This window comes from Pseudonocardia ailaonensis (assembly GCF_039531635.1).
Taxonomy (GTDB): domain Bacteria; phylum Actinomycetota; class Actinomycetes; order Mycobacteriales; family Pseudonocardiaceae; genus Pseudonocardia; species Pseudonocardia ailaonensis.
The window spans coordinates 410,783-468,453 of the sequence record NZ_BAAAQK010000003.1 but is presented as its reverse complement, the minus strand read 5'-3'; the positions used below and the strand labels follow the sequence as shown (position 1 = coordinate 468,453).

At 73.7% G+C, this 57,671-nt stretch carries 49 protein-coding genes (1 of these 49 cut by a window edge); 35 read left to right on the top strand and 14 right to left on the bottom strand.

What is annotated here, in order from left to right; genetic code table 11:
• The first annotated feature begins 135 nt into the window (after positions 1 to 135).
• Together pdxS and ABD324_RS04920 are read left to right on the top strand one after the other, a co-directional pair.
• Complete coding sequence (gene pdxS / locus ABD324_RS04925) at positions 136 to 1,038, top strand: pyridoxal 5'-phosphate synthase lyase subunit PdxS (protein WP_344412776.1); 903 nt, start codon at positions 136 to 138, stop codon at positions 1,036 to 1,038.
• Between the two features lie 570 nt (positions 1,039 to 1,608).
• Positions 1,609 to 3,378: a glycoside hydrolase family 16 protein gene (locus ABD324_RS04920; RefSeq protein ID WP_344412774.1), complete on the top strand. Its 1,770-nt coding sequence runs from the start codon at positions 1,609 to 1,611 to the stop codon at positions 3,376 to 3,378.
• 48 nt (positions 3,379 to 3,426) lie between these two features.
• On the opposite strand, the gene ABD324_RS04915 is transcribed toward ABD324_RS04920, so the two are convergent.
• Positions 3,427 to 4,020, bottom strand: coding sequence for a helix-turn-helix domain-containing protein (locus ABD324_RS04915; protein WP_344412771.1), 594 nt, complete (start codon positions 4,018 to 4,020; stop codon positions 3,427 to 3,429).
• Between the two features lie 139 nt (positions 4,021 to 4,159).
• On the opposite strand from ABD324_RS04915, the gene ABD324_RS04910 reads away from it, so the two are divergent.
• The 3 genes from ABD324_RS04910 to ABD324_RS04900 all read left to right on the top strand — a co-directional run bounded on the left by ABD324_RS04910 (position 4,160) and on the right by ABD324_RS04900 (position 7,620).
• Positions 4,160 to 4,891 carry an AzlC family ABC transporter permease gene (locus ABD324_RS04910; RefSeq protein WP_344412769.1) on the top strand — a complete coding sequence of 244 codons (732 nt, stop codon included), beginning with the start codon at positions 4,160 to 4,162 and terminating at the stop codon, positions 4,889 to 4,891.
• The gene (locus tag ABD324_RS04905; protein WP_344412767.1) at positions 4,888 to 5,196 is read left to right on the top strand and encodes an AzlD domain-containing protein; all 309 of its coding nucleotides are present in this window, start codon (positions 4,888 to 4,890) and stop codon (positions 5,194 to 5,196) included. Before ABD324_RS04910 ends, ABD324_RS04905 begins: the two co-directional genes overlap by 4 nt.
• 72 nt (positions 5,197 to 5,268) lie before the next feature.
• Entirely contained in the window at positions 5,269 to 7,620 is a 2,352-nt protein-coding gene (locus tag ABD324_RS04900; protein WP_344412765.1) for a M20/M25/M40 family metallo-hydrolase, read from the top strand.
• Positions 7,621 to 7,772: 152 nt separating this feature from the next.
• On the opposite strand, the gene ABD324_RS04895 is transcribed toward ABD324_RS04900, so the two are convergent.
• Positions 7,773 to 8,354: a superoxide dismutase family protein gene (locus ABD324_RS04895; protein ID WP_344412763.1), complete on the bottom strand. Its 582-nt coding sequence runs from the start codon at positions 8,352 to 8,354 to the stop codon at positions 7,773 to 7,775.
• Between the two features lie 138 nt (positions 8,355 to 8,492).
• On the opposite strand from ABD324_RS04895, the gene ABD324_RS04890 reads away from it, so the two are divergent.
• Positions 8,493 to 9,902: a DUF2867 domain-containing protein gene (locus ABD324_RS04890; protein ID WP_344412761.1), complete on the top strand. Its 1,410-nt coding sequence runs from the start codon at positions 8,493 to 8,495 to the stop codon at positions 9,900 to 9,902.
• 304 nt (positions 9,903 to 10,206) lie between these two features.
• Here ABD324_RS04890 and ABD324_RS04885 read toward each other — a convergent pair whose 3' ends face one another.
• The gene (locus tag ABD324_RS04885) at positions 10,207 to 12,285 is read right to left on the bottom strand and encodes an elongation factor G-like protein EF-G2 (RefSeq protein WP_344412759.1); all 2,079 of its coding nucleotides are present in this window, start codon (positions 12,283 to 12,285) and stop codon (positions 10,207 to 10,209) included.
• Positions 12,286 to 12,441: 156 nt separating this feature from the next.
• Here ABD324_RS04885 and ABD324_RS04880 point away from each other — a divergent pair, with 156 nt between their 5' ends.
• From ABD324_RS04880 to ABD324_RS04855, 6 genes are all read left to right on the top strand, one after another.
• Entirely contained in the window at positions 12,442 to 13,851 is a 1,410-nt protein-coding gene (locus ABD324_RS04880) for an NAD-dependent malic enzyme (RefSeq protein WP_344412757.1), read from the top strand.
• Positions 13,852 to 14,006: 155 nt separating this feature from the next.
• Positions 14,007 to 14,612, top strand: a complete 606-nt coding sequence (gene pdxT / locus ABD324_RS04875) for a pyridoxal 5'-phosphate synthase glutaminase subunit PdxT (protein ID WP_344413431.1) — start codon at positions 14,007 to 14,009, stop codon at positions 14,610 to 14,612.
• A gap of 52 nt (positions 14,613 to 14,664) precedes the next feature.
• Entirely contained in the window at positions 14,665 to 15,000 is a 336-nt protein-coding gene (locus ABD324_RS04870; protein WP_344412755.1) for an ArsR/SmtB family transcription factor, read from the top strand.
• 159 nt (positions 15,001 to 15,159) lie between these two features.
• Complete coding sequence (locus tag ABD324_RS04865; RefSeq protein ID WP_344412753.1) at positions 15,160 to 15,474, top strand: SRPBCC family protein; 315 nt, start codon at positions 15,160 to 15,162, stop codon at positions 15,472 to 15,474.
• Positions 15,475 to 15,571: 97 nt separating this feature from the next.
• Positions 15,572 to 19,624, top strand: a complete 4,053-nt coding sequence (locus tag ABD324_RS04860; protein WP_344412751.1) for an RHS repeat domain-containing protein — start codon at positions 15,572 to 15,574, stop codon at positions 19,622 to 19,624.
• A complete protein-coding gene (locus ABD324_RS04855) occupies positions 19,611 to 20,657 on the top strand; it encodes a S8 family serine peptidase (RefSeq protein ID WP_344412749.1) in 1,047 nt (348 codons plus the stop codon). Before ABD324_RS04860 ends, ABD324_RS04855 begins: the two co-directional genes overlap by 14 nt.
• A 33-nt stretch (positions 20,658 to 20,690) precedes the next feature.
• Here ABD324_RS04855 and ABD324_RS04850 read toward each other — a convergent pair whose 3' ends face one another.
• Positions 20,691 to 21,014: a hypothetical protein gene (locus tag ABD324_RS04850; RefSeq protein WP_344412747.1), complete on the bottom strand. Its 324-nt coding sequence runs from the start codon at positions 21,012 to 21,014 to the stop codon at positions 20,691 to 20,693.
• 268 nt (positions 21,015 to 21,282) lie between these two features.
• Between ABD324_RS04850 and ABD324_RS04845 the strand changes: the two genes are divergently transcribed.
• The 5 genes from ABD324_RS04845 (at position 21,283) to ABD324_RS04825 (ending at position 28,063) form a co-directional block, all read left to right on the top strand.
• Positions 21,283 to 22,035 carry a YebC/PmpR family DNA-binding transcriptional regulator gene (locus ABD324_RS04845; RefSeq protein WP_344412745.1) on the top strand — a complete coding sequence of 251 codons (753 nt, stop codon included), beginning with the start codon at positions 21,283 to 21,285 and terminating at the stop codon, positions 22,033 to 22,035.
• 167 nt (positions 22,036 to 22,202) lie between these two features.
• On the top strand, positions 22,203 to 22,766 hold the full coding sequence (ahpC, locus tag ABD324_RS04840; RefSeq protein WP_344412743.1) for an alkyl hydroperoxide reductase subunit C: 564 nt from the start codon (positions 22,203 to 22,205) through the stop codon (positions 22,764 to 22,766).
• Positions 22,766 to 24,319, top strand: coding sequence for an alkyl hydroperoxide reductase subunit F (gene ahpF / locus ABD324_RS04835; protein WP_344412741.1), 1,554 nt, complete (start codon positions 22,766 to 22,768; stop codon positions 24,317 to 24,319). Before ahpC ends, ahpF begins: the two co-directional genes overlap by 1 nt.
• 88 nt (positions 24,320 to 24,407) lie before the next feature.
• Positions 24,408 to 27,188: a DNA polymerase I gene (gene polA / locus ABD324_RS04830; protein ID WP_344412739.1), complete on the top strand. Its 2,781-nt coding sequence runs from the start codon at positions 24,408 to 24,410 to the stop codon at positions 27,186 to 27,188.
• A 287-nt stretch (positions 27,189 to 27,475) separates the two neighbouring features.
• Positions 27,476 to 28,063 (top strand): P-loop NTPase family protein, encoded by a 588-nt coding sequence (locus tag ABD324_RS04825; RefSeq protein WP_344412737.1) that lies wholly within the window; start codon positions 27,476 to 27,478, stop codon positions 28,061 to 28,063.
• A gap of 233 nt (positions 28,064 to 28,296) precedes the next feature.
• Here the strand turns inward: ABD324_RS04825 and ABD324_RS04820 are convergent, their stop codons facing one another.
• Together ABD324_RS04820 and ABD324_RS04815 are read right to left on the bottom strand one after the other, a co-directional pair.
• Positions 28,297 to 28,635: an MOSC domain-containing protein gene (locus ABD324_RS04820; protein ID WP_344412735.1), complete on the bottom strand. Its 339-nt coding sequence runs from the start codon at positions 28,633 to 28,635 to the stop codon at positions 28,297 to 28,299.
• 225 nt (positions 28,636 to 28,860) lie between these two features.
• Positions 28,861 to 29,649, bottom strand: a complete 789-nt coding sequence (locus ABD324_RS04815) for an ArsR/SmtB family transcription factor (protein ID WP_344412733.1) — start codon at positions 29,647 to 29,649, stop codon at positions 28,861 to 28,863.
• A 117-nt stretch (positions 29,650 to 29,766) separates the two neighbouring features.
• On the opposite strand from ABD324_RS04815, the gene ruvC reads away from it, so the two are divergent.
• The 8 genes from ruvC (at position 29,767) to ABD324_RS04775 (ending at position 39,319) form a co-directional block, all read left to right on the top strand.
• The gene (gene ruvC / locus ABD324_RS04810) at positions 29,767 to 30,399 is read left to right on the top strand and encodes a crossover junction endodeoxyribonuclease RuvC (RefSeq protein WP_344412731.1); all 633 of its coding nucleotides are present in this window, start codon (positions 29,767 to 29,769) and stop codon (positions 30,397 to 30,399) included.
• Positions 30,400 to 30,637: 238 nt separating this feature from the next.
• Positions 30,638 to 31,246, top strand: coding sequence for a Holliday junction branch migration protein RuvA (ruvA, locus tag ABD324_RS04805; protein ID WP_344412729.1), 609 nt, complete (start codon positions 30,638 to 30,640; stop codon positions 31,244 to 31,246).
• A 192-nt stretch (positions 31,247 to 31,438) separates the two neighbouring features.
• The gene (gene ruvB, locus ABD324_RS04800; protein ID WP_344412727.1) at positions 31,439 to 32,476 is read left to right on the top strand and encodes a Holliday junction branch migration DNA helicase RuvB; all 1,038 of its coding nucleotides are present in this window, start codon (positions 31,439 to 31,441) and stop codon (positions 32,474 to 32,476) included.
• Positions 32,477 to 32,609: 133 nt separating this feature from the next.
• Positions 32,610 to 33,098: a preprotein translocase subunit YajC gene (gene yajC / locus ABD324_RS04795; protein ID WP_344412725.1), complete on the top strand. Its 489-nt coding sequence runs from the start codon at positions 32,610 to 32,612 to the stop codon at positions 33,096 to 33,098.
• A gap of 140 nt (positions 33,099 to 33,238) precedes the next feature.
• Positions 33,239 to 35,062: a protein translocase subunit SecD gene (gene secD / locus ABD324_RS04790; protein WP_344412723.1), complete on the top strand. Its 1,824-nt coding sequence runs from the start codon at positions 33,239 to 33,241 to the stop codon at positions 35,060 to 35,062.
• Positions 35,059 to 36,300, top strand: a complete 1,242-nt coding sequence (gene secF, locus ABD324_RS04785; RefSeq protein WP_344412721.1) for a protein translocase subunit SecF — start codon at positions 35,059 to 35,061, stop codon at positions 36,298 to 36,300. Before secD ends, secF begins: the two co-directional genes overlap by 4 nt.
• Complete coding sequence (locus ABD324_RS04780; protein WP_425565728.1) at positions 36,297 to 36,857, top strand: adenine phosphoribosyltransferase; 561 nt, start codon at positions 36,297 to 36,299, stop codon at positions 36,855 to 36,857. Before secF ends, ABD324_RS04780 begins: the two co-directional genes overlap by 4 nt.
• Before the next feature lie 65 nt (positions 36,858 to 36,922).
• The gene (locus ABD324_RS04775; RefSeq protein WP_344412719.1) at positions 36,923 to 39,319 is read left to right on the top strand and encodes a RelA/SpoT family protein; all 2,397 of its coding nucleotides are present in this window, start codon (positions 36,923 to 36,925) and stop codon (positions 39,317 to 39,319) included.
• Positions 39,320 to 39,366: 47 nt separating this feature from the next.
• Here ABD324_RS04775 and ABD324_RS04770 read toward each other — a convergent pair whose 3' ends face one another.
• Positions 39,367 to 40,194 carry a peptidylprolyl isomerase gene (locus ABD324_RS04770; RefSeq protein WP_344412717.1) on the bottom strand — a complete coding sequence of 276 codons (828 nt, stop codon included), beginning with the start codon at positions 40,192 to 40,194 and terminating at the stop codon, positions 39,367 to 39,369.
• Positions 40,195 to 40,286: 92 nt separating this feature from the next.
• Here ABD324_RS04770 and ABD324_RS04765 point away from each other — a divergent pair, with 92 nt between their 5' ends.
• The 3 genes from ABD324_RS04765 (at position 40,287) to ABD324_RS04755 (ending at position 43,012) form a co-directional block, all read left to right on the top strand.
• Positions 40,287 to 40,961 carry an MBL fold metallo-hydrolase gene (locus ABD324_RS04765; protein WP_344412715.1) on the top strand — a complete coding sequence of 225 codons (675 nt, stop codon included), beginning with the start codon at positions 40,287 to 40,289 and terminating at the stop codon, positions 40,959 to 40,961.
• A 17-nt stretch (positions 40,962 to 40,978) separates the two neighbouring features.
• Positions 40,979 to 42,232 (top strand): histidine--tRNA ligase, encoded by a 1,254-nt coding sequence (gene hisS / locus ABD324_RS04760; RefSeq protein WP_344413427.1) that lies wholly within the window; start codon positions 40,979 to 40,981, stop codon positions 42,230 to 42,232.
• Positions 42,233 to 42,352: 120 nt separating this feature from the next.
• A complete protein-coding gene (locus ABD324_RS04755; RefSeq protein WP_344412713.1) occupies positions 42,353 to 43,012 on the top strand; it encodes a class I SAM-dependent methyltransferase in 660 nt (219 codons plus the stop codon).
• A gap of 118 nt (positions 43,013 to 43,130) precedes the next feature.
• Here ABD324_RS04755 and ABD324_RS04750 read toward each other — a convergent pair whose 3' ends face one another.
• Together ABD324_RS04750 and ABD324_RS04745 are read right to left on the bottom strand one after the other, a co-directional pair.
• Positions 43,131 to 44,447 carry a YibE/F family protein gene (locus ABD324_RS04750; RefSeq protein ID WP_344412711.1) on the bottom strand — a complete coding sequence of 439 codons (1,317 nt, stop codon included), beginning with the start codon at positions 44,445 to 44,447 and terminating at the stop codon, positions 43,131 to 43,133.
• A 582-nt stretch (positions 44,448 to 45,029) separates the two neighbouring features.
• Positions 45,030 to 45,542: a gluconokinase gene (locus ABD324_RS04745; RefSeq protein ID WP_344412709.1), complete on the bottom strand. Its 513-nt coding sequence runs from the start codon at positions 45,540 to 45,542 to the stop codon at positions 45,030 to 45,032.
• Between the two features lie 222 nt (positions 45,543 to 45,764).
• Here ABD324_RS04745 and ABD324_RS04740 point away from each other — a divergent pair, with 222 nt between their 5' ends.
• From ABD324_RS04740 to ABD324_RS04720, 5 genes are all read left to right on the top strand, one after another.
• On the top strand, positions 45,765 to 46,862 hold the full coding sequence (locus tag ABD324_RS04740; RefSeq protein ID WP_344412707.1) for an Rv2578c family radical SAM protein: 1,098 nt from the start codon (positions 45,765 to 45,767) through the stop codon (positions 46,860 to 46,862).
• Positions 46,863 to 47,001: 139 nt separating this feature from the next.
• On the top strand, positions 47,002 to 48,768 hold the full coding sequence (gene aspS, locus ABD324_RS04735; protein WP_344412705.1) for an aspartate--tRNA ligase: 1,767 nt from the start codon (positions 47,002 to 47,004) through the stop codon (positions 48,766 to 48,768).
• On the top strand, positions 48,769 to 49,710 hold the full coding sequence (locus ABD324_RS04730; protein ID WP_344412703.1) for a DUF389 domain-containing protein: 942 nt from the start codon (positions 48,769 to 48,771) through the stop codon (positions 49,708 to 49,710).
• 11 nt (positions 49,711 to 49,721) lie between these two features.
• Positions 49,722 to 50,921: a hypothetical protein gene (locus ABD324_RS04725; RefSeq protein WP_344412701.1), complete on the top strand. Its 1,200-nt coding sequence runs from the start codon at positions 49,722 to 49,724 to the stop codon at positions 50,919 to 50,921.
• A 121-nt stretch (positions 50,922 to 51,042) separates the two neighbouring features.
• Positions 51,043 to 51,891 carry an SGNH/GDSL hydrolase family protein gene (locus tag ABD324_RS04720; protein WP_344412699.1) on the top strand — a complete coding sequence of 283 codons (849 nt, stop codon included), beginning with the start codon at positions 51,043 to 51,045 and terminating at the stop codon, positions 51,889 to 51,891.
• Between the two features lie 63 nt (positions 51,892 to 51,954).
• Here ABD324_RS04720 and ABD324_RS04715 read toward each other — a convergent pair whose 3' ends face one another.
• From ABD324_RS04715 to ABD324_RS04700, 4 genes are all read right to left on the bottom strand, one after another.
• Positions 51,955 to 52,170, bottom strand: coding sequence for a hypothetical protein (locus ABD324_RS04715; RefSeq protein WP_344412697.1), 216 nt, complete (start codon positions 52,168 to 52,170; stop codon positions 51,955 to 51,957).
• Between the two features lie 74 nt (positions 52,171 to 52,244).
• Positions 52,245 to 53,399, bottom strand: coding sequence for an aminotransferase class I/II-fold pyridoxal phosphate-dependent enzyme (locus ABD324_RS04710; protein ID WP_344412695.1), 1,155 nt, complete (start codon positions 53,397 to 53,399; stop codon positions 52,245 to 52,247).
• Positions 53,396 to 53,884, bottom strand: coding sequence for an Lrp/AsnC family transcriptional regulator (locus ABD324_RS04705; protein WP_344412693.1), 489 nt, complete (start codon positions 53,882 to 53,884; stop codon positions 53,396 to 53,398). The genes ABD324_RS04710 and ABD324_RS04705 overlap by 4 nt, the downstream gene beginning before the upstream one ends.
• 15 nt (positions 53,885 to 53,899) lie before the next feature.
• Positions 53,900 to 55,087, bottom strand: a complete 1,188-nt coding sequence (locus ABD324_RS04700; protein WP_344412691.1) for an aminotransferase-like domain-containing protein — start codon at positions 55,085 to 55,087, stop codon at positions 53,900 to 53,902.
• A gap of 305 nt (positions 55,088 to 55,392) precedes the next feature.
• Here ABD324_RS04700 and ABD324_RS04695 point away from each other — a divergent pair, with 305 nt between their 5' ends.
• Positions 55,393 to 56,754: a replication-associated recombination protein A gene (locus ABD324_RS04695; protein WP_344412689.1), complete on the top strand. Its 1,362-nt coding sequence runs from the start codon at positions 55,393 to 55,395 to the stop codon at positions 56,752 to 56,754.
• Positions 56,755 to 56,830: 76 nt separating this feature from the next.
• On the opposite strand, the gene ABD324_RS04690 is transcribed toward ABD324_RS04695, so the two are convergent.
• Entirely contained in the window at positions 56,831 to 57,421 is a 591-nt protein-coding gene (locus ABD324_RS04690) for a TIGR03086 family metal-binding protein (protein ID WP_344412687.1), read from the bottom strand.
• A 51-nt stretch (positions 57,422 to 57,472) separates the two neighbouring features.
• Between ABD324_RS04690 and ABD324_RS04685 the strand changes: the two genes are divergently transcribed.
• On the top strand, positions 57,473 to 57,671 hold the beginning of the coding sequence (locus tag ABD324_RS04685) for a MarR family winged helix-turn-helix transcriptional regulator (RefSeq protein WP_344412685.1). It continues 215 nt past the right edge of the window; 199 of the gene's 414 nt are visible here — the first part of the coding sequence; it begins with the start codon at positions 57,473 to 57,475; the stop codon falls past the right edge of the window.

Below are 57,671 nucleotides of genomic sequence, written 5' to 3'. Positions count from 1 at the left end.
TCGAACGGGCCGCTCGTCCACGCCCTCCGGGCGCGGAGCCCGGCCGGAGTCGTCGTGCAGGGTCGTCGAGGGCTCACCGTCGTCGAGTCCCACCGTCGTCGAGTCCCACAGTCGTCGAGAACAAGGAGCACCACAGTGTCGTCCGAGCAGGCCGGTCACGAACTGGGCACCGCCCGCGTCAAGCGCGGGATGGCGGAGATGCTCAAGGGCGGCGTGATCATGGACGTGGTCACGCCCGAGCAGGCGAAGATCGCCGAGGACGCCGGTGCCGTCGCCGTCATGGCCCTCGAGCGGGTTCCCGCGGACATCCGCGCCCAGGGCGGCGTGGCGCGCATGAGCGACCCGGACATGATCCAGGGGATCATCGAGGCCGTCTCCATCCCGGTCATGGCGAAGGCGCGCATCGGGCACTTCGTCGAGGCGCAGGTCCTGCAGTCCCTGGGCGTCGACTACGTCGACGAGTCCGAGGTCCTCACCCCGGCGGACGAGGCGCACCACATCGACAAGTGGGCCTTCACGGTGCCCTTCGTCTGCGGTGCGACGAACCTGGGCGAGGCACTGCGCCGCATCTCCGAGGGCGCGGCGATGATCCGCTCCAAGGGCGAGGCCGGCACCGGCAACGTCGTCGAGGCCACCCGGCACATGCGGCAGATCCGCGCGGACATCCGCCGGCTCGGGACGCTCGACGAGGCGGAGCTGTTCATCGCCGCCAAGGAGCTGCGGGCCCCCGTGCAGCTGGTCGCCGAGATCGCGCAGGCCGGGAAGCTGCCGGTCACGCTGTTCACCGCGGGTGGCATCGCCACCCCGGCGGACGCGGCGATGATGATGCAGCTCGGCGCCGAGGGCGTGTTCGTGGGCTCGGGCATCTTCAAGTCCGGCGACCCGGCCCAGCGTGCGGCGGCGATCGTGAAGGCCACGACGTTCCACGACGACCCGGACGTCATCGCCAAGGTCTCCCGCGGCCTCGGCGAGGCGATGGTGGGCATCAACATCCCGGACCTGCCCGCCGAGCAGCGCTACGCCCAGCGCGGCTGGTGACCTGACCCGAGCTCTCCCGAACGCCCCCGCCGGTCCGCCGGCGGGGGCGTTCGCGTGTCTCGGGGGTGCCGCCTCCCGATGATCGCTCCGGTCGTGACGGGGCGGTTGCCGGTGCCGCGGTGCGGTCGCTCTCGTCGTGATCGTGCTCCGGGTGATCGCCACGAGGGCGCCCGGAGGGTCGGACGGCGCCGCAGACGGTGACTCCCGCGGCGATCATGGTGTGGACGCGGGGGCGTGCGCGGTCGGAGCGCCCCGTTGCGGTGGCCGGTCGCGCTCCGTGAACACCGTCGCGACCACCGTCCGGACGCCTTCCGGGTGCGGGATCGCGCCCGGGGCCTCGCGACCTGCTCATCTCACCCGTCCGAGGAGGGCTGGCCTCGACCGGACGTTCGACTCCCGTTCGTCGCTGTGAGTCGACCGATGGCCGTGACCCGGTCGAATCGGGCGCGACGGAGCGTGTCACCCGGTGCGGTGGTGCTTCACACGACGTGGTGAATCAGGGACTCATGGTGACTGTGTGCGCTCTAGTGTCCGTTGTGACAGCAGTGGTTCGAGTGGTGGAGGAGTCCGATGAGGCGAAGCGTGACGATCGGCGGCATCGTCGTGGCGACGATGCTCGCGGGGTCGGTGGCGGCCTTCGCAGCGCCGGCCGACCCCTCGGCCGCGGCGACCGCGACCTGCCCGCCGGCGGTGTCGGCCCCGGCCGACCCGACGGCCCCGGCCGACCCGACGGCCCCGGCGGGTCCGGGCGCCGGCTCGGGCACCGCGGCGGATCCGGCCAAGGGCGGCAACGCCTCCGGCTCGGGTGGCTCGGGCACGGGCACGTCGGGCTCGGGCGACCCGGGGAAGGAGGCCTCGGGCTCGGGGGACTCCGGTACCGGGGGCTCGGACACGAAGGCGGCGGACGCCGATCACCAGGCCGCGACCGCACCGGCCTCGAGCATCGCCGACCGGGCCGCGGCGCTCCGCCGGACCGCGGCCGACCAGGCGGCGGCCATGCGGGAGACCGCGGCGGCGCAGTCCGCGGCGATCCACCAGGCTGCGGGGCAGACCCCGGCCACCCCCGCTCCCACGGTCGACCAGGCGGCCGCGCCGGCCGTCCCCGCCGCCGGTGTCCCCGCCGTCGGTGTGGCCGTGCCCGCGGCGCCGGCCGCTGCCCCTGTGCCGGCTCTGCCCGCGCTCCCGGCGCCCGCAGCGGCAGTGCCCGCAGCGCCCGCGGTGCCCGCGGTGCCGGCAGTGCCCGCAGCGCCCGCGGTGCCCGCGGTGCCGGCAGTGCCCGTGCCCGGTACTCCGGTCCCCGGTGCTGCCACGCCGAGCACCCCCGCGGCCGGTGGCACTCCCACGACAGCCCCGGGCACCGCACCCGTCATCGCACCCGGGGCCCCGACCCCGGCTCCCGCGGCCGGAGCGACCCCCGGCGCGGGCCAGACCCTGCCGGCCCAGCCCTGCCCCGCGCCCTCGGGCGACGCCGGTGCGGACACCAGCGCCGCCGTGATGCACGACTGGGGCACGCCGAACCGCGTCGACTCCTTCGACGGCACCTCACTGAGCGACGAGTGGGACACCTACGACGGCCCCGGGCACGGCGGCAACGGCCGGCGGACCCCGGACGCGTTCTCGGTCAAGGACGGCCACCTGACCGTCACGGGCGACTCCAGCGGTGCCACCGGCGGCATGGCCTGGAACCCCGGACAGATGTACGGACGGTGGGAGGCGCGCGTGAAGTCGCCCGCGAGCGACCCCAGCTACCACGCGCTGCTGCTGCTGTGGCCCGACGCCGAGAACTGGCCCGTCGGCGGTGAGGTCGACTTCATGGAGATGATGGACGACACCCGCCAGACCACGAACATGTTCCTGCACTACGGCCACGACAACTCGCAGCTCTCCGGCGACGTCGACATCGACGCCACCCAGTGGCACAACTGGGCCGTCGAGTGGACGCCGGACCACATCGCCGCCTACGTCGACGGCAAGGAGTGGTGGCGCACGACCGACACCTCGACCCTCCCGCCCGGCCCGATGCACCTGTGCATCCAGCAGGACTGGTTCCCGGACGGCGGCGGCAAGGTGGAGGAGTCCTACATGTACGTCGACTGGGTCAAGCAGTACTCCTACGACAGCAAGGGCGACGCGAGCGCGACCACCGCGAAGGACAAGGCGGAGGGCACGGCCGACGTCGCCTCGGCGGCCGCCGCGACCTCGGTGGGTGCCGCCACCGGCCGGGTCACCGAGGGTGCGCCGGACGCCACGGTCGCCGGTCCGGCGGACACCTCGTCCCCGGGCGGCGTGGCCGACCCGCGGCGGCGCGGGCTGGTGAGCGGCGCGGTCCGCGCCGGCTGACCGCGGACCTCGGCCGAGCGGCCGTCCCCGGCTACCGGGGGCGGCCGCTCACACGTACTCCATGACGAGGACGCCCGCGGTCCCGGCGTCGAGCGCCTGGTAGGAGTGTGGCCGGTCGCCCGGGAAGCAGGCGTAGTCGCCCGGGCCGAGCTCGACCTCCTCGCCCTCAGGACCTGCCCGCCACCGCCCCGCGGTGACCACGAGGTGTTCGACCGTTCCCGGGATGTGGGCGTGGGCGCTGCGGGGCGCGCCGGGCTCGGCGGTGATGACGTGCAGGTCCCGCCGCGCCCCCGGCGGGCAGGCGGCCAGCAGGGTGCCGGTGAAGGGGGAGTGCTCGCTCGGGATCGCGACGCCCTCGCCGGCCCGGATCACCCGCACCGCCCGCACCGGCGGGTCGACCAGCCGGGAGAACGGGACGTCGAGCACCACGGCGATCGCCCAGAGCGTCTCCACGCTGGGGTTGCCGGCACCCGCCTCGAGCTGGGACAACGTCGACTTCGCGATCCCCGCGCGGCGCGCGAGCTCGCCGAGGGAGAGCTCCATCCGGGCGCGTTCGCGGCGCACGGCGGAGGCGATCACGGCGAGGGGGCCCTCGCCGGGCGACCGGCGCGGTGCGGGTGTCCCGCCCGCGGGCTCGCTCATCGTCCGTCCTCGCCGCGCGCCGACGACGCGCGCCCGGGCGCGCTGACCGCGGCGGGCCGGGTCGCGCCCCGGCATGTTCGGTTCATCGGACCTCCTATTCGGCTTGACGAACGCGTGCGCTCCGTTCACCGTAGCGGCCATGTGTTCGGTTCGACGAACGGCGCTCGCTCCCGGCGACCTCCGGGACGCGCTCGCGCTGGCCGCGGCGGTGACCGTGGTCGGCATGTCGTTCGGGGCGCTCGCCGCTGCCGCGGGCATCCCCTGGACGCTCACGATGGCCATGTCGCTGCTGGTGTTCGCCGGCGGATCGCAGTTCCTCGCCGTCGCGGTCGTCGCCGCCGGGGGCGCTCCGGTGGCGGCGGTCGCGGCCGGGCTGCTGCTCAACCTGCGGCACCTGCCGTTCGGGCTGGCGATCGGCGGGATCGTCGGGCGCGGCGCGCTCTCCCGTGCCCTCGGCGCCCACGTGCTGATCGACGAGTCCACCGCGTTCGCCCGCGCCCGTGGCACGGGTGCGCGGGCGACGGCGGCCTACCGGCTGGTCGGGGCGCTCCTGTTCGTCGGGTGGAACATCGGGACGGTCGTCGGGATCCTCGGCGGTTCGGCCGTCCCCGATCCGAACGCGTTCGGGGTCGACGCCGCGTTCCCGGCCGCTCTGCTCGCCCTGTTGCTGCCCTCGCTCAAGGCGGCGGACGCGCGGCGGGTCGGCATCGGGGCGGCGGTGATCGCCCTGGCCGCGACCCCGTTCCTGCCACCGGGGCTGCCGGTGCTCGTCGCCCTGCTCGCCCTCGTCCTGGCCGGGAAGCCGGACCCGGCCGAGGAGCGACGCCGCGGCACGGACGGTTCCGGGCATGGCGACGGGGCACCCGCATGACCTGGGCCGCCGTGCTCGCGCTCGCCGCGGGCACCTACCTCGTCCGGCTCTCCGGGATCGTGCTGCGCAAGCGCGTCACGCTGCCCGAGCGGGTCGCCCGGCTCACGGACCTCGGCGCCACCGCGCTGCTCGTCGCGCTCGTCGCCACCGCCGCACTGACCGAGGCCGGCGGGTTCGCCGGCTGGGCGCGACCGGCCGGGGTGCTGGTCGGGGGCGCCGCGGCGCTGCTGAAGGTGCCCTTCGTGCTGGTGGTGGTCCTGGCCGCCGGCACCACCGCCGCCCTGCGCGCCCTCGGCGTCCCGTAGCTCGCGGGCGGTGGAGGTCACGATTTCGTGATCAGCGCGGGCGGCCGGCGGGGCAGGGGCCAGACTGCCCGCGTGCGTCCCTTCGCCGCCGTCGCGGGCCTCGCCGCCGTCGCCGTCTCCGTGGTGTTCGCGATCCTGACCGTGCAGCCGCCGGGCCCGCAGACCGACCCGGCCGCACCGGGACCGTCCGCCGCCCGGGCGTTCACCGACGTCGAGCGTCTCGGTGCCCGCCCCCACGTCGTCGGCTCCGCGGCGAACGACGCCGTGCGTGGCTACCTGGTGGACACGCTGCGCGGCATCGGGTTCGCTCCCCGCGTCGAGGACACGATCGGCGTCAACAAGGGCTCGCTGTCGGGCGGGACCGCCGCGGCGGCCCGGGTGCGCAACATCGTCACGCTCGTCCCGGGGACCGCGGCCGTTCCCGCCGCCGGCCGGGTGTTCGTGGTGGCGCACTACGACTCCGTCCAGTCCGGACCGGGCGCCAACGACGACGGCGCGGGCGTCGCGTCGCTGCTCGAGACCGCCCGGCAGCTGAAGGCCCATCCGCCGCGCAACGACGTCGTCCTGCTCGCGACGGAGGGGGAGGAGGCCTGCCTCTGCGGCGCGGAGGCGTTCGTGGCCGCGGATCCGCTGGCGGCGGACGGCGGGGTGGTGCTGAACGTCGAGGCCCGCGGCACCTCGGGCCCCGCGATCATGTTCGAGACGACGGCCGGCAACGCGAACGTGGTGCGCACCTTCGCCGCCGCGGCCCCGCACCCGGTGGCGACCAGCTTCGCCGTCGAGGTCTACCGGATCCTCCCGAACGACACGGACTTCAGCCCGTTCCGGGACGCCGGCCGGTTCGTGGGCCTGAACTCCGCCTACATCGACGGCTCGGCGGCCTACCACGGCCCGCAGGACACCCCGGGGCGGATGAACCTGGGCTCGCTGCAGATGCACCTGGACAACACCACGGCCCTGGTCGCGGCGTTCGGGGCGGCGGACCTCGCGCAGGTCCGGGCGTACTCCGGGGACGCGACATACTTCCCGGTCTTCGGGTGGCTCCTGCGCTACCCCGGCCAGCTGGTGTGGCCGCTGGCGATCCTCGCTGTGGTGGCCGTGGCCGCGGCGGTCCTGGTGGCGCGCCGGCGCGGGCGGACGAGCGTGCCGCGCTTCCTGGCCGGGACGGCGGCGGCGCTGGTCCCGCTGGTCGTCGCGCCGCTGCTCGCCCAGCTGGGCTGGCGGCTGCTGGTGGCGCTGCGGCCCGGGATGGCGGCGATGGACGACCCGTGGCATCCGTCGCTGTACCGGGCGGCGGTCGTGTGCCTGGTCGCCGCGGTCGTCACGGCCTGGTACTGCCTGCTGCGCACGCGGATCGGGGGCGTGGGCCTGGCACTGGGCGGGCTGGTGTGGCTCGCGCTGCTCGGGGTGGGGCTGGCGGCGCTGGCCCCCGGCGGCTCGTACCTGACGGCGGTCCCGGCGCTGGCCGGCGGGCTGGCGCTGCTGTTCCTCGGGCGTGAGGGCGGCCCGAGCGGTGGGCGAGCGGGAGCACAGGATGTCGAGGCGGACGGCGCGCAGGGCGTCGGGCGGGGCGTCGGGCAGGACGTCGGGTGGGGCGTCGCCGAGCAGGTCGCCCGGGTGCTCGCCGCGGTCGTCGCGGTGATCGTCCTGGTGCCCACGGCGGTGCTGTTCTTCCCCGCCCTCGGCCTGACGGTCGCGGCCGTCCCCGCCGTCGTCCTGGTGCTCCTGGGCCTCGCGCTGGTGCCCGTGCTGGAGTGGCTGCCGCACACCCGGTGGACCCGGCTGCTGCCCGTGGTGCCGCTCGTCGTCGCACTCGTCCTGGGTGGGATCGGCCAGGCGCGCAACGTCTTCACCGCCGCCGATCCCGCCCCGAGCCAGCTCATGTACCTGCTCGACGCGGACGTCGGCACGGCCCGCTGGGTCAGCGCCGAGTCCACTCCGGACCCCTGGACGGCGCAGTACGTCGGCGGTCGGGAGCAGCTCGACGGCATCCCGGGCTTCGAGGGGGAGTACGCGACGGGCCCGGCGCAGGTCGCCGCCCTCCCGCCCGCCGCCGTCAGGGCGCAGACCACCGGGACCACGGTGACAGTCCGCGTGACCCCGCAGCGCGCCGACCGGCTCGTCGCGCTGCGTTCGGAAGGGGCGACGGTCCGCTCGGCCACCGTCAGCGCCGGCCCGACGACCGGCACGCCGGTCCCGGTCCGCGACGGCCGCCTCGACCTGCTCTTCCACGCGCCGCCCCCGGAAGGGATCGAGCTGCGCCTGGAACTGTCCGCCCCCGGCCCTCTGCAGCTCCGCGTGACGGACGGCTCCGACGGCCTGACCGGCCTCCCCGGCTTCTCCCCGCGCCCCGCCGACGTGGGCGTCGCGGGGAGCCACACCAGCGAGCTCGTCGCCGTCACGGCCACCCACCGCATCGCCTGACCCGGAACCCGCGAGTCGGCACGCGGGCGGAGCCCGCAGTCGGCAGGGCTTGGAGGCCGAGACTCACGCCGACGACGTCGCAGATGTGTGTTTCGGCCTCCCGAATGTGCCGACTCGCGGGTTGTGGCGGCGCGACTCGCGGGTCCGGGCGGTCAGAACTGGACGGTGATGCAGGCGGCGCGGTCGCCCGCGGTGCCCGCCTTGCCCGGCTCGGTGGCGGTGGGCTTCGCGTGCACCACGACGGACTGGGGGGCGGCCTGGTCGGTGAAGGCCCACTGCGCCTGGGTGGCGGTGACGGAGGCGGCGCCGGCGGCGTCCGTGGTGAAGTCCAGCCAGACCTCGTTGGTGGCGTTGGCGTAGGCCGGGTCGACGCTCGGGCTGACCGGGTCCTTCGTGTGCTGGAAATGCGCGCCCGAGTCCGCGGCGGTGGGGCCGCACGCCTTCTGGTGGGCGTGCGAGCCGTAGGTCCGGTTCGGGACGAGGCCGCTCACCTTCAGCGTGACCGTCGAGCTCGGACCCGTGGTCGACGACGTGACGGTCGCCCTCGCCCCGGCCGGGACCAGGTCGGGCAGGTAGGTGATCGCGGTGCCGGTCGTCGCAAAGACGGCGTCGACGTTCGCGGCCCGGGCGGGGGCCGCGGCCGGCGCCTCCGGGGTGGAGCCGCAGCCGGCGACCGCGAGGGACAGGACAGCGGCACCGGAGAGGACGCCGAGGACGAATCGCGGAGAGCGCATGGATCAGACATACCCCATGGGGGTGTGTGACCAAGACGTGGCCCTCCGGACGTATCCCGGGGCCCACCCGATCGTGTGGACCGGCCCCGGCGCGCGGGGACCGGCCGCAGGCGCGACGATCGGCGGGTGCGATGTCTGGTGATCGGTGCGACCGGCTACGTCGGCACCCGGCTGGTGCCTCGGCTGCTCGCCGAGGGCCACGAGGTGCGCTGCCTCGTGCGCTCGCCGCAGAAGCTCGCCCGGACCGGGTTCGCGGACCGCGTCGAGCCGGTCACCGGCGACCTGTCCGGGCCGCTGGACGCCGCGTTCGCCGACGTCGACGCCGTGTTCCACCTGGTCCACTCGATGGACGGCCCGGGTTTCGAGGAGCGGGACCGCGTGGCGGCCCGCGCCGTGGCGGACGCGGCGGCCCGTGCCGGTGCGCGGCGGATCGTCTACCTCGGGGGGCTCCAGCCGCCGGGCGAGGCGAACTCCGCGCACCTGGGGTCGCGGCGCGAGGTGGGGGAGATCCTGCTGGCCGGGCCGGTGCCCGTCGCGGTGCTCCAGGCCGGGATCGTCGTCGGCCGCGGGTCGGCGAGCTTCGAGATGATCCGGCACCTGGCGGAGTCGGTCTTCGGCGGCCCGCTCGTGCTGCCCTTGCCGGACCAGGCGTGGAACCGGATCCGCCCGATCGCGGTCGACGACGTGGTCCACTGGCTGACGGCCTGCCTGCGGCTGCCGCCGGACGTGTCGAGGACCTTCGACGTCGGCGGACCGGACGCCCCCACCTACGTCGACCTGCTGCGCGGCTACGCGCGGGCGGCCGGGCTGCGCCGGGCACTGACCGTGCCGGTCCCGGTGGTCGCCCCGCGCCTCGGCGCCCGGGCGATCGACGCGCTCACGCCCGTGGACCGGGCACTGGCCCGGCCGCTGCTCGAGTCCATGGCCTACGACCTGGTCGGCGAGGACCTCGACGCCCTCCCGGCGTTGGTCGGGGCCCCGCCCGGTGGCCCGGCGCCGTACGCCGAGGCGCTGCGGCGCGCCCTCGCGGAGGACGGCGCGGCCGGTCCGGCCGGCACCGATCCCGAGGGCGCGGGGCCGCCGGAGCTCGTCGGCGAGCACGTCGAGGAGGTGGACGCCCCCGTCGAGGTGCTGTGGGAGGTCGTGTCCGGGCTCGGCGGCGCGCAGGGCTGGCGCACGATCCCGGGAGTCTGGGCGGCCCGCCAGACGATCGACGGCTGGCTCGGCGGCGTCGGCCTGCGGCGCAGCCGCCCGGAGCGGCTCGCCGTGGGGGAGGCGCTGGACTGGTGGCGCATCGAGGGCGTCGAGCCGGGGCGGGAGCTACGGCTGCGCGCGGAGACGCGGATGCCGGGGGTCGTGCGGATGCGGCTGACCGTGGAGCCGCGGGGGCCGCACCGCAGCACGTACCGCCAGCACGTCACGTTCCGTCCGCGCGGGCTCGGCGGACGGGTCTACTGGTTCACCCAGAAGCCGGCCCACGATCTGGTCTTCGGCGTGACCGCGCGGATGGTCGCGCACGAGGCGGAGCGCCGGTCGGTCGAGAGCTGAGGGCCGATCGGCCGAACAAGACTCTCAGAAACGGCGTGACCGAAAAGAGATCGTTGCAGCGTCATCTTCCGTTACAGCACGAGGCCGTGACGTTCGGCTCGTTGACCCGGTCAGACGGTCACCGAGAGCATCGCTGCAGCCGTCCGCTCCCCGCAACGGCAGCACCCGTTCGGCCGCTCCCCGCGTGCGTGACGGGTCGCCACGAACCGCTGCGGGCGGTGCCCCGCACCCTGTGCGGGCACCGCCCGCGACGGTCGGCCATCGCCCTCCGCCGAGGGTCGCTACCGCTCTCCGCCGAGGGTCGCTATCGCTCCGCATACCGCGCGAAGGCCCGGGTGAACGTCGCCGTCCCGGCCGTCATCGCCCGCAGCTCGATCGCGTACCGCAGCAGCTCCGCGGCCGGCACCTCCGCCCGCACCACGCTCCGCCCCGCCCGTCCCGACGGATCCGGATCGGTACCGAGCACCCGGCCGCGCCGCGCCGACAGGTCGCCCAGCACGGTGCCGAGATGATCGTCCAGGATCGACACACCGACCTCGTCGACCTGTTCCAGCAGCCGCACCCCGCACTCCTCGGCCGCCTGCCGCAGCGCCAGCGCGCCCGCGGTCTGGAAGGCCGCATCCGACGAGTCCACACTGTGCGCCTTGCCGTCCACGAGCGTCGCCCGCACGTCGACCACCGGATGGGACTCGCCCTCGACCGGCAGACCGCGTTCGAGCTGCGCGCGGATGCCCTTCTCCACGCTCGGGACGTACTGCGTCGGCACCGAGCCGCCGACCACCGCGGACCGGAACTCGAAACCCGAACCCGGCGGCAGCGGCTCGAACTCCACGTGGCACACCGCGAACTGGCCGTGCCCGCCGGACTGCTTCACGTGCCGCCCGGTCACCTTGGCCCCGTGGTCGAGGGTGACCCGCATCGGCACCCGGACCTCCTCGGTGTCGACGTTCGCGCCGGCGTCCCGCAACCGGGAGAGGACGACGTCCGCGTGCGCCTCACCCGTCGTCCACAGCACGGTCTGGTGGGTCTCGGCGCTGCGCTCCAGGCAGAGCCCGGGATCGGCGGCGACCAGCTTGGCCAGCGAGCGGGCGAGGGTGTCCTCGTCGCTGCGGTCGTGGGCCACGACGGCGATCGGCAGCAGCGGCTCGGGCAGGTCCCAGGCCCGCAGCAGCAAGGGATGGGCCGCGTCGGACACCGTGTCGCCGGTCTCGGCGCCGCTGAGCTTGGTGAGCGCGCAGATGTCCCCGGCGCCGCACTCGTCGACCTCCTGGAGGGTCGCGCCGAGCGGGACGTAGAGGTGTGCGAGGCGCTCGTCGGTGTCGTGGCCGGCGTTCTCGGGTGACGACCGCGGTGCCGGCACGTGCCCGCTGACGTGGATCGACGTGTCCGCGCGCAGCGTCCCGGAGAACACCCGCACGAGCGAGACCCGGCCGACGTAGGCATCCGCCGAGGTGCGCACGACCTCCGCGGCCAGGGGCCCCTCCGGGTCCGCGCCGAGCTGCTCGTGGTCGCTGCCGTCGATACCCGAGACGAAGGGGAGGGGATGCTCCAGTGGCGACGGGAAGCCGCCGACCAGCAGTTCCAGCAGCGCGTCGAGCCCGGTGCCGCTCGCCGCGCACACCGGCACGACCGGATGGAACGCGCCGCGCGCGACCGCGGTCTCGAGGTCGTCGATGAGGGTCTCGACGGCGATCTCCTCGCCCTCGAGGTAGCGCTCCATGAGCGACTCGTCCTCGGACTGCTCGATGATCCCCTCGAGGAGGGCGGCGCGGGCGTCGTCGGCGCCGGGCGGGGGAACGCCGGGACCCTGGCTGAGCAGGCCGTACAGGCCGTCACCGGCGGGGAGGTAGAGCGCGGCGACCCCGGAGCCGAAGGCGTCCCGGCACGCGAGCTGGGTGGCCTCGACGTCGGCGCGGGCCTGGTCGCAGCGGGCGACGACGACCGCGCGGGGCATCCCCACGGCGGCGCACTCGTCCCACAGCGCGATCGTGGCGGGGTCGATGCCGCTCTCGTCACCGGCGGTGGCGGGGACCACGAAGAGCGCGGCGTCCGCGGCCCGCAGGCCGGCGCGCAGCTCCCCGACGAAGTCGCCGTAGCCGGGCGTGTCGATCAGGTTGATCTTGGTGTCGGAGTGCCGGAGCGGGGCGACCGACAGCGTCACCGAGCGGTGCTGGCGGACGGCGGCGGGATCGTGGTCGCACACCGTGGTGCCGTCGAGCACGCTGCCCTGCCGGGGGATCACGCCCGTGTGCGCGAGCAGGGCCTCGACCAGCGTCGTCTTCCCCGAGCCGGACGGCCCGACGAGGGCCACGTTGCGGATCCGCGCGGGATCGGTGCCGGTCCCGGTCCCGCCGGCCGTTCTCCTGTCCGATCTGACGGTCATCGCCGCACCTCCGCATCGCCCGGGCGGCACGCCGGTGTGCCGCCGGTCACATCGATTGGACTCCCCGGGTCGGGTGGGCACAACCCCTCAAGGGACGCCCAATTCGGGGACGGACGTGAGCGGGCCTACAGCACCCCCGTGAGTAGGGTCCGTGCCGTGCCCATTCCCGGTCCCGGATATGCCATCACCGTCCGCGTCGAGGCGCCTGCCTCCGCGAGTGCCGCGGGGGATCTGGCCGTCGCGGTCGGCAACGTCGGCGGGGTCGTCACGGCGTTCGACGTCGTCGAGTCCCGTTCCGCGTCGATCGTCGTCGACATCTCCTGCAACGCGCTGAACTCCGATCATGCCGACGAGATCACCGCCGCGCTCGGCGCGGTGCCGGGCGTGACCGTCCGCAAGGTCTCCGACCGCACCTTCCTGATCCACCTCGGCGGCAAGCTGGAGGTCCAGTCGAAGGTCGCGCTGCGCAACCGCGACGACCTCTCCCGCGCCTACACCCCCGGCGTCGCCCGGGTCTGCCAGGCCATCGCCGCCAACCCGTCGGACGCCCGGCGGCTCACGATCAAGCGCAACACCGTCGCCGTCGTCACGGACGGATCGGCGGTGCTCGGCCTGGGCAACCTCGGCGCGGCCGCGTCGATGCCGGTCATGGAGGGCAAGGCGGCGCTGTTCAAGCGCTTCGCGAACGTCGACGCCTGGCCGGTCGCGCTCGACACGCAGGACACCGAGGAGATCATCCGCACGGTCCAGCTGATCGCCCCGGCCTACGGCGGGATCAACCTGGAGGACATCGCCGCGCCGCGCTGCTTCGAGATCGAGCGCCGGCTGCGCGAGATGCTCGACATCCCGGTCTTCCACGACGACCAGCACGGCACCGCGGTCGTGGTGCTGGCGGCGCTGCGCAACGCGCTGCGGGTGGTCGGGAAGTCGCTGTCGGAGTGCTCGGTGGTGGTGTGCGGGGTCGGCGCGGCGGGCTCGGCGATCATCCGGCTCCTGCAGTCCGAGAAGCCCGGCGACGTGGTCGCGGTCGACATCGACGGCATCGTCCACGCCGACCGTCCCGGGCTGGACGAGAACCTGCAGTCCATCGCCGCGCAGACGAACGCCACCGGCAGGCGGGGCTCGCTCGCCGACGCGCTGGTGGGTGCGGACGTGTTCATCGGCGTCTCGGCGCCCAACCTGTTCGGCGCCGCGGAGGCCGCCACGATGGCGGACGACGCGATCATCTTCTCGCTGGCCAACCCGGACCCGGAGATCGATCCCGCGGTCGCGATGCAGCACGCCGCCGTCGTCGCCACGGGCCGCTCGGACTACCCGAACCAGATCAACAACGTGCTGGCCTTCCCGGGCGTGTTCCGCGGCCTGCTCGACGCGCAGGCCCACGACATCACCGACCGCATGCTGCTCGCGGCGTCGGCGGCGATCGCGGACGCGGTCGCCGAGCCGAACGCCAGCTTCATCATCCCCAGCGTGTTCGACCAGGCCGTCGTCCCGGCCGTCGCCGACGCGGTCCGCCACGCCGCCGAACAGGGCGCCGCGGCGGGCGAGGTCACCGCAGGCCTGTAACCCCGCGAGTCGGCACTTCTCGTAGGCCGTATGTGACGGTGACGACGTCGTGGGCGTGCGTTTCGGGCGACGAGGAGTGCCGACTCGCGTGGGGCTGGGTGGGGGGCGCGGGGACGGTGGGGTGGCGTGGGTCACCGTCTACGCTGGTGAGCGTGGTGAACGCGTCCCCGACCGTCGGTGTGCTGGCTCTGCAGGGCGATGTCCGGGAGCATCTCGCGGCGCTCACCGCCGCGGGGGTCGCGGCGGTGCCGGTCCGGCGGGCGAGCGAGCTCGCGGCCGTCGACGGGCTGGTCCTCCCGGGCGGCGAGTCGACCACGATGAGCAAGCTGCTGGAGATCTTCGAGCTGCTCGAGCCGCTGCGCGAACGGCTCGCGGACGGGCTGCCCGCCTACGGCTCCTGCGCCGGGATGATCCTGCTGGCCGGCGAGGTGCTCGACGGCCGGCCGGACCAGCGCCAGCTCGGCGGGCTGGACGTGGTGGTGCGCCGGAACGCGTTCGGACGCCAGGTCGACTCCTTCGAGACGGACCTGGACTTCACCGGGATCGGCTCGGTGCGGGCGGTCTTCATCCGGGCGCCCTGGGTGGAGAAGGTCGGCTCGGACGTCGAGGTGCTGGCCGCGGTGCCCGAGGAGGCCGCCCAGGCGTCGGGCCGGATCGTCGCGGTCCGGCAGGGGAACGTCCTGGCCACGTCCTTCCATCCGGAGCTGACCGGCGACGGCCGGGTGCACGCGCTCTTCGCGGACGTCGTCCGCGCCGCCTGATCTGACACCGAACGGTTGTGCTTCGGCGCTGCCTGCCCTAACGTACAACCTCATGGTTGTAGAACAGCTGGGGGACGAGGAGCTCGACCGGCTGTTCCACGCCTTCGCGGACGCGACCCGGCGCGACATCCTCGGCCGGGTGCTGGACGAGCCCCGGTCGATCTCCGAGCTGGCCGGGCGCTACGCGATGAGCTTCGCCGCGGTGCAGAAGCACGTGGCGGTGCTCGAACGCGCCGCACTCGTCACCAAGGAACGACGCGGGAGGGAGCAGCTCGTGCACGGGAACCCGGACACGCTGCGGAGGGCGTCGGAGGCGCTCGACGCCTACGAACGGATCTGGCGCCGCCGCGCCCGCACCATCGAGGACCTGCTGAAGGAGGAGTCATGACCGTGGTGAGCACACAGAAGGACCCCGAGAACCTGACGTTGACGTTCGTGGCGGAGTTCGCCGCGCCCGTCGACAAGGTCTGGCAGGTGTGGGAGGACCCGCGCAAGCTCGAGCGCTGGTGGGGGCCGCCGACCTACCCGGCGCCACGTCGAGCTCGACGTGGCGCCGGGGGGCCGGGCCGCCTACTACATGACCGGTCCGGAGGGGGAGAAGCACGGCGGCTGGTGGCGCTTCCTCGCCGTCGACGCCCCGCACCGGCTGGAGTTCGAGGACGGCTTCGCCGGGCCCGACGGCGAGCCGGCCGACATGCCGACCACCCGGACCGTCGTGACCCTCGAGCCCCTGGACGGGGGGACGCGGATGACGACCGTCGGCACCTTCGGCTCGCTCGAGGCCATGGAGCAGCTGATGGCCATGGGGATGGAGGACGGCATGCGGCTGGCCATGGGCCAGATCGACGCGCTGCTGTCCTGACGACACGGGCAGTAACGACGTTTCGTCCGGTGGCGAGTCCGTGCGCGACGATCGTCGCGGTCCCCCGACCGCGGGGCGTCCTGCCGGAAGGAGCGCCGTGCGCTTCGACGCCCCGCTGCCCGACGTCCACGTCGTCGAGTTCGGTGACCGTGGGGACGGTCACCCTCTCGGCACCTATCGGCAGGTGGCTCGGCACGTCTGGCACGAGGACGGCCTCGACGGCGCCCGGGACCTGTTCACGTTCACCGAGGTGCGCCGGGCGAAGTCGGCGATCACCCTCTACGACCGTTCCCGCAGGGTCACGCTCGAGCTCGACCTGCAGCTCGGGCTGGTCACCTACTCCGAGTCCGGTGGGACGGCCCGCGCCCTCTATGCGATCACCGAGGTCTCGGCCAGGCCGAACGGTCGGCTGACCAACCTGGTGACCGTCGGGGGCGGCTACTACATCCAGGCCGGCCCGGCGGAGTGGCTGGAGTGCTATCCCGACGGCAACGTGCGGGCCCGCTATCCCGAGTCCCGGCGTGACGACTGGTCGATCTACCTGCGCGATCCCGCCCGCCGGGCGAACGTGCAGCTCGACCTGCACCGTGAGGAGGTCCGCTACCGGACCGACGGCGGCGCCGAGAACGTCCTCGGCCGGGTCGTCGAGGCGACCGGCGGGGTGACCGGTCGGCTCGTCAACCGCGTCGAGTTCGGGACGTCGACGCGGCACTGGGCCGGCACGTTCCGCCAGACCGGGCCGGCGACGTGGGTCGAGGACAGCCGCACCGCCGGACCGGACCGCTTCGAGTTCCACGAGACCGCCCGCGACGACTGGTCGGTGTACCTGCTGGACCGCAGCCGTGACGTCGGGCTGCAGCTGGATCTGCACACCGGGATCGTGTACCTCACCGTGGGAACCGGGCCCCGCGGGGAGCAGTACCGGATCGTCGGGTCCGACGAGGTGACCACCGTCGGTGCGGCCGACGGCCGGCGGGTGAACTGGATCCTGACGGGCTCGGCCGACGGTCTGCCAGGGGTGACGTTCCACCAGACCGGCCGCCGCCACTGGGCGGCGGGCGACCGGGTGCTGGAGGAGGTGGGCCGCACCCGTGACGTGATCCACCTGCGCGGTGCGCGGCCGGGCGCCGACCCGGTCGAGTTCGACCTGGTCACGGGCGTGTGCACCGGGGGCCGCGTCCTCGACACCCGCTCGCACCTGAACGGCTGGCTGCTGAGGCGGGTCGAGCTCGGCAGCGACGGGACGTGGACGGGGCGGCTGCGCCAGGTCGGCTGGAACTCGTGGGTCGAGGACACCCCGCGGGCGCCCGCCGAGTTCGTGTACGACGAGACCGGCCGCGACGACTGGACCGTGACCCTGCGCGACACGTCCCGTGGCGTGGACATCGTCGTCGACCTGTACTCCCGGACGGTCTCCGGTCGCGAGATCGCGTCGGCGGCGGGCGGGCCCGAGCCCTGGCGGCACCGGCAGCCGATCACGAGCCGGTCCGTGCTCACCGCGGCCCCGGAGGTCGACCCGGTCACCAAGGTCGTCACCGAGCGGCCCGTGTACCGCACCTCGGTGAGCGTGCCGAGGGCCGCCGTGTACGCCGACGTCTGGGCGTCGGAGGAGGTGACGCTGGAGATCGACGGCGTCGCCCACGTCGTCGACGGGGTCCGCCCGGTGCGGGTCCGGCCCTCGCGCCTGTCCCGGATCTCGATCGCCACGGCGGCCACCTCGCTGAGCTGCCCGCAGATCTACCTGCGCACCAACCTCATGACGGCCGCGCAGCGGCACGTCCTGATGCCCGACGTCGAGACGCACAAGAAGGTCGTCGCACTGAAGCCGGGCGACCTCTTCGCGGCGCGGACCGCACTCGGAGTACCCCACCTCGACGCCGAGCAGGCCGACGCCCTGCAACGCAGCCTGGTCAACGTCGCGAGCTCGGTCCAGCACACCTACAACGACACCCCGCACGGCGTGCACCACGACCGGGCCGTGCACCCGGCGAACATGGAGCACCCGCACTTCCGCCTCGACTTCACCGGCGGCGTGTCGTACACGCCGCTGACGGCCGCGCAGGTTCGTGCCCACACCGCGAACGCCCGCCGGCTGGAGCTGCCGGTCGGGCAGGGCCTCTTCGACGGCATCGCGGAGTGGTTCCACAAGGCCGAGGCGATCGTGGTCCACACGGTGACGGCGGTGGCGCACGACATCGTCGAGACCGTGGAGCACGTCGCGAAGGACGTGGTCGAGACCGTCGACCACGTGGGCGAGGACCTGGTCCACGGCGACCTGCTGAGCGCCGGGAAGGACCTGCTGCAGGGCGGCGAGCACCTCGGGACGGACCTCGTGAGGGGAGTGGCCGGCGTCGCGACGGACGTGGTGAAGGGTGCCGGGCAGCTGCTCGTCGTCACCGTGGCCGCCGGCAAGGAGGCGGTGCAGTGGGTGATCGACCACACTGGGGTGCTCGGCGAGGCGCTCGGCTGGCTGCTGCACAAGGCCGGGGTGGCGTTGGGGGACGCGGTCGGCTGGCTGCTGGACCGGGTCGGCTGGCGGACCGACGTGATCGCCACGCACGACGGGCTGGAGGACCTGCTGGTGTCGGCCTTCGGCGGGCTCAAGGTGTTCCCGGCGCGGCTGCGGACGGAGGCCGACGGCTTCTTCGCCTCCCTGGCCACGACCGTCGAGGACGGCATCGACTCCGCCCTCGACCGGCTCGGGATCGACGCGCTCGCCCCGCAGCACGGGCCGGTCGCGGGACATTCGGCAGCGGTCGAGACCCTGGAGTGGCTGCTGGGCCAGGTCGTCGGCGGGCCGCCCGCCCTGTCCTTCGCCACGGCGTTCGCGAGCGGTGGGACCGGCGGAACCGGCGAGGGACCGGGTGGTGCGGTCCTGGCGCTCCTCGAGGACGCTCTCGGCGACGCGGACGACCCCGCCGTCGCCGCGTTCGGCGACGCACTGCGCTACCTGCAGCTCGCCGTCAGCGGGTCCGAGCACACGCCCGAGCACCTGATCGGCGCGCTGCTGGAGCTCGTCAAGGGCATCGCCCTGATCGGGATCAGGATCGTCGGGGCTGTCGCCGACGCCGTCCTCGACCTGGTCGCCGCCGTCGTCGACGGGCTGGCGAAGGTCGCCCAGCAGCCTCTGGACCTGCCGTTCCTCTCCGACTTCTACGAGGGCATCACCGGTGGGAAGCAGCTCACCGTGCTGAGCCTGACGTGCCTGGCGGTCGGGGCCCCGATGACGATGCTGTACCGGTCGATGTTCCACGCCCGCCCGTTCGCCGACGGGGCCCCGGTCGAGCTCACACAGATGGACGGCCTGGGCCGCAACACGGGTGTGCTCTACGCGACGGGGCAGATCTTCGCCTCGGTGACCTCGACGGCGTCGGACGCCTACAGCTACACGAGCCACGAGTCGGAGCGGCAGGGCGGCGAGGACGGTGACCGCGAGCTGGACACCTTCGGTGGTGGCGACGGCCCGCCCCTCGCGGGTGCCCCCGCCGGCGACCCGGCGGTGACCTTCCTCGCCCTGAACAGCCTGACCGGCCTGCTGTGCATGGTCGGGGCGAACCCGGTCTCGTGGGCCGAGAAGCGCAGGGCCCGGCAGATGCTCGCCGGGGAGGAGCCCACCGACGACACCGCCCCGCTCGACCTCACGCGACGCGACGACCCGAGGGAGGCCCCGTCGTTCTGGAGCTGGGTGATCTGGACCTACCAGTTCCCGCTGTGGTTCATCGACGTCGCGGTCGGGATCGGGATGATCGCCGGGAAGAAGGCCCGCGGCGAGACCAGGGGGCTGGCGATGGCCGGCGGCGTGTACCGGGTCTTCGTCGCCCTCGGCGGCGCGGGCACGATCGTGCTCATGGGTGTGCTCGCCGCCGCCGACGACGGCAAGGCCCGCTACCTGCGCACCGGGACCACGAACCTGTCCGACGAGGACCAGCAGTACCTCGCCTGGGCGGAGACGCCGCAGGCCCGTCGGCTCAAGGCCCTCGGCAACATGATCGACGGGGTCCCGGCCGTCGCCCAGGTGCTCGGGATCGACCAGGTCGTCGAGGCCACGGAGGGCATCTCGCTGGTCGGGCTGCTGGCGGTCGACGCCCTCGGGCATCTCGGCGAGGGCATCGTCTACGCCGTCCGGACCGGCCAGGATGCCCTCTACTGAGGCCGTCCGGGTCGGGCATCTCGACACGGGCGTCGATCCCGCCCTGGCGAGCCGGGTCGAGCGGTTCCGGACGGTCGACCGGGACGGGCTCGACAGCCGGGACACGGTGCCGTCGGACCCGCACGGGCACGGCACCGTCACGGCGGAGCTGATCATCGGTGCGGCCCCGGACGCCGTGCTGTGCTCGGCGTCGGTGATCGAGGACGGCAACATCGTCGCCCGCATCCTGCTGGGGCTGGACTGGCTGGCGGCGTGTGGCGTGGGGGTGGTCTGCCTGCCGCTGGGCCTGCCGTCGCGGACGCCGGCGCTGCGGTCGGCGGTGCGGGCGCTCGTCGAACGGGACGTCGTGATGGTCGCGCCGATCGGCAACGGCGGGGCGGGCGCCGCGTGCGCGCCGGGCTGCTACCCCGAGGTCCTGTCGGTGGGGGCGAGCCGGGCGGACGGCCGGGTGGCGGCGTTCTCGGGCAGTGCCCACGGCGAGGACGGTGGATGCGTGGGGCCCGACGTCGTCACGCAGGGGGTCGAGGTGCCCGTCGGCGGGCGCCTGTCGAGCGGAACGTCCGCCGCGGCGGCGCAGGTCGCCGGCGTGGTCGCGGCGTTGCGACGGGCCGTGCCGCACGCCTCGGCCGGTGCGGTGCGGCGGGCGCTCGCGCTGTCGGCGGCCGAGCCCGCGGCGGACCAACGGCACCGGGTCCGGTTCGGGACCGTGCGGGTGGACGCGGCGCTGGCCGAGCTCGCCCGGCATCCGTCCGGCGGAGAGCATCTGGCGACGGGGGAGGTGGGGTTCGTGGACCCGCGCCTGGTCGCGTTGCTCGGCCGCACCGCGCCGGAGGCCCGGGTGGATGCGGTCCTCGAGCTCACCGACGACGGCGCCGCGGAACGGGTCGCCCGGGGCCGGCGCGCGGTCCGCCTCGGGATCCGCCCGATCGTCGTGCTGCGGGACCGCGCCGAGGCCGTCGGCGCCCTGCTCGACGACCCGGCGCTGATCATGGCCTCGGCGGCCGACGTCGACCGCACGCTCTGGCTGCGGTAGGCACCGGGCCGACCCGGCGCCGCCGCGGTGGGGTCAGTGACCGGCGGCCCTGAGCTGGCCGTCGATCCACGGGTCGTACGAGCGGGCGCGGCCCTGGTCGTCGGTGTAGCCGCAGGCCCGGTTGGTGATCTCGTCCGGGTGGGCGGGGTCGCCGAACTCCGGCGGGGACTGGAGGTCGCAGGTGTAGAGCTGCTCGACCGGGCCGGTGACGGTCACGCGGAGGGGCGCGGCGTCCGCGGCCGGGGCGGTGGCGCCCACGACCGCCGTACCGCCGGTGGCGAGCACGGCGGCCCCCGCCGCCGCGAACCCGAACCGGGTCAGGGTCCGCCGCTGCTGTGTCGCGCTGTGCCTGCCCATGTCCCGCACCCCCTCGTGTGTCTCTGGGGGGCTTATCGCCGTGACCGGCCCGGATGTGAACGCCGAGGGCCCCGTTTCACCGATGCCGGTGAGATACCCGCGCAATGCGTAACGAATCCGGTGCGCAGCGTGATAAGCACCGCTCGCGCGGCCGACGGGTGGCCGTCGGTAGACTCGACGGGATCTGGCAGGTGGCCCGTCGGCCCCTGCGCGCCCGGTGGGGAAGCGTCCGGGTGCCACGCGCGAGCACGGAGGGACGGGGCAGCCGATGAGTGGCCACTCCAAATGGGCGACGACCAAGCACAAGAAGGCCGTCATCGACGCCCGGCGCGGCAAGATGTTCGCCAAGCTCATCAAGAACATCGAGGTCGCGGCCCGGACGGGCGGCGGCGACCCGGACGGCAACCCCACGCTCTACGACGCCATCCAGAAGGCCAAGAAGAGCTCGGTGCCCAACGACAACATCGACCGCGCGGTCAAGCGCGGCTCCGGTGCGGACGGTGGCGGCGCCAACTACGAGACGATCACGTACGAGGGCTACGGCCCGAACGGCGTCGCGCTGCTCATCGAGTGTCTGTCGGACAACCGCAACCGCGCGGCCACCGAGGTGCGCACGGCGATGACCCGCAACGGCGGGCAGATGGCCGACCCGGGCTCCGTCTCGTACCTGTTCACGCGCAAGGGCGTCGTGGTGCTGCCCAAGGAGGGTCTCTCGGAGGACGACGTCCTGCTGGCGGTGCTGGAGGCCGGCGCCGAGGAGGTCAACGACCTCGGTGAGAGCTTCGAGGTCGTCTCGGAGGCCACGGACCTCATCGCGGTGCGCACCGCGCTGCAGGAGGCCGGGATCGACTACGACTCGGCGGACCCGACGTTCCTCCCGTCCATGCAGATCGAGCTCGACGCCGAGGGCGCCCGCAAGGTCTTCAAGCTGATCGAGGCGCTCGAGGACTCCGACGAGGTCCAGAACGTCTACTCGAACTTCGACGTGTCCGACGAGGTGCTCGACGAGGTCAACGCCTGACCCTCGTTCCGCAGGAGGGACCCGCCGGCTCGTCCGGCGGGTCCTTTCTTCTGTGATCATCACCGCACGGCACGAGCTTTACGGGCAACGGCGTTATCTGGAACGCTTCCAGAACACGCCAACGGCGGCGCTCCCCCTCTCCTCCGTGCCGAAAGCAGGCCACAGCCGTGTCGCTGATCAACTCGACGATCAAGCCGTTCTCCGTCAACGCCTTCCAGCAGGGCGCGTTCCGCACCGTCACCGACGAGGACCTCAAGGGCCGGTGGAGCGTGCTGGTCTTCTACCCGGGCGACTTCACGTTCGTCTGCCCGACCGAGCTCGAGGACCTGGCGGACCACCACGCGGAGTTCCAGGCCCTCGGCGTGGACGTCTACGGCGTGTCGACCGACAGCCACTTCGCGCACAAGGCCTGGCACGAGACCTCCGCGGCCGTCGGCAAGGTGCAGTACGCGCTGCTCGCGGACCTGACCCACCAGCTCTCGCGGGACTTCGAGGTCCTCATCGAGGACGCGGGGCAGGCGCTGCGCGGCACCTTCGTCATCGACCCGCAGGGCCTGATCCGCACGGTCGAGGTGCACGACAACGGCATCGGCCGGGACGCCACCGAGCTGCTGCGCAAGGTCCGCGCCGCGCAGTACATCACCGCGCACCCGAACGAGGTCTGCCCGGCGAAGTGGGAGGAGGGGGCCGAGACCCTCACGCCGTCGCTGGACCTCGTCGGCAAGATCTGATGCTCGACGCGACCCTGAAGGCCCAGCTCGCGGCGTACCTGGAGCGGCTCGTGAAGCCGGTCGAGCTCGTCGCGTCCCTGGACTCGTCGCCGGCGTCGGCCCGGACCCGGGAGCTGCTCGCGGACGTCGCGGCGGCCAGCCCGAAGGTGACGGTGCGCGAGTCGCCCGACCCGCGCGTGCCGTCGTTCCTGGTCACCACCCCGGGCGAGGACTCCGGCGTGCGGTTCGCCGGCGTCCCGATGGGCCACGAGTTCACCTCGCTGGTGCTCGCGCTGCTGCACGTGGGCGGGCACCCGGCGAAGGAGGACGCGGCGCTCCTGGAGCAGGTCCGCGGGCTGTCCGGCCCGCTGCACTTCGAGACGTACTTCTCCCTGACCTGCCAGAACTGTCCCGATGTGGTGCAGGCGCTGAACCTGATGAGCGCGCTGAACCCGGGGATCACCCACACGGCGATCGAGGGTGGGGCGTTCCCCGCGGAGGTCTCTTCCCACGGGATCCTGAGCGTGCCGGCGGTGTTCCTGAACGGCGAGCCGTTCGGACAGGGGCGGATGGAGCTGGCGGAGATCGTCGGGAAACTGGACGCCGGCTCGTCCGACCGTGACGCCGAGGCGATGGCGGCGCGCGATGCCTTCGACGTCCTCGTGGTCGGGGGCGGGCCTGCCGGCGCCACCGCGGCGATCTACGCCGCGCGCAAGGGGATCCGCACCGGGCTCGTCGCGGACCGCCTCGGCGGCCAGGTGCTCGACACGGCCGGGATCGAGAACTTCCCGTCCGTGCCCCGCACCGAGGGCACGCACCTCGGTGCCGCGCTCGAGCAGCACATCCGGGCCTACGAGGTCGACCTCATGCCGCGGCAGCGGGCCGTGTCCCTGACGCGGGAGGACGGCCGGCTCGAGGTCGGGTTCGAGAACGGGGCTGTGCTGCGGGCGCGGACGGTCGTCGTGGCGTCCGGTGCTCGCTGGCGCAACCTCGGCGTACCCGGCGAGGAGGAGTACCGGAACCAGGGCGTGACCTACTGCCCGCACTGCGACGGTCCCCTGTTCAAGGGGAAGGCCACCGCGGTCGTCGGCGGCGGGAACTCCGGTGTCGAGGCGGCGATCGACCTCGCGGGGATCACCGCGCACGTCACGCTGCTGGAGTTCGGCCCCGCGCTGCAGGCGGACGAGGTGCTGGTCCGCAAGCTGCACAGCCTGCCGAACGTCACCGTGGTCCTCTCCGCGCAGACCACGGAAATCGTGGGGGACGGGCGGAAGGTCACCGGGCTGCGGTACACCTCGCGGGCCGACGGCTTGTCCCACGAGGTGCCGGTCGAGGGCGTGTTCGTGCAGATCGGGTTGCTGCCGAACACGGACTGGGTCCGCGGCGCCGTCGCCCTCACCCCGCACGGGGAGATCGAGATCGACGCCCACGGCCGGACCAGCCTCGAGGGCGTGTTCGCCGCCGGGGACTGCACGACCGTGCCGTACAAGCAGATCGTGGCCGCGGCGGGGGACGGGGCGAAGGCGGCGCTGAGCGCTTTCGACCACCTGATCCGCAGTTCGGTCCCGGCCTGACGTCCGGGCGGCCCTACCGCATCCCCCTCCGGGGCGCGGAGGGTCGCCCGGCCGAAAACTGTCGGGGGTCGGTCCTAGACTCCGCCCCGTGAGTGCGCCTGCGAAGACCGACACCAAGCGACTGCTGCTCCTCGACGGGCACTCGTTGGCCTACCGGGCCTTCTTCGCCCTGCCCGCGGAGAACTTCCGCACCGGCACGGGGCAGACCACGAACGCGGTCTACGGCTTCACGTCCATGCTGATCAACCAGCTGCGGGACGAGCAGCCGACGCACCTCGCCGTGGCGTTCGACGTCTCCCGCAAGACGTTCCGGTCGGAGCGGTACGCGGAGTACAAGGCGAACCGCACGACCACGCCGGACGACTTCCGCGGCCAGGTGGACCTGATCAAGGAGGTCCTGGGCGCGCTGAACATCCCGGTCTTCGCGGTCGACGGCTTCGAGGCGGACGACATCATCGCCACGCTCGCCACGGCGGCCGAGGCCGAGGGGTACGACGTCCTGATCACCACCGGGGACCGGGACGCGTTCCAGCTGGTCACCGGCCAGGTCACGGTGCTGTACCCGAAGCGTGGGGTCTCCGACCTCGCGCGGATCGACCCGGCGGAGGTCGATAAGCGCTACGGCCTCACCCCCACCCAGTACCCGGACTTCGCGGCCCTGCGCGGGGACCCCAGCGACAACCTGCCGAACATCCCCGGCGTCGGGGAGAAGACGGCGGCGAAGTGGGTCCGCGAGTTCGGCTCGCTCGGCGAGCTGACCGACCGGGTCGACGAGGTGAAGGGCAAGGCGGGGGACGCGCTGCGCGCCCACCTGGCCGGCGTCCTGATGAACCGGCAGCTCACCGAGCTGGTGCGGGACGTCCCGCTCGACACCGTGCCCGCCGAGCTGGAGGTGCGGGCCTGGGACCGGGACGCCGTGCACCGGCTGTTCGACGAGCTGGAGTTCCGGGTGCTGCGCGAGCGCCTGTTCGCCACGCTGCAGAGCGTCGAACCGGAGGCCGAGTCGGGCTTCGACCTGCAGGGCAGTGTGATCGAGCCGGGGGCGCTCGGGGCCTGGCTGGAGCGGCACGCCCATGACGGGCGCCGGGTCGGCGTCGCGTTCTCGGGCGTCACCGGCGGGATCACCGAGCGGGACTTCACGGGCATCGCGTTCGCGACCGGGGAGCCGTCGCTGGAGGACCGGGCCGCCGGGGCCGAGCCGGGCGTGCCGGTGGCCGGGTACGTCGACGTCCGGACGCTGCTGCCGGAGGACGAGAAGGCCCTCGGGGCGTGGCTGGCCGATCCGGCGGTGCCCAAGGCGTCGCACGACGTGAAGGCCGTGCTGCACGCGCTGCGCGGCCGCGGCTGGACGCTCGAGGGGCTGACCAGCGACACCGCGCTCGCGGCCTACCTCGCCCGGCCGGGCCAGCGCTCGTTCGACCTCGCGGATCTCGCGCTGCGCTACCTGCGCCGCGAGCTCGCGATCGAGGGCACCGAGGGCGACGGGCAGCTCTCGCTGCTCGGCGCCGCCGATGTGCTCTCCGCCGACGCTCCGAGCGGTGAGGAGGAGGCGGACAAGCAGCTCGCGGACGGCGAGATGGTGTCCGCGTCGGCGGTCGCCGAGCTGGCCGACGCGCTGGGCGCCGAGCTCGCCGAGAAGGAGCAGACCCGGCTCCTCCTCGAGCTGGAGCAGCCGCTGGCGTTCGTGCTGGCGGACCTGGAGGCCGCCGGCATCGCGGTCGACCAGGCACACCTCTCGCGCCTGGAGGAGGAGTTCGCCACCCAGGTGCGGGACGCCGCGGAGGCCGCCTACGGGGTGATCGGCAAGGAGATCAACCTCGGCTCGCCCAAGCAGCTGCAGGTCGTGCTGTTCGACGAGCTGTCCATGCCGAAGACCAAGCGCACCAAGACCGGCTACACCACGGACGCGGATGCGCTGCAGAGCCTGTTCGAGCAGACCGAGCACCCGTTCCTGCTGCACCTGCTGCAGCACCGGGACGCCACCCGGCTCAAGGTCACGGTCGACGGGCTGCTCAAGTCCATCGCCGCGGACGGCCGGATCCACACCACGTACTCGCAGACGATCGCGGCCACCGGGCGGCTGTCGTCCACCGACCCGAACCTGCAGAACGTGCCCATCCGCACGGCGGCCGGGCGCCGGATCCGCGAGACGTTCGTGGTCGGCGCGGGCTACGCCGAGCTCATGACCGCGGACTACTCGCAGATCGAGATGCGGATCATGGCGCACCTCTCGGAGGACGCGGCGCTCATCGAGGCGTTCAACTCTGCTCGCGACTTCCACTCGGAGACCGCGTCGAAGGTCTTCGGCGTCGACGCGTCCGAGGTCACGCCCGAGCAGCGCGCCAAGATCAAGGCGATGAACTACGGCCTGGCCTACGGGCTGTCGGCGTTCGGGCTGTCCGGGCAGCTGCGCATCTCCACGGAGGAGGCGCGCGGGCTGATGGACGGCTACTTCGAGACCTTCGGCGGGGTGCGGGACTACCTGCGCTCGATCGTCGACGTCGCCCGCAAGGACGGCTACACCGCCACCATGCTGGGCCGGCGCCGCTACCTGCCGGACCTCACCAGCGACAACCGCCAGCGCCGCGAGATGGCCGAGCGGATGGCGCTCAACGCCCCGATCCAGGGCAGCGCGGCGGACATCATCAAGGTCGCGATGCTGGGGGTGCACCGGGCGCTGGCGAAGGAGGGCCTCCGCAGCCGGGTCCTGCTCCAGGTCCACGACGAGCTGGTGCTCGAGGTGGCGGAGGGGGAGCGCCCGCAGGTGGAGACCCTGGTGCGGCGCGAGATGGCGGCGGCCGAGGACCTCTCGGTGCCGCTCGAGGTGTCGGTGGGCTACGGCCGGAGCTGGGACCAGGCGGCGCACTAACCCCACCCGCGCTCCCTCCGGGTGATCATCAGGACCCCACCGTCGGACGATCATGAAGAATCTGCGGTCCCGCGGGGTCGGCCACCGGCTCGCCGTGGTGATCATCAGGACCTGGCGGTCATGCGGGGCCGCTCGCCGGCCCGCCCGGGTGATCATCCGGGCGTGATCGTCGGAGGATCATGAAATATCGGCACCCGAGCCCTGATGATCACCACTGGGCGTGATCACGAGGACCTGGGCGTCGAAAACGGGGTGATCAGGGACGGGTGTGCAGGCAGGATGGCGCGGTGACCGTCGCCGGCGCCGGGCTGCTCGGGCCCGCGGACTCACTGCCCTGCACGCCTCGGCGGATCCTGCTCGCCGGGGCCTCCGGGGCGGGGAAGACCACCCTCGGGCAGGCGCTGTCGGCGCTCACGGGGATCCGGTACGTCGGGCTCGACGCGTTGTACCACGGCCCGAACTGGACCCAGCGGCCCGAGTTCGAGGCCGACGTGAAGGCGATCGCGGGGACCGACGCGTGGATCACGGAGTTCGGCTACGGCCGCGCCCGCCCGCACGTCGGTCCCCGCGCCGAGCTGCTGGTCTGGCTCGACCTGCCGCGCTGGCGGGTGATGACGCAGGTCGTCCCGCGCACCGTGCGCCGTCGGCTCAGGCGCGAGGAGCTGTGGAACGGCAACGTCGAGCAGGCCTTCCACACGATCTTCACCGATCCGGAGCACATCGTGCGCTGGGCCTGGACCACCCACGGCAAGACCGCGGTCCGGGTCGGGCAGATGAGGGTGCAGCGTCCGGAGCTCCCGGTCGTGCGCCTGCGCAGCCGCCGCGACGTCACGACCTGGCTCGCCGGTCCGGCCCGGACCCTCGGCCCCGCATGATCACCGTTTCGGACTCATCGCGGCCGTATCCGGCGCCGATGTCGCCGAATCGGTGATCATGATGGGGAGACCACCTCGGCGTGCCCCGGTCGGACCTGCCCCGGTCGGTCCGGCGAGGGAGCTCGCCCCGGGGTGACGCGGCTCGGCGTCATCGGCGCCGTGTCGGGTCGCGACGGGGGCGGTCGTCCTCGGACGAATCGGCGTGGCCCCGCGCTGACGGACCAGGTCAGTGATCACGCGGTCTCGGCGGCGCGGTCCACGGTGAAGGTGACGGGGCCGCGGCGCAGGACCCCGTCGGTCAGTGGTGTGCAGCGGATCCCGCCTCGGCGCCGCAGGGCGCGGAAGGCGCCCGGGGCGAGCACCACGTCCATCCAGCGGCACGGGTTCGCGGCGCGGGTGGCGCGGAACCGGACCGGACCGTCGCCGCTGTCGAGCGTGAACTCGCTGCCGACCAGGGTGTCCACCTCGGCCCCGCGGAGCACGATCGTCCGCCTGGTGAGTGCCGGGTCCAGCGGTCCGGCACCGAGCTCGGCGGCCACCGCGTCGAGGGACTCGGCGGCGATCACGGTCACCGGGGCACCGCGGTGCGCGGGGTGGGCGTAGTACCGGTCGCCGACGACCCCGAGCTCCGCGCGCAGCGTGATGGAACCCCGCCGGGGGTCCTGCGGATCGGGCCGCGGGCCGTCGCCCGGCCGCCCCTCGAAGCGTGCACCGGGGACGCGACGAGCTCGACGATCTCGACCGGGACCACGAGCACGATGATGCCCTGGTCCCGGGGTCATGCCCGTCGCGGTCCGTCAGAGGTCGCCGGTCTCCAGCAGGGTCTTCAGGTCCGCGAGGATCCGTGGCCAGCCCTGGGACACCATCCCCACCACCGTGCTGTCCTGCCGGTCGGCGGAGTGCACCACGGTCAGCTTGATCGCGTCCCCCTCCGGCGAGATGTCGAACGACACCCGCGAGCGCGGCTCGTCGACCAGCTCCGCCACGGTCTCGTCGTCGACTCCCGCCGCCTTCGCCCACTCGTCGGAGAAGGTGTGCCAGGTGTAGGCGAGCCGTCGCGGACGGTCGGCCTCCAGCACGACCTGCTCCGGATCGGAGACGGCCCGCCCGTTCTCCTCCCAGGTCATCGGTGCTCCCACGGTCCAGTCCGTGGTGAACGCGACGCCCCAGTAGCGGCGGGTGAAGTCCGGGTCGGTCAGGGCGTCCCAGAGCTTCTCGGGGGTGGTCCGGACGTAGGTGGTGTACACGAACTCGGCGGTCACGGCGTCCTCCAACGCGGTCGTGAGCTCGGTCAGCGCGCGGACCCGGGGGCGGGCGAAGCGGCCGATCCAGCGGTCGGTCAGGCGGTCGATCGGGCCGGCGTCGAGGTGGTGGAGCTTTTCCCGGCCCCGGCGCAGGGTGGTGACCAGGCCGGCGGCCTCCAGCACGGCGAGGTGCTTGGTGAGCGCCTGCCGGGTGAGGCCCGAACCGTCGGTCAGCTCGCGCAGGGTCTGGCCGCTGCGCTCGTGGAGCCGGTCGAGCAGCGCGCGCCGGTGCGGGTCGGCGAGCGCCCGGAAGACGTCCGCGTCCCCGATCGGCAACTCCATGGTTGCCTTTTATAGGCAACCCAGAGGTTGCCTGTCAAGCGCCCGGATCGGGCGGCGCGCCGACCCGGGGTCCGATGCGCTCCGCGGGTAGCGTCCCCCGCGACGAGGGGAGTGCGCGTGCGGGTGCTCGGTGTCGACCCGGGCCTGACCCGGTGCGGCCTCGGTGTAGTCGACGGGACGGGCGGGCGGCAGGTCTCGTGCGTCGACGTCGGCGTGGTGCGCAGCGACGTCGACCTGCCCGTGGACCGGCGGCTGCTGGTCGTCGCGGACGAGGTGGAGCGCTGGATCGCCCGGCACCGCCCGGACGTCGTGGCGATCGAGCGCGTGTTCGCCCAGCACAACGTGCGCACGGTGATGGGGACCGCTCAGGCCAGCGGGGTGGTCGCGCTGGTGGCGGCCCGGGCCGGGCTCCCGGTCGCGTTCCACACGCCGAGCGAGGTCAAGGCGGCCGTCACCGGTGCCGGCCGGGCGGACAAGGCCCAGGTCACGACGATGGTGACGCGCGTCCTCGGCCTGGCCGAGGCCCCGAAGCCCGCCGACGCCGCGGACGCGCTCGCCCTGGCGATCTGTCACTGCTGGCGGGCCCCGATGATGTCGCGCATGGCCGAGGCGGAGAAGCGGGCCGCGGAGATCGCGAAGGCGCACAAGGCCCGCCTCGCCGCGGCGCGCAAGGAACGCGAGGCCCGGGGCGAGCCCGAGAGCGCCGCGATGCGCGCCTACCGCGCCGCCGACGCCACCCGCCGCCCCTGACCTCCGCCACGCCCTCCCTCAACCCCTGCGAGTCGGCACTTTCGGGAGCATGAAACCCACGTTCACGACGTCTCCGGAGTACGCCGGACGCGTCGCAGATGTGTGTTTCGGCCTACCGAAAGTGCCGACTCGCGGGGGGTGGGGAGGCGGACACGCCGTCGGGGGTGGCGGGGGCGACGGGCGGGTGGCCGGTAGCCTTCGGGTCGAACTTGTGTTCGTAGGGATGTGAGGGGGAGTCGTGATCTCGTCGGTTCGGGGGCCCGTGCTGGAGATCGGGCTGGACCATGCCGTCGTCGAGGTCGGGGGGGTCGGGTTCGCGGTGTTCTGCACCCCGAACACCCTCGCCGGGCTGCGGCGCGGGAACGAGGCCCGGCTGTCCACCACGCTCATCGTGCGCGAGGAGTCGCTGACTCTCTTCGGGTTCGCCGACGCGGACGAGCGGGAGCTGTTCCTGCTGCTCCAGACCGTGAGCGGGATCGGGCCGCGGCTCGCGCTGGCCACCATCGCGGTGCTGGAGCCGGACGTCCTGCGCCGCGCCCTGCACGACGGGGACCTGACGACGTTGATGCGGATCCCGGGCGTCGGCAAGAAGAGCGCGGAGCGGCTGGTCGTGGAGCTGCGGGACAAGGTACTGGTCGGCCCGGCCACGCTCCCGGCCGCCGCCGGGGCGCCCACCGCGATCTCGGGCAACGCCCGGCGCGACCAGGTGGTCGAGGCGCTGGTCGGGCTGGGGTTCACGCAGAAACCGGCCGAGCAGGCCGTCGACTCCGTGCTCGCCCAGGACCCCGCCGCCGAGCCGTCGGGCCTGCTGCGCAGTGCCCTGTCGAGCCTCGGCCGCAGCCGGTGACTCTCGCCGCCCGGTGCGGGGCCGCACGCGTCGCCACCCGGCGCCGAGATGAACCTCAGGGCGATTCCGACCATGATCGAACCGCCCTGACGTTCATCTCGGCGCCGGGCGCGGTGAGGGCGGCGCCCGGGAGCGCGGTGCCTGGGAGCGCGGTGCCTGGGAGCGCCGCACCCGGCAGCGCGGGGTGGCGCAATGGGTGAGGACGAGGTTCGGGGGGTCACCGCCGAGGTGGTGCCGGAGGATCTCGACGTCGAGAACTCCCTGCGGCCGCGGCGGCTGTCGGAGTTCGTGGGGCAGGCCCGGGTGCGGGAGCAGCTCGAGCTGGTGCTCGAGGGCGCGCGCCGGCGCGGCGACCCGCCCGACCACATCCTGCTCTCCGGGCCGCCCGGGCTCGGCAAGACCAGCCTGAGCATGATCGTCGCGGCCGAGATGGGGGCCGCGATCCGGCTGACCAGCGGTCCGGCGCTCGAACGCGCGGGCGACCTGGCAGCGATGCTGTCGAACCTGCTCCCGGGCGACGTCCTGTTCATCGACGAGATCCACCGCATCGCCCGCCCGGCCGAGGAGATGCTGTACCTGGCGATGGAGGACTTCCGGGTCGACGTCGTCGTCGGCAAGGGGCCGGGGGCCACGTCGATCCCGCTGGACATCGCGCCGTTCACGCTGGTCGGGGCCACCACGCGGGCCGGCTCGCTCACCGGGCCGCTGCGCGACCGCTTCGGGTTCACCGGGCACATGGAGTTCTACGAGCCGCACGAGCTGGAGCGGGTCCTGACCCGGGCGGCCCTCATCCTGGGCGTCGACCTGCACCCCGACGGGGCCGAGGAGATCGCCGGCCGCTCGCGCGGCACGCCCCGGATCGCGAACCGGCTGCTGCGCCGGGTGCGGGACTTCGCGGAGGTCCGGGCGGACGGTGCGGTGACCCGCGCGGTGGCCCGGGACGCGCTCGAGGTCTACGACGTGGACGAGCTCGGCCTGGACCGCCTCGACCGCGCGGTGCTGCGTGCCCTGGTGCAGACCTTCGGGGGAGGCCCGGTCGGCGTGTCGACGTTGGCTGTCGCGGTGGGCGAGGAACCGGGTACCGTCGAGGAGGTCTGCGAGCCCTACCTGGTGCGGGCGGGGATGCTGGCCCGGACGCCGCGCGGTCGTGTCGCCACGCCTGCGGCCTGGAGCCATCTCGGCCTGCGCCCGCCCGAGGAGTCCGGCGGCGGGGCGCCGCCGCTCTTCTAGGGGCGGGCTCGCGGAGAAACCGCACGTCACGGGGGCGTCACGAAGCCGGGTCGACCGACCGGGTATCGGGCCCGAATGGCACACTCGGCCCTCCGACGTGCCCGGAGATACGGAGAAACGCGACATCATGGACATGACCCTGCTGTTCCCGATCCTCATCCTGCTGCTCTTCATCCCGATCTTCCTGTCGGGGCGGAAGCAGAAGCGCCAGGTGGCCGAGCAGCAGCAGATGCAGAACGCGCTGTCGGTCGGGGACGTCGTCACGACGACCTCCGGCCTGCGCGGCACGATCACGGACGTCTCGTACGAGGACACCATCGACCTCGAGATCGCTGACGGCGTGGTGACCACCTGGCTGCGGGCGGCCGTGCGCGAGAAGGTCGCCACGGACGACGCCGTGCTCGCCGAGGACCACACCGACGAGCACGCCGACGACGCGTCCCCCTCGGCCCTGCCGAGCACGAACGGCAGCGCCAACGGGAGCACCAACGGCAGCACCAACGGGACGGCCACCAACGGCAGCTCCGCGGCCACCGGTTCCGCCCAGGACGCCGTGGTGGAGCCCGCCTCCGGGACCACCACCGAGTCCGGCACCGGCACCACCGCCGACGACAAGAAGTAGGCGCACTACACGCCAGGACCGACGGGGTCAACGGGTGCCGGGGGGCGCTCGGTAGCATCGCCGACGGTCCTGCGGCGCCGGTCGGCTGTCGCGGGCGGCGCAGGCCGGTGACGGCAGTTCGGCAGTAGGAGTCAACACACGTGGCAACGACCCCGGGGCGTATCCGCCCCTGGCGGTACCTGGCAGGGTTCGCCGGCATCGTGGTCGTCCTCTACGCCCTCGTGGCGTTCACAGGGGACCGGTCCTTCGCGCCGAAGCTGGGGATCGACCTCCAGGGTGGGACCCGGGTGACGCTCACGGCGCGCACCCCGGACGGCGCGGTCCCCCCGAGGGACCAGCTGGTGCAGGCCCAGCAGATCATCGAGCAGCGCGTGAACGGGCTCGGTGTCAGCGGGGCCGAGGTCGTGCTCGACGGCAACAACATCACCATCACGGTGCCCGGTGACGGCGGCGAGCAGGCGCGGTCGCTCGGGCAGACCGCGCAGCTGCGCATCCGCCCGGTGGCGACCGACGGCAGCGGCAACCCGATGGTGATCAACGCGAGCCCCGCCGGTCAGCCGGCCGCGGGGGGTTCCACCGCTCCGGCGCCCAGCACGGCTCCCGCTCCGGCGAGCACCCCGCCGAGCGGGGCGAGCCAGCCGCAGGGCCTGGGGGACGGGACCGTCGAACGGGCCGTCCAGCCGGTCTCCTACAGCACGGCGCTCCCGGCCCAGGCGCCCACGCCGACCCCGGCCCCACCGGCCGCGGGGAACGGCTCGGTCGACCCGGCCAAGGCCGCCGCCATCGCGCAGGCGAAGGCGACCCGGCAGAGCCAGGACCCGACCACCCTCCAGCAGGCGCTGGTCGCGCTCGACTGCACCGCACCGGACCCGTTGCAGGGCAACGACGACCCGGCGCTGCCCCTGGTGGCGTGCGACCAGACGAAGGCCGCCAAGTACATCCTGCTGCCGGTCGTCGGCTACAACGAGGACGGGACGCTCCCGCAGGGCGTCACACCGCTCAACGGCACCGAGATCGACAGCGCCCAGGCCCAGCAGAACCCGCAGGGCGTCGGGTTCGTGGTGAACCTGACCTTCAAGTCGGGCGGCGCCGCGACCTGGGGCACCTACACCGCCGCGCACGTCGGCCAGCAGGCCGCGTTCGTGCTGGACGGGGAGGTCGTGTCCGCCCCGACGATCCAGGGCGCGCTCTACGGCGCCACCCAGGTCTCGGGCAACTTCAACCAGGAGTCGGCGCAGAACCTGGCCAGCATCCTGCGGTACGGCTCGCTGCCGCTGTCCTTCGAGTCCTCGGACGCGCAGACGGTCTCGGCGACCCTGGGCCTCGCCTCGCTCGAGGCGGGCCTGATCGCCGGTGCCATCGGCCTGGTGCTGGTGTTCGTCTACTGCCTGTTCTACTACCGGATCCTGGGCATCCTCACGATCCTGTCGCTGGTGCTGTCCGGCGCCGTCGTCTACGCGGTGCTGGTGCTGCTCGGGCGCTGGATCGGGTTCACCCTCGACCTCGCCGGCGTCGCCGGGTTCATCGTGGCCATCGGCATCACGGCGGACTCGTTCGTCATCTTCTTCGAGAGACTCAAGGACGAGGTCCGCGAGGGCCGGTCGTTCCGCTCGGCCGTGCCGCGGGCGTGGGTCCGCGCGCGGCGCACGATCCTCACCGCGGACGCGGTCAGCTTCCTGGCCGCCGCGGTGCTCTACATCCTCGCCGTCGGCCAGGTGAAGGGCTTCGCGTTCACCCTCGGCATGTCCACGGTCCTCGACCTCGTCGTCGTGTTCCTGGTGACGCACCCGCTGGTCGCGCTCGCGTCGAACTCCAGGGTGTTCGGCAGCCCGGCCTTCTCCGGCCTGGGGGCCGTGGCGAGGATCGGGACCCAACGACGACGGCAACCGGCCGAGAAGGGTTCGACGGTCGGCTCCGCGAGCTCCGCCTCCGCCTCCGGCACGAGCAAGGGAGCGGGCGAATGAGCGCCCCCGCGAGGACCGAGAAGCCCCGGAAGGACAAGCGCAGCGTCTTCACCCGGCTCTACTCGGGGACCGGCGCGTTCGACGTCGTCGGCCGCCGCAAGACCTGGTACATCGCGTTCGGCCTGCTCGTCCTGGTCAGCGTCCTGTCCATCGCCATCCGCGGCTTCAACCTCGGCATCGACTTCACCGGCGGCTCGCAGCTGCAGATGCCGGCGGCGGGCGCCAAGGGGACGATCACCAGCCAGCAGGCCGAGGACGTCTACAAGAGCACCCTGAACATGGACCCGGCCTCGGTGCAGTCGGCGGGCTCGGGGAACTCGGCCACGATCCTGATCCGGTCGGAGGCCCTCGACGCGACCCAGCTCGCGTCGCTCAAGGACGCCCTGTTCGCCCAGCTCCAGCCGCTCGACGGGCAGGGCAAGCCGTCCGAGGCGGTGATCAGCGACAGCGCCGTCAGCGGCACCTGGGGCGGCGAGATCACCCGGCAGGCGCTGATCGCGCTCGCCGTGTTCCTCGTGCTGGTCACGATCTTCCTGGCGCTCTACTTCGAACGCTCGATGGCCGTCGCGGCCCTGGTCGCGCTGGTGCACGACGTCGTGGTCACGGCGGGCATCTACTCGCTCATCGGCTTCGAGGTCACCCCGTCCACCGTCATCGGCCTGCTCACGATCCTGGGCTTCTCGCTCTACGACACCGTCGTCGTGTTCGACAAGGTCAAGGAGAACGCCCGGGGGATCCTCAACCTGACCCGGCGCACGTACCCCGAGGTGGCGAACCTCGCCGTCAACCAGACGCTGATGCGCTCGATCAACACCTCGCTGATCGCGGTGCTGCCCGTCATCGGGCTGATGGTCGTCGGCGTCGGGCTGCTCGGCGTCGGCACGCTGGCGGACCTGGCGCTCGTCCAGCTCGTCGGCATCATCGCCGGGTCGCTGTCGTCGCTGCTGCTCGCGACGCCGATCCTGGTCGACCTGAAGATGCGGGACCCGAAGTACCGCAAGCACGCCGAGCGGGTCGCGGCCCGCCGGGCGCGCTCGGCCGTGGCCCAGGGCGCGGACTCGCCGACCGAGGAGATCGACCTCGACATGGCGGACGACGAGGCGGTGGCCCGGGAGCTGCGCAAGGAGCGGGCGCTGGCCGCGGCGGCCAGCACCCCGCAGCGGGCGCGGCCCGGGAGACCCCAGGGCAAGGCCGCCCAGGGCAGGACGGGCCGGCCCAGCGGGAAGAAGCGCCGGTGAGCGCCGCGATCAGCGACGACGCTCACGACGACGACACCGCGTACGAGCTGGAGCGGGTCCGGGACCTCGTGCGCGCGGTGCCGGACTACCCGGAGCCCGGAGTGCTGTTCCGGGACCTGACGCCCGCGCTCGCGGACGCCGAGGCGTTCGCCTCCCTGACCACCGAGCTGGCCGCTCGCGCGGGCAACGCGGACGTCGTGGCGGGCGTCGAGGCGCGCGGGTTCCTGATCGGGGCCGCGGTCGCGCTCGTCGCCGGCACCGGGGTCGTCCCGATCCGGAAGGCGGGCAAGCTGCCGGCGGTGGCCGCCTCGCGGACCTACGACCTCGAGTACGGCACGGCCACGCTCGAGCTGCCGGCGGGCACCGTGGAGCCGGGCAGCCGGGTCTTCGTGGTCGACGACGTGCTGGCGACCGGCGGGACCGCGCAGGCGGCGTGCGCGCTGCTCACCGAGGTGGGGGCGGAGATCGTCGGGTTCGGCACCGTCATCGAGCTGGCGGCGCTCGGCGGCCGCGCCCGGCTGGGTGACATCGCCGTGCACAGCCTGCTGACGTACTGACCGTCCCGCCCGCGGCGAGGGTTATCCTCCCGTGGGTGGACATTCACGATGGAGGCGGCGGGCCCGTGACCGACGTCCGACACGAGGCGTCCACGGCGAGCGAGGCCCGCCCCGCACCCGCTGAGCAGGCCGAACAGCCGCCGGTACGGCCGCGCACCCCGGAACCGGCCGCGCACGACCCCGCCCGCCCGTCGGCCACCCGGCGCGTCCGGGCCCGGATCGCGCGGCGGATGACGCCCCAGCGCGTCGCGATCGTCAAACCGGTCCTCGAGCCGCTGGCGACCGTGCACCGCCGCCTGCACCCCAAGGCCGACCTGGTGCTGCTGCAGCGCGCCTACGACGTGGCCGAGGACAAGCACGCCGGGCAGAAGCGCAAGTCCGGGGACCCGTACATCACGCACCCCCTGGCCGTCTCCACCATCCTCGCCGAGCTCGGCATGGACACGACGACGCTGGTCGCGGCCCTGCTGCACGACACCGTCGAGGACACGGACTACTCGCTCGAGCGGCTGCGGACCGACTTCGGCGACGAGGTGGCGCACCTGGTCGACGGCGTGACGAAGCTGGACAAGGTCGAGTTCGGCACCGCGGCCGAGGCCGAGACGATCCGCAAGATGGTCGTCGCCATGGCCCGGGACCCCCGGGTCCTGGTGATCAAGCTGTCGGACCGGCTGCACAACATGCGCACCATGCGCTTCCTGCCGCCCGAGAAGCAGGCGAAGAAGGCCCGCGAGACCCTCGAGGTGATGGCGCCGCTGGCGCACCGCCTGGGCATGGCCACGGTGAAGTGGGAGCTGGAGGACCTGTCCTTCGCGATCCTGCACCCGAAGAAGTACGAGGAGATCGTCCGCCTCGTCGCCACCCGCGCGCCGTCCCGGGACACCTACCTCAAGCAGGTCATCGACGAGATCACCCGCCAGCTGGAGTCCGCGCGGGTGCAGGGGCGCGTCGAGGGCCGACCGAAGCACTACTACTCGATCTACCGCAAGATGATCGTCAAGGGGCGCGAGTTCGACGACATCCACGATCTCGTCGGCGTGCGGGTGCTGGTCGACGAGGTGCGGGACTGCTACGCCGCCATGGGCATCGTGCACGCGCTGTGGCAGCCCATGCCCGGCCGGTTCAAGGACTACATCGCGCAGCCGCGCTTCGGCGTGTACCAGTCGCTGCACACCACGGTGATCGGGCCGGACGGCAAGCCCCTCGAGGTGCAGATCCGCACGCAGGAGATGCACCGCACCGCCGAGTACGGCATCGCGGCCCACTGGCGGTACAAGGAGACGCGGGGCCAGAACGGGCAGGGTTCGGCCGGGGGGACCGTCGAGGTCGACGAGATGTCCTGGATGCGGCAGCTGCTCGACTGGCAGCGCGAGGCCGCGGACCCCGGGGACTTCCTGGAGTCGCTGCGCTACGACCTCGCGACCAAGGAGCTGTTCGTCTTCACGCCCAAGGGGGACGTGCAGACCCTGCCGGTCGGCTCGACCCCCGTGGACTTCGCGTACGCGGTGCACACCGAGGTCGGCAACCGCTGCATCGGTTCCCGGGTCAACGGCCGCCTGGTCGCGCTGGAGCGCACGCTCGAGTCCGGGGACGTCGTCGAGATCTTCACCTCGAAGGCCGAGGGCGCCGGGCCGTCGCGGGACTGGCTGGCCTTCGTCCAGTCGCCGCGGGCCAAGAACAAGATCAAGCAGTGGTTCGCGAAGGAGCGCCGCGAGGAGGCCATCGAGGAGGGCAAGGAGGCGATCACGCGGGAGGCCCGGCGCACGGGCATGCCGCTGCAGCGCCTGGTGTCCGCGGACTCGATGGCCGCCGTCTCCCGCGAGCTGCACTACGCCGAGATCTCCGCGCTGTACGCGGCGATCGGCGAGGGCCAGGCCAGCGCCCGCCACGTCGTCCAGCGGCTCCTGGCGCTGCTGGGCGGCATCGAGGACGCCGAGGAGGAGCTCGCCGAGCGGGCCACCCCGTCCACGGTGCGGGTCCGGCGCCCCACCGGGGACGCCGGCGTCGTCCTGCAGGGCGAGGACGGCAAGGTGATGGGCGACGTCTACTGCAAGCTCGCCCGCTGCTGCACGCCCGTCCCCGGGGACGAGATCCTGGGCTTCGTGACGCGCGGTGGCGCGGTCTCGGTGCACCGCACGGACTGCACGAACGCCGAGGACCTCAAGGCCCGCAGCGAGCGCCTCGTCGACGTGGCCTGGTCGGTCTCGCCGGCGTCGGTGTTCCTGGTGGCGATCCAGGTCGAGGCCCTCGACCGGCACCGGCTGCTCTCGGACGTCACCAAGGTGCTGGCGGACGAGAAGGTCAACATCCTCTCCGCCTCGGTCACGACCTCACGGGACCGGGTGGCCGTCTCCCGCTTCTCGTTCGAGATGGGGGACCCGAAGCACCTCGGCCACGTCCTGCACGCGGTGCGGAACGTGGAGGGCGTGTACGACGTGTACCGGGTCACCAGCGCGGGCTAGGAACGCCCGCCCCGGTGACCCGGCAGCTCACGCCCTGCTTCGGAGGCTCACGCCGCGACCTTCGCGCTCTGGATGGTGACGGCCGTCTTCGGCTTGCCGTCGCCCGTGCCGTTGGAGTCGTCGGTGCCGCCGGCGGCGACCTTGTCCAGGGTGGCGAGGCCGGCCGCGTCGACGGTGCCGAACACGGTGTAGTCCGGCGGGAGCGTCGAGTCCGCGTAGACCAGGAAGAACTGGCTGCCGCCCGAGTTCGGGGCCGAGGTCTTGGCCATCGCGACGGTGCCGCGCGGGTAGATCACGGTGCCCGACGAGCCTCCCGGGGCGAGGTTCTTCGGGGCCTCGTCCGCGATCGTGTACCCGGGGCCGCCCGTGCCCTGGCCCGTCGGGTCGCCGCACTGCAGCACCTTGAGGCCCTCACCCGTCGTCAGGCGGTGGCAGGGGGTGTTGTCGAAGTAGCCCTGGCCCGCCAGCGACACGAAGCTGTTGACGGTGCAGGGGGCCTGGGCGCGGTCGAGGGTGAGACCGATCGCGCCGGCCGACGTGGTCACGGAGACGGCGACCGTGCCCTGCGCGCTGATCCCGCTGGTGGGCGGCGTGTTGTTGGGCTTCGCCGCCTGGCCGGTGGTGTCGGCGGGGTACTGGCACGAGACCGTGCCGTCGGCGGCCACGCCGGTCGGTGGGGCCGCGGCGTCCGCCGTCCCGCTCGACTTCCACGGGGCCGTCGTGAGCAGCACCACAGCCACGACCACCACGACGACCGCACCCGCGGACGCGATCGTGGCGGTGCGCTTGCGCTTGCGCGCCTGCTCGGCCCGCCGCTTCTGCTGGCTGGCCAGCTTCCTCTTGGCCGCTTCCCGGCGCATCTCGTTCGTGGCCACTGTTGTCGGTCGTCCTCCCGCTCGCGGTGATCGCGCCGGAGGGTATCGACCGTTCCTGAGAGTGGCGTGTGCAGGTCAACTAGGGTGGCCGGGTGCTCGTCGCCGGCTTCCCTGCAGGAGCGTTCCAGACCAACTGCTACGTCGTGGCCCCCGCCGCCGGGGAGGCCTGCGTGGTGGTCGACCCCGGGCAGGACGCGACCGAACCCCTGGAGGCCCTGCTCGCCGAGCACCGGCTCTCCCCGGTGGCGGTCCTGCTGACCCACGGCCACTTCGACCACACCTTCAGCGTGCAGCCGGTGTGCGACGGCAACGACATCCCGGCGTGGATCCATCCGGAGGACCGCGAGATGCTCGCCGACCCGATGAAGGGCATCTCGCGGGAGTCCGCGGCCTTCTTCGGCGGCCGGCTGGAGCTGCGCGAGCCCGCCGAGGTGCGCACGCTCGACGACAAGGCCGATCTCGACCTCGCCGGACTGCGGCTGCGGGTCGACCACACACCGGGCCACACTCGCGGCTCGGTGGTGTTCACGACGACGACGGAGGACGGGACCGAGGTGATCCTCGCGGGGGACACGCTGTTCGCGGGCTCGATCGGGCGGACGGACCTGCCCGGCGGCTCGCACGAGCAGCTGCTGGAGAGCATCCGGGAGCGGTTGATGGGCCGCGCCGACACGGGCGTGGTGCTGCCGGGCCACGGCCCGACCACGACGATCGGGCGGGAGCGGGCGTCGAACCCGTTCCTGCGGAACACGGGGCCGGGGCTGTGACGACCGTGAGCGAGAAGATCACCGCCTTCGCCGCGCCGAAGGGGATCCCCGAGTACTACGAGCCCGGGTTCACGCACGTCCGGGACACGCTGTCCACGGCCGCGGACCGGGCCGGCTACGGCTACATCGAGCTGCCGATCTTCGAGGACACCGGGCTGTACGCGCGGGGCGTCGGGGAGTCCACGGACGTCGTCTCCAAGGAGATGTACACGTTCGCGGACCGCGGTGAGCGGTCGGTGACGTTGCGGCCCGAGGGCACCGCCGGGGTCGTCCGGGCCGTGATCGAGCACAACCTGGACCGCGCCGGCCTGCCGGTCAAGCTCCGCTACGCGGGCCCGTTCTTCCGCTACGAGCGCCCGCAGGCGGGCCGGTACCGGCAGCTGCAGCAGGTGGGCGTCGAGGCCATCGGCGTGGACGATCCGGCGCTCGACGCCGAGGTCATCGCGGTCGCGGACGAGGGCTTCAAGGCGCTCGGGCTGACCGGCTACCGCCTGGAGCTGACGTCGCTGGGAGACGCGGAGTGCCGCCCGGCCTACCGCGCGCTCCTGCAGGAGTTCCTGGCGGGCCTGGACCTGGATCCCGCGACGCGGACCCGCGCGGAGATCAACCCGCTGCGGGTGCTCGACGACAAGCGGCCCGACGTGCGGAAGCAGATGGAGGGCGCGCCGCTGCTGCTCGACCACCTGTCGGAGACGTCCGCGGCGCACCACGCCGCTGTCCTCCAGCACCTCGACGACCTCGGCGTGGCCTACACCGTCAATCCGCGGATGGTGCGCGGGCTGGACTACTACACCAAGACGACCTTCGAGTTCGTGCACGACGGCCTGGGCGCCCAGTCCGGGATCGGCGGCGGCGGCCGCTACGACGGCCTGATGGAGACGCTCGGTGGCCAGGCCCTCTCGGGCGTCGGCTTCGGCATCGGGGTGGACCGCACGCTGCTGGCCTGCGCGGCCGAGGGCGTGCAGCCCTGGTCGACGGCCCGCGCCGAGGTGTTCGGGGTGCCGCTGGGGGAGGCGGCCAAGCGTCGCCTCGTCGTGATCGCCGCGGCGCTCCGCAAGGCCGGTGTCCGCGTTGACCTGTCCTACGGGGGCCGCGGCCTGAAGGGCGCCATGAAGTCCGCGGACCGCTCCGGCGCGCGGTACGCACTGGTCCTGGGGGAGCGGGACCTCGAGGCGGGCACGATCGGGGTGAAGGACCTGCAGTCCGGCGACCAGCGGGAGATCGCCCTCGACGCGGTGGTCGGGGAGCTGGTGGCCGAGCTTGCCGGCTGAGCGGCCGGCGCTCTCGTGCTGCTCGCCCTCGGCGGCGGGCCCGCGCCCCTTCGATGAGCGAGCGGCGCTCTCGTTCACACCTAGTGAGCGAGCGGGCCGTTCGCTCACGGAGGGACCGGGGTGAGCGAGGCCGATCGGGAGCGATGGGACGCCCGGCACTCGGCGGTCGGGGCGGGGGTGCCGATGCCGCCGGACGGTCTCCGCGGCCGGCTTGATCTCCTCCCCGGCGCTGACCTGCCGGGTGCCGACCGCGGCGGCGTGCCCGGTGTCGACCTGTCGGGTGTCGACCGCGGCGGCGTGCCCGACGCCGACCAGGCCGTCACGCCCAGGGCTGACCGCAGCTCCCTGCCCGCCGGCGGTCGGGCGCTCGACGTGGCCTGCGGGCGCGGTGCGGTGGCCGTGTGGCTCGCCCAGCAGGGCTTCCTGGTCGACGCCCTCGACGTGTCCCCGGCCGGCCTCGACTCGGCCCGCGACCTCGCGGACGCCGAGGGGGTCGAGGTGCGCTTCGTGGCGGCCGACCTGGACGACGGTCTCCCCGTCGACGGACCGTACGACCTGGTCGTCTGCCAGCGGTTCCGCGATCCCGTGCTCTACCCGGCCCTCGCGGCAGCCCTCGCCCCGGGCGGGCTGCTCGTGATCACGGTGCTCTCCGAGGTCGACGACGAACCGGGCCCCTTCCGCGCCGCCCCCGGCGAGCTGCGGGCGGCATTCGCCAGCCTGGAGATCCTGGCCCACGAGGAACGCAACGGCGAGGCCACGCTCCTCGCGGTGAAGCCCTGATGATCAGGGCTCGCGTTGATCACCAGGGCAGCAGTGCTGTCACAGCTCGATCGTCGAGCGCTGGGGTCCTGATGACCAGCGTCGGGGGTGATCACCAGGACAGCAGCGCGTCAGGGCGTCAGGGCCGCTCGCGGCTCGCGACGACGGCGGCCAGGGCGGTGGTGATGGGCACCGCGGCGACGAGGCCGATACTGCCGACCAGCGTCCGGACGATCTCCGTCGCGACATCCTGCGAGGTCAGGACGTCGGCGGGGCCCTGGCCGGTCACCGTGAACAGCAGCATCAGGGGCAGGGCCGCGCCCGCGTAGGCGAGGACGAGCGTGTTCACCGCGGACGAGACGTGGTCGCGCCCGATCCGCATGCCCGCCGCGAACAGCTCCCGGGCGCCGAGCGCCGGATTGGCGGCGCGGAGCTCCCAGACGGCGCTGGTCTGCGTGACCGTCACGTCGTCGAGCACCCCGAGCGCGCCGATCACCATGCCCGCCAGCAGCAGGCCACGGGCGTCGACGGGGGCGCCGAGCGCCGCGATCAGGCTCGACGTCGTGTCGTCGAGACCGGTGAGCCGGGTGGCCGCGCCGAACACGGTGCTGAGCAGCGCGATCAGCAGGAGGGACACGAGGGTGCCCAGGACCGCCGTGGAGGTGCGGGCCGACGGACCGTGGGTCAGGTACAGCACCACGAACATGATCAGGCAGGCGCCGACCACCGCGACCCACACCGGGCTCGAGCCCGCGAGGATCGCCGGCAGCACGAACAGCACCAGGACGACGAGGCTCGCCCCGAGCGCGACCAGGGCCGCGAGTCCTCGCCAGCGGCCCAGCACCAGCACGGCGGCGGCGAACGCGATGCCCAGCCACACGAGCGGCGTGCCGCGCTGGAACTCCACCACCTGGTAGGAGCCCGGATCGGCGGGGTCCGCCCCGGACCACGCCACCCGCACGCGGTCGCCGACCGCGAACCGCGGCGTCGACGGCTCCACGGGCACGATCTGCACGAGATCGCGGCCGGGGAGCGGGCCGTCGTCCATGTGCAGGGTCAGGCCGGCGCACGCCTTGTCCCCGGAGCCCGGGGTGCAGTCCGCGGCCTGGGCGGCGATCACCTCGGCGTCCACCAGCTGCTGGACGGGCTGGCTGGTGTGGGGGAGCGCACCGTGCGGCCAGAACAGCACGAGCCCGACGAGGGTCGCGAGGGCGGCGGGGACGAGCAGGGCGGCCAGCAGGAGCCGGGCGCGGCGGCCGGCCGGGGTGGCGGGCCCGTGCCCGTGGCCGTGCCCGGTCGCCGAGGCCGGTCGTGGGGATGCGCCGTCCTCGACGGGTAGCCCGGCCGCAGCTCCGGCGAGGTCGTGCCCGGGCTCGACCGGCGGTCGCGGGCCCTGCTCGGCGGCTGGTCCGGCAGGAGCGTCGGCCGAGGTCGCCGCGTGCCGCCCGACCGCCACGGAAGGGGCGGAGCCGTCGGCAGGCCGCCGGTCGATCGGCGGCCGGGGCTCGCCCGGGCCGAACGCACGGGCTCCGACGACGGGGATGGGGATCGTGTTCGCGTCTCCCGCCGGTGGTCCGGGCGCGGGTGCCCGTCCGCGGTGACGGGGAGCGGCGGCCTCCGGCTCGCCCGCCGGCTGTCGACCGCTCGCGGCTGCTCCGTCCTGGGCCTGCCCGTCCCAGGGGGTGGTCGCACGGCGCGGCGCCCGGGGACCGTTCGGCTCGGACGGGGGCACCCCCGCATCCTGGTCGCCGCGCCGGGAAGGCCTCGCACCCGGGGCCGGGTAGGCCCATCGCGGCGGCAGAACACGAGCGCCGACCGCACGCCCGCTCCCTCGTCACGTCTGTGCGAGCACCACGCCTGTACGAGCACCACGCCTGTGCGAGCACCACGGCTCGCGTCGGCGCGAAGCGCGACCCGTCGGAAGACCGACGAGCACGGTGACGGCCCCGATCATGATCGCCGATCGCGTGCGCCGAAGTCGATCGAGGCTGTGTGCACGCACGCAGACGGTGATCGTGAAGGCGAGCCGGAGCGGTGTTCAGCGGCCGGTCCCGAGCGCCGCCAGGATCCGGTCGACCGTCGCCTCCGGATCCCCGCCGCCCCTGTCGACGATCACCGGCTCGTCGGGGCCCGGCTCCTCGAGGGTGTCGAGCTGGCTCTGCAGCAGGGCCGCCGGCATGTAGTGGCCCGTGCGCCGGCCGAGGCGCCCCTCCAGCTCCGCGTGCCCCACCGCGAGGTACACGAACCGGACCGACGGGTGCCCCGCCGTCAGTACCTCCCGATAGGCGCGGCGCAGGGCCGAGCAGGTGACCACGCCATCACGCGACGCGGACTCCTGCGCCCCGATCCAGTCCGCGATCCGGCGCAGCCAGGGCCATCGGTCGTCGTCCGTGAGCGGGTGGCCGGCGGCCATCCTGCGGCGGTTCGCCTCGGGATGCAGGTCGTCGCCCTCGGCGAAGGCCCAGCCGGTCCGCCGGACGAGGGCCTCGGCGACCGTGGACTTCCCGGCGCCCGACACCCCCATGACGATCACCGTGGTCGTCGCGTGCACCCGTGCAGGGTGACCGATCCCGGGCGACCGGGTCCACTCAGCCCCGGGCGCGGGCGCAGGGCAGCCGGGTGCGGCTCCCGCGGACACCGCGGGCGCGGTGACCCCCGCGGCCGACCACGTGCGGCTGCGGCCGCCCCGGGTCCTTCCCCTGGGGAGAACCGTCGGCCGGCGCGGCCCTGAGCTCACTTGCCCGTGGATCGAACATGTGTTCGACTCTAGCCCATGCGGTGGGAACAGCAACAGCTGGACGCGGGGGAGGAGCAGCTCCCCGGCCTGCCCTCCCTGCGTGGCCTGGTCCGGTCCGTCCGGACGCCGGAGTTCGCGGGCACGGTGTTCCACGAGGTCCTGGCGAAGTCCGCGCTCAACCACGTGCCGGGCAGCTCGCCGATGCCGTTCTCCTGGACGGTGAACCCGTACCGCGGCTGCTCCCACGCCTGCGTCTACTGCTTCGCCCGCACCACCCACACGTACCTGGACCTCGACGCGGGGGCGGACTTCGACTCGCAGATCGTCGTCAAGATCAATGTGGGCACGGTGCTCGCGCGCGAGCTCGCCCGGCCCCGCTGGGCCCGCGAACCGGTCGCGATGGGCACCAACACCGATCCCTACCAGCGGGCGGAGGGCCGCTACCGGCTGATGCCCGACATCATCACCGCGCTCGCCCGCTCGGGCACGCCGCTGTCGATCCTGAGCAAGGGCACGGTGCTCGGCCGGGACCTCCCGCTCCTCGCGGAGGCGGCGCGGGACGTGCCGGTCGGGCTCGGCGTGTCGATCGCGCTGCTCGACCGGGAGCTGCAGGCGCACCTCGAGCCGGGCACGCCGTCGCCCCGGGCCCGGCTGGACCTCGTCCGCAGGATCGCCGACGCGGGGCTGGACTGCGGGGTGATGGTGGCGCCGGTGCTGCCGCTGCTCACGGACTCCACCGAGGCGCTCGACGCCCTGTTGACGCAGGCCAAGGAGGCGGGTGCGGCAGGGGTCAGCGTGATCGCGCTGCACCTGCGGCCGGGCACGCGGGAGTGGTTCTTCCGCTGGCTCGCCCGCGAGTACCCGGCGCTCGTCCCGCGCTACGAGCGGCTCTACCGCCGCGGCGCCTACGCCGACCCGGGATATCGGAAGGCCCTGTCCGCCCGCATCCGCCCGTTGCTGCGTCACCACGGCCTCGATCGCGGCAGCGGCGTCCAGCGCGGCACCGGGCCCGACGACGGCGCCTCGGCGGGCGAGGTCGCGGCCCAGGCGGGCTTCCCGGCGTCCGGGGTCCGCCGGGCCCCTCCGGCCGAGCACCTCGCCGCCCCCGTCGCCGAGCAGCTCACGCTGCTCTGAGCGTGCTCGCACACACCTCCGGTGCCCGGCACACCAGCCGCAGCCGTGGTGCGAGGCGCCGGAGCGGTGTGCGGGGGCCGGGAGGGGGAGGGAAACCTGGTCGCGGGGGCCCGGGGCCCGGCGGATAGCCTCTTTCCCCGTGATGCGAACCCACCCCGTCGGCACCCTCCGTGCCGAGCACGCCGGCCAGACCGTGACCCTCGCCGGATGGGTGGCCCGTCGCCGAGACCACGGCGGCGTGATCTTCGTCGACCTCCGCGACAGCTCCGGCTCCGCCCAGATCGTGTTCCGCGAGGGCGAGATGGCCGAGCGCGCGCACCGCCTGCGGTCCGAGTTCTGCCTGCAGGTGACCGGCGAGGTCGTCGCGCGCCCCGCGGGCAACGAGAACCCCGACCTGCCGACGGGCGCCATCGAGGTCACCGTCACGGACCTGGTCGTGCTGAGTGAGTCCGCGCCGCTGCCGTTCCAGATCGACGAGCAGACCGTCGGCGAGGAGGTCCGGCTCAGGTACCGCTACCTGGACCTGCGGCGCGAGGGCCCGGCGTCGGCGATCCGGCTGCGCAGCAAGGTCAACCACGCCGCGCGCACGGTGCTCGAGGGCCACGACTTCGTCGAGATCGAGACGCCGACGCTCACCCGCTCCACCCCCGAGGGCGCGCGGGACTTCCTGGTCCCCGCCCGCCTGCGGCCGGGCTCCTGGTACGCGTTGCCGCAGTCCCCGCAGCTGTTCAAGCAGCTGCTGATGGTCGGCGGGATGGAGCGGTACTACCAGATCGCCCGCTGCTACCGGGACGAGGACTTCCGCGCCGACCGGCAGCCGGAGTTCACCCAGCTCGACATCGAGATGAGCTTCGTCGAGCAGGACGACGTGATCGCCCTGGCCGAGGAGATCCTCGCCGCGCTGTGGAAGCTCGTCGGCCACGAGGTCGGCGAGATCCCGCGCATCTCCTACGCCGAGGCCATGTCCCGCTACGGCTCCGACAAGCCGGACCTGCGCTTCGCGATCGAGCTCACCGAGCTCACCGAGTACTTCGCCAAGACCGAGTTCCGGGTGTTCCAGAACCCGTACGTGGGCGCGGTCGTCATGGACGGCGGCGCGTCACAGCCCCGCAAGCAGCTCGACGCCTGGCAGGAGTGGGCCAAGCAGCGCGGTGCCCGCGGGCTGGCGTACGTGCTGGTCGACGAGGACGGGACCGTGTCCGAGAAGGGCCCGGTCGTGAAGAACCTGAGCGAGGACGAGCGCGCGGGGCTGCCGGCCGCGGTCGGCGCGAAGGCCGGCGACTGCATCTTCTTCGCCGCCGGCACGCCCAACGAGGCCCGCGCCCTGCTCGGTGCGGCCCGAGGCGAGATCGCCCGCCGCACCGGCCAGCTCGACGAGTCCGCCTGGTCCTTCGTCTGGGTCGTCGACTTCCCGATGTTCGAGAGCACCGCGGACACGACCGACGTCGCCGTCGGCAAGGGCGCCTGGACCGCGCTGCACCACGCCTTCACCTCGCCGACCCCCGAGTGGATCGACACCTTCGAGCAGGACCCGGGCGAGGCGCTGGCCTACGCCTACGACATCGTCTGCAACGGCAACGAGATCGGCGGCGGGTCGATCCGTATCCACCGCGCCGACGTGCAGAAGCGGGTCTTCGAGATCATGGGCCTCGGCGAGGAGGAGGCGCAGGAGAAGTTCGGCTTCCTGCTCGACGCCTTCGCCTTCGGCCCGCCCCCGCACGGCGGCATCGCGTTCGGCTGGGACCGGATCACCGCCCTGCTCGCCGGGCAGGACTCCATCCGCGAGGTCATCGCCTTCCCGAAGACCGGCGGCGGGTTCGACCCGCTCACGGCAGCTCCGGCGGCGATCACCCCGGAGCAGCGCAAGGAGGCGGGCGTCGACTTCACGCCCGAACCGCCCAAGTAGATGCTGCACATGCGGGTCGTCACCCCCGCGGAGACGACGCCACGGGTGAGGGAGCTGTTCGAGGCCGAGCCCGGGGTGGCACACCTGGTGGTGCTGCCCGGGGCAGCGGTGAAGCCCGAGGGTGATCTGCTGCTCGCGGACGTGGCCCGCGAGTGCGCGGACTCGCTGCTCAGCGCCCTGCGCCGGCTGGGCGTCCCGCGGGACGGGTCGATCACCGTCGAGCCGCTCGACACCGTCCTGTCCGACGCCGCCGTGCGGGCCGAGGAGGCCGCGCCCGGCGAGGGCTCCGACGCCGTGGTGTGGGACGAGCTCACCGGCCGGATCGGCGAGGACTCCCGCTTCACGGCCTCGTACCAGGCGTTCCTGACGATCGCCTGCCTGCTCGCCGCGATCGGGGCCATCACGGACTCCCCGGTGCTCGTGGTGGGCGCGATGGTCCTGGGCCCGGAGTTCGGCCCGCTGGCCGCGATCGCGGTGGGCCTGGTCCTGCGTCGCGGGGCGTTCGTCCGGCGGGGTGCGCTCGCGCTCGTGGCGGGCTTCCCGCTGGCCATGGCCGTCACGGCGGGCGCGACGCTGCTGTTCGACGCGACCGGCCTGCTGTCCTCGGGCACCCTGGACCATCTCGACGAGGTGGCGTTCATCTACCAGGTCGGCCCGTTCTCGTTCATCGTCGCCGTGCTCGCCGGCCTGGCCGGCATCCTGGCGCTGACCTCGGCGAAGTCCGCGAGCCTGGTCGGGGTGTTCATCTCGGTGACGACGGTGCCGGCGGCGGCGTTCGCGTCCGTCGCCCTGGTGGAGGGGCGGCTGCGCGAGGCCGGGCTCTCGGCGCTGCAGCTCGTGGTCAACCTGCTGGGGATCGTGATCGCCGCGACCCTCGCGCTGCTCGTGGCGCGGCGGACGCGGCGCCGCCGCATCCGGGGCGTCGCCCGACCCGCAGGGTAGGGTCGTCGTCGATGACACGTGACCTGGCCGATTTCCCCAGGCCCGTGCTCGCCGCGTTGGCCGCGGCGGAACGCCTGCTCACGCGGCGGGCGGGTGCCACCGTCGTCCTCGCCGATCCCGAGGACCTCGGCGGCAGCGAGCGGTCCGTGGTGGCGCGTGCCCGGGTGGCGCGCAACCCGTTCTCGCTGCCGCGCACCCTCGTGGTCAAGCACTACCTGGGGGAGCCGGCGGCCGACCGGCCGAACCCGTTCCATTTCGAGGTCGCGAGCTGTCAGCTGTTCACGGCGCTGCCCGCGGACGCGCGGCCGAGCCCGGTCCTGATCGCGCACGATCCGCAGGCGCGCCTGCTGGTCATGGAGGACCTCGGCCGCAGCTCCACGCTGGCGGACACGCTGTTCGGCACCGACCCGGTCGACGCGCGGCGCTGCCTGCTGAGCTGGGCGCGGGCCCTCGGCCGGATGCAGGCCGCCACGGCGGGCCGGGAGAACGACTTCGGGGCGCTGCTGCGCCGGCTCGGGGAGAAGGCGCGCCGGGACCCGATCGCGGACGAGGCCCGCGCGGCCCTCGCGGGCGTGCCCGGCCTGGTCGGGGAGATGCTCGGCGTCTCGCTCCCGGCGGGGGCGGAGCTGGAGGCGCGGGAGACCGCGAAGCTGCTGGGCGGCACCCGGTACCGGGCGTTCAGCCCGTCGGACACCTGCCCGGACAACAACCTGGTCACCAGCCGCGGGGTCCGGTTCGTGGACTTCGAGTGGGGCTGCTTCCGGGACGTCGCGCTCGACGCGGCGTACTTCCGCGTCCCGTTCCCCGCCTGCGAGTCGAGCTTCACCCTGCCCGACGGCCTGGCGGACGCGATGCTCGAGGCCTGGCGCAACGAGATCGCCACCGTGTGGCCGGACCTCGACGATCCGGAGCTGCTCGGCCGTCGGCTGCTCGACGCGCAGGTGCTCTGGGTGTGGCTCTGCACCTGGTGGCTCCTGCCCCGCGCCCGCAACGGCGACGTCCGGCTGGGCACCGATCCCGGCCGGTCCCCGCTGGTCAGCGCCGCGCTGACGGACTACTGGCAGCGGCTCGCGCCGGCCGCGGCTGCCGCGGGCCGGCCCGCCACGGCCGAGCTCGCCGGCTCCATGGCCGACGCGCTGGTCCGCCGGTTCGGCCACGAGGGCGAGAAGGCGGGGCTGCCGCTGTACCCGGCGTTCCGCGGCTCCGCCTGACCCCGGGGCCCTCACCCGCCTCACTCCCCGCGACGGCCCGAGGTTTTCCCCGGCCGTCCCCGACACGTCACCGCCGGCTCATCTCGGCGGAGCGGGGCGCGGCGATCATGCCCTCGTGTCCGTGAGCGAGCCCCGCCCCGTCCGCACCCTCGCCGCGCTCGGCGACTCCACGGTCGTCGGTCTCGGCGACCCGCTGCCCGACGGCGGCTGGCGGGGCTTCCCGGTGCTGCTGCGCGACGCCCTCGGGAGCCGCACCCGGCTGCTCAACACCGCCCGCAACGGGGCCCGGATGGCCGATGTCCGGGCCCGCCAGCTGCCCGTCGTCGCGGCGGCCCGGCCCGAGGTGGCGGTGGTGTGCGCCGGCATGAACGACACCCTGCGCTCGGACTTCGATCCCGCCGCCATCCGCGCCGACCTGGCCGGGGTGCTCGCCGGCCTGCGCGAGGCCGGCACGTTCCCCATCGTGATGCGCTACCACGACCACACCCAGGTCTTCCGCCTCCCGGGCCGGCTCCGGACGGCGCTGCGGTCGCGGGTCGAGGCCCTGAACGGGGCCATCGACGGTGCAATCGACGGGGCGGGCCGGGTGGGGGTGCTGGACCTGCACGAGCTGCCCGGCGGCTACGCGCGCGAGTCCTGGAGCGTGGACCGGTTGCACCCCTCCGAGCTGGGCCATCGGCTCCTCGCCCGCGGGGCGGAAGAGCTGCTGGCGGGAGCGGGGTTCGCCGTGGCCGAACCGGTCGGCATCGAGTGCGGCGGTGGCCGCGAGGTGACGACGGCGCAGCGGACCGCGTGGATCGTCGTGCGGGGGGTGCCGTGGCTGGTCAAGCGGGGACGCGACCTGGGCCCGGTGATCCTGCACGGCCTCCTGACCGGCGGCGCCCCGGCCCCGCACGCCGCCGAACGCGCCGGCCGGGTCGCCCGGCTGCGTCCGCGCCGGCGCTCCACCCCGCAGTCCCGGGCCGCCTAGGGAGGGGGTCACCAGACGCCCCCTGACGTTTAGGTCAGTGGGACGTCTCGCCCCCCGGGGCCGCTAGGCACTCACGGGAAGTCGCGCCGGCAGCACCGGCAGGTTGGTCTCGAACTCGAACACGTAGAGGCGTGTGCAGGGCCCGCAGACCCAGCTGACGACCCCGTCGGTGTGGTGGCTGCTCCAGGCCAGCCCGCGGGCGTCACCCGTGGTCCGGGGGGTGGAGCACAGCGTGCAGTGGGAGGGGCGAGCGCCCGCAGATCGTGCGATGTCGTCCATGCCCGTAGAGGATGGCCCGGACGCGTTGCCGGACTGTGAACGCCACGCCGTGCAGTGTTGCGATCCGGCGAACGTTAGAGCGCCGAGAGGAAACGCTCCATCCGGACGAGTGCTTCCTCCAGCTGGGGGAGCGCCGTGGCGTACGAGCACCGGATGTGGCCTTCGCCGCTGGGCCCGAACACGTTCCCGGGCACCACGGCGACGCTCTCCTGCTTGAGCAGGCGCTCGGCGAAGGTCTCCGAGTCCAGGCCGGTGCCGCGGATCGACGGGAAGGCGTAGAACGCCCCGCCCGGCTCCGGGCACTCCAGCCCGATCTCGCGCAGCCCCTTCACGAACACCCGGCGGCGGCGGTCGTAGTCCGCGACCATCTCCCGCACGTCCCCGTCGGCGCTGCGCAGTGCCTCGACCGCGGCCAGCTGGGAGACGTGCGGCGCGCACAGCATCGTGTACTGGTGCACCCGCACGCACAGCTCCGCGACGGCCGCGGGCGCGCAGATCCAGCCGACCCGCCAGCCCGTCATGGCCTGGGCCTTGGAGAAGCCGCCGAGCACGATCGTCCGCTCGCGGGCGCCGGGCAGGGCGCCGAGGCAGATGTGGGTGCCGTCGTAGGTGAGCCGGTCGTAGATCTCGTCCGAGATCAGGTAGAGGTCGTGCTCCTCGGCGAGCCGCACGAGCGCCTCGAGGGACGCGCGGGGCTGCACGGCGCCGGTGGGGTTGGCGGGGGAGCCGATCAGGATGGCCTTGGTGCGCGGGGTGATCGCGGCCGCGACCGCCTCGGGGTCGATCGCGAAGTCGTCCTCCCACCGGGTGGCCACCCGCACGGGCGTGCCGGCGGCGAACGCCACGCACGGCTCGTACGCCACGTAGCAGGGCTCCGGGACGATCACCTCGTCACCGGGGTTGAGCAGCACCCGCAGCGCGAGGTCGAGGCCCTCGGAGACACCCGTCGTGATCAGGCACTCCGTGTCCCACGCGTAGCCGGCCGCGTAGCGCTTCTCCAGCTCCGCGCAGATCAGCTTCCGCAGCTCCGGCAGGCCCGCGTTCGACGTGTAGGTGGTGTACCCGTGCTCGAGGGCGTAGATCCCGGCCTCGCGGATCCGCCACGGCGTGACGAAGTCCGGTTCGCCGACGCCGAGGGAGATGACGTCGTCCATCTCGGCGGCGATGTCGAAGAACCGCCGGATGCCCGACGGCGGGCAGGCCGCGATGGTCTCGTTGAGCGGCTTCACGGGGTGACCCGCAGCCGGTGGTCCTGCTCGGGCTCGGCGAAGCTGTCGCCGTCCTTCTTGTGGGTCTTGAGCACGAAGTGCGTGGCCGTCGCGGTGACCCGGTCGATGGTCGACAGCTTCTGGCTCACGAAGTCGCTCACCGCCCGGATGTGCCGGCCGGTGACCGTGCAGCGCAGGTCGTGCCCGCCGGAGACCAGGTAGACGCTCTGCACCTCGTCGAAGCGCGAGATCCGCTCGGCGACGTCGTCGAACCCGACGCCGCGCGCCGGTGCCACCGCCACGTCGATGAACGCGGTGACCTCCGGGGAGTCGTCGCCGTCGACCTTCTCCCAGTCGACCACCGCCTTGTACCGGCGGATCACCCCCGCCTGCTCCCAGGAGGCGATCTGCGCCGTGACGTCCGCGACCGGGAGGCCGGTCATGGTCGCCAGGGTGTCGTGGCTCAACGTGGAGTCCCGCTCCAACAGCTCGAGGATCTCGCGCACGACCGGGACATTACGTCAGGCGCGCCACGCGGTGGCCAGTCGATCGACCGCGATCTCCAGCAGGTCGCCCGGGTAGGTGGCGAAGCAGAGCCGCGCGGCGCTCGTGCGGGCGGTGTCGCCGGCCTCGAACGCGCTGCCGGGCACGAAGCCGACCCCCTGTCCCAGGGCCTTCGGGAGCAGCGCGGTGGTGTCGGTGCCGTCGGCGAACTCGAGCCAGACGAACATCCCGCCGGTCGGGGTCGAGCGGACCACGGCGTCCCCGAACCGGGTGTCGACGGCCGTGGTGAGGGCGTGGGCCCGCCGGCGGTTCTCGGCTCGCACACCCCCGACGTGACCGTCGAACCAGGCCGTGTCGGAGAGCAGCTCGGCGGTGATCGCCTGGGTGAGCGAGGAGCTGCACAGGTCGGTGCACTGCTTGAGGCGCTCGACGGCGGCGGTGAGCTCGGGCGGCCCGACCAGCCAGCCGACCCGCAGCGCCGGCGCGATCACCTTCGACGCACTGCCCAGCCGGACGATCCGCTCACCGTGCGCCGCGATCGGCTGCGGCGGAACGCCGTCGAACGCGAGCAGGCCGTAGGGATCGTCCTCGACGACCAGGAACCCGTACCGGTCCGCGAGCTCGGCCAGGGCCCGGCGGCGCCCGGGCGCCATGGTCACGCCACGGGGGTTGTGGAAGCTCGCCACGGTGTGCACGAGCCGCGGCCGGAAGCCCTGCGCCAGCCGCTCGGCCAGCACGTCGACGCGGAGGCCGTCGTCGTCCAGCGGGAGGGCGTGGACCTGCGCGCCGGACGCCTGGAACACCTGCAGCGCACCGACGTAGACGGGATCCTCGACGGCCACCGGGTCCCCGGGATCGAGGACCGCACGGGCCACGAGATCCAGGGCCTGCTGCGATCCACTGGTGACGACGACGTCGGTGGGCGCGACCGGCCGTCCGATCCGCCCGGTCTCGTGGTCGGCGATCACGGCGCGCAGCCCGGCGACCCCCGCGGTCTCGCTGTACTGCACGGACGCGCTGTCGGTCAGGGCGCGGGCCGCGGCCTCGGCGATGCGCTCGCGGGGCAGCTGGTCGGCGGCGGGCAGGCCGCCCGCGAGGCTGAGCACGTCGGCGCGGGCGGTGAGGGTGAGCAGGTCGCGGATCGCGGAGCCGCGAACCTCGGACAGCCTGCGGGACAGGGGGAACGGGGTGACGGGAGTGCGCACGGGAGGACCTCCGGGAGGGAAGGGGCCGTCGCCGGGCGCGCCGCGCGGATCTCGCGACGCCACCCGGGCGGACCGTCCCGCGGGGATCGTCCGCGGTGGGCAGGGGCGGCGGTCGGGTGGACCGGCGCCCGCAGACAATGGTGCCATCTATCCTGACATCCGAAACCGTGATCCCACTCCGTAGGACAACACCCGCGAGTCGGCACTTTCCGTAGGCCGAAACACACATCTGCGACGTCCTCGGCGGCGGGCGCGGCCAAGCGTGCGTCCGGGACCGTCGGTGGGGAGTGGCAGGCTGGAGGGCGATGAGTACCGACGGCCTGTTCGACATCGAGGAGCCGGAGCCCGCCGCGGCCCAGGAGGAGCACCGCGCCGCGCCCGGCTCCCCGCTCGCCGCGCGCATGCGGCCGCGGACGCTCGACGACGTCGTCGGCCAGCAGCACCTGCTCAAGGAGGGCGCGCCCCTGCGGCGCCTGCTGGAGGGTGGATCGGCGGCGTCCGTGCTGCTCTACGGCCCGCCCGGCACCGGCAAGACCACCCTGGCCCGGCTCATGGCGGGCGCCGGCGGGACCGACCGGCGGTTCGTCGCGCTCTCCGCGCTCTCGGCCGGCGTGAAGGAGCTGCGGGCGGTCATCGACGACGCCCGCCGCCGTCGCGACCTGCACGGCGGCTCCACGGTGCTGTTCATCGACGAGGTCCATCGCTTCTCCAAGACCCAGCAGGACGCGCTGCTCGGCGCCGTCGAGGACCGGGTGGTGCTGCTCGTCGCCGCCACGACCGAGAACCCGTCGTTCTCCGTGGTCTCGCCGCTGCTCTCCCGCTCACTCGTCCTGCAGCTGCAGTCGCTCGGGGAGGACGACGTCCGCGAGGTCCTGCGCCGCGCCGTCTCCTCCGAGCGGGGTCTCAACGGTGCGGTGACCCTCGCCCCTGACGGCGAGGACGCGCTGGTCCGCCTCTCCGCCGGGGACGCGCGGCGCTCGCTGACCGCCCTCGAGGCGGCGGCGGACGGCGTGCTGGCGGACGGCACCGGCGTGGTCGATCTCGCCGCCGTCGAGCGGGCCGTCACCGAGGTGGCGGTGCGCTACGACCGGGCGGGCGACCAGCACTACGACGTGATCAGCGCGTTCATCAAGTCCATCCGCGGCTCGGATCCGGACGCCGCGGTGCACTACCTGGCGCGGATGCTCGTCGCGGGCGAGGACGCCCGGTTCATCGCCCGCCGCCTGATGATCCACGCCAGCGAGGACATCGGCCTCGCGGACCCCACCGCCCTGCAGGCCGCCACCGCCGCGGCACAGGTCGTTCAGCTCGTCGGGATGCCGGAGGCGCGGATCGCGCTGGCCCAGGCCACGATCCACCTCGCCACCGCCCCCAAGTCCAACGCCGTGGTCACGGCCATCGACGCGGCGATGGGCGACGTGCGGGCGGGCGCCGTGGGCAGCGTGCCCGCGCACCTGCGGGACGGCCACTACGCCGGGGCGGAGAAGCTCGGCAACGCCGTCGGCTACCGGTACCCGCACAGCCACCCCGACGGCGTCCTGGCCCAGCAGTACCCGCCGGACGACCTGGTGGGGAAGGACTACTACGAGCCCACGACCCACGGCGCCGAGCGCGTCCTGGCGGAGCGGGTTCCCAAGCTCCGCAGGGCGGTCCGCGGCGGGCGCTGAGGGCCGGGATCGGCGCGCGGGTCCGGAGGGCGCCACCCCCGGCGGGTCTCCGGACGCCAGTGCTGATCATGGAGGGTCAGGGCCTGCGGCCGAGCTGGGTCAGCACCTCGCTCCAGGGGTCCGCCCGGTCGTCCACGGCGAGGGACGGGCCGAAGGCCGCTCCGGGCGCCGTGCGCTGCTCCCCGTCCGGAACCTGGCGAGCACTGGTCAGGACGACGGCGGCGAGCTCCGGATCCGGCCGCCACGTCCTCCCCGGGCCGTGGGGGAGCGAGGCCGCGACATCCCAGGCGTGGACGGCGCTGTCCAGGGTGTGGAAGGCGATCACCAGGGACATCGGGAAGCGCTGCGTGGTGCTGATCTCGGGCAGCAGGACGGCGTTCGGGTCCGGCGTCTCCCGGGCGTCCCGGAGGTTCTCCACCGAGCGGATCCACTCCGCGAGCCCGGCCCCGGCGACCGGGGCGAAGGCGGCAGGGTCGACGGCCTCACCGCGGATAGCGGTGGCGAAGCCGTGGTTCTGGCCGACCATGTGGGCGAGGAGGGCGGCGAGGTCCCACCCGGCGCAGGGGGTCGGGCGGGTGAGGTCGGCGGGCCGGACGGCGGCGACCTGGGCGGTCGCCAGGTCGAGGGAGCGGTCGTGGAGGGCAGGGTCGAGATCGATCGTCTGCATGAGTAGATGGTCTACCATTGTAGACGATATGTCCACCGCTATCGTCTCCCCGTGCCCGACATCGAGCTCGCCGCCGCGTTCCACCGGCTCGCCAGGACGGCGATCGACGCCGAGCTCCCCGTGCTGCGTGCCCACGACCTCCAGATGTGGGACTACGCGGTGCTCCGGGGGCTGCGGGAGGGGCCGGCGCAGACCCAGGCGACGCTCGCCGACGCCGTCGGCCGGGACCGCACCCGGCTGATCCCGATCC

Coding starts and splice junctions, on each gene's coding strand:
- ABD324_RS04920 (WP_344412774.1), top strand. CDS start 1,609: ATGAGGCGAAGCGTGACGATCGGCGGCATCGTCGTGGCGACGATGCTC.
- ABD324_RS04915 (WP_344412771.1), bottom strand. CDS start 4,020: ATGAGCGAGCCCGCGGGCGGGACACCCGCACCGCGCCGGTCGCCCGGC.
- ABD324_RS04910 (WP_344412769.1), top strand. CDS start 4,160: ATGTGTTCGGTTCGACGAACGGCGCTCGCTCCCGGCGACCTCCGGGAC.
- ABD324_RS04905 (WP_344412767.1), top strand. CDS start 4,888: ATGACCTGGGCCGCCGTGCTCGCGCTCGCCGCGGGCACCTACCTCGTC.
- ABD324_RS04895 (WP_344412763.1), bottom strand. CDS start 8,354: ATGCGCTCTCCGCGATTCGTCCTCGGCGTCCTCTCCGGTGCCGCTGTC.
- ABD324_RS04885 (WP_344412759.1), bottom strand. CDS start 12,285: ATGACCGTCAGATCGGACAGGAGAACGGCCGGCGGGACCGGGACCGGC.
- ABD324_RS04870 (WP_344412755.1), top strand. CDS start 14,665: ATGGTTGTAGAACAGCTGGGGGACGAGGAGCTCGACCGGCTGTTCCAC.
- ABD324_RS04855 (WP_344412749.1), top strand. CDS start 19,611: ATGCCCTCTACTGAGGCCGTCCGGGTCGGGCATCTCGACACGGGCGTC.
- ABD324_RS04850 (WP_344412747.1), bottom strand. CDS start 21,014: ATGGGCAGGCACAGCGCGACACAGCAGCGGCGGACCCTGACCCGGTTC.
- ABD324_RS04845 (WP_344412745.1), top strand. CDS start 21,283: ATGAGTGGCCACTCCAAATGGGCGACGACCAAGCACAAGAAGGCCGTC.
- ahpF (WP_344412741.1), top strand. CDS start 22,766: ATGCTCGACGCGACCCTGAAGGCCCAGCTCGCGGCGTACCTGGAGCGG.
- ABD324_RS04815 (WP_344412733.1), bottom strand. CDS start 29,649: ATGGAGTTGCCGATCGGGGACGCGGACGTCTTCCGGGCGCTCGCCGAC.
- ruvB (WP_344412727.1), top strand. CDS start 31,439: ATGGGTGAGGACGAGGTTCGGGGGGTCACCGCCGAGGTGGTGCCGGAG.
- yajC (WP_344412725.1), top strand. CDS start 32,610: ATGACCCTGCTGTTCCCGATCCTCATCCTGCTGCTCTTCATCCCGATC.
- secF (WP_344412721.1), top strand. CDS start 35,059: ATGAGCGCCCCCGCGAGGACCGAGAAGCCCCGGAAGGACAAGCGCAGC.
- ABD324_RS04740 (WP_344412707.1), top strand. CDS start 45,765: ATGCGGTGGGAACAGCAACAGCTGGACGCGGGGGAGGAGCAGCTCCCC.
- ABD324_RS04730 (WP_344412703.1), top strand. CDS start 48,769: ATGCTGCACATGCGGGTCGTCACCCCCGCGGAGACGACGCCACGGGTG.
- ABD324_RS04725 (WP_344412701.1), top strand. CDS start 49,722: ATGACACGTGACCTGGCCGATTTCCCCAGGCCCGTGCTCGCCGCGTTG.
- ABD324_RS04715 (WP_344412697.1), bottom strand. CDS start 52,170: ATGGACGACATCGCACGATCTGCGGGCGCTCGCCCCTCCCACTGCACG.
- ABD324_RS04695 (WP_344412689.1), top strand. CDS start 55,393: ATGAGTACCGACGGCCTGTTCGACATCGAGGAGCCGGAGCCCGCCGCG.
- ABD324_RS04690 (WP_344412687.1), bottom strand. CDS start 57,421: ATGCAGACGATCGATCTCGACCCTGCCCTCCACGACCGCTCCCTCGAC.